This is a genomic window from Oceaniglobus indicus (assembly GCF_002751875.1).
Taxonomy (GTDB): Bacteria; Pseudomonadota; Alphaproteobacteria; order Rhodobacterales; family Rhodobacteraceae; genus Oceaniglobus; species Oceaniglobus indicus.
This window is the reverse complement of record NZ_NMZM01000006.1, coordinates 113,128-168,232: the sequence shown is the minus strand read 5'-3', so window position 1 is coordinate 168,232 and position 55,105 is coordinate 113,128. Positions and strand designations below refer to the sequence as shown.

Genomic DNA, 55,105 nt, shown 5'->3' with positions numbered 1-55,105 from the left:
ATGGACGCGGCGTCGCATCCGGCGCTGTTGCTGGTGGATGGTGTCAGTTCCATCGCGTCGATGGATTTCCGGTTCGACGATTGGGGCGTGGACGTGGCCGTGACCGGATCGCAGAAGGGGTTCATGCTGCCCCCTGGCCTGGCCATCGTCGGCTTTTCCGAAAAGGCGCGCGCCTGTGTTCCGGGGGCGGATCTGCCGCGCTGTTTCTTCGACATCCGCGACATGGAAAAGGGATATGCCGCCAACGGCTATCCCTATACGCCCGCGGTCGGCCTGATCAACGGGTTGAAGGCCAGCACCGATCTGCTGTTGGAAGAAGGGCTCGAGAACGTGTTCGCCCGTCACGCCCGGATCGCCGAAGGCGTGCGCGCCGCGGTTGCGGCCTGGGGTCTGAAGCTGTGTGCACACTCGCCCGATTTGTATTCCAACACCGTCAGCGGCATCATGACGCCCGCGGGCAACGCCGTGGTGCAACGCGCCTCGGACCGCTATGACATGGCGTTCGGCGCCGGTTTGGGCGAGGTCGCGGGCAAGCTGTTTCGCATCGGCCATCTGGGCAGCATGACGGACGCGATGATGCTGTCGGGGCTGGCGACGGCCGAGATGTGCATGGTTGACGTGGGTATCGACATCACGCTTGGATCGGGCGTGGCGGCGGCACAGGCCGTGTATCGCCGCGAAGGAACCGGCCACGCCAAGGCGGCCGCATGATGAAGGACGAGGCAAGCATGATCATTCCGACATTCGACGACGTGATCGCGGCCCATGACCGCATCCGCCCCCATATCCACCGCACGCCGGTGCTGACGTCGTCGTATCTGAACGAGCTGACGGGCGCCGAGCTGTTCTTCAAGTGCGAGAACTTCCAGAAGGCCGGGGCGTTCAAGGTGCGCGGGGCCTCGAACGCGGTGTTCGGCCTGTCCGACGACATGCTGGAGAAGGGCGTGGCGACCCATTCGTCGGGCAATCACGCGCTGTCGCTGTCCTATGCGGCGGGGCGACGGGGCATCCCGTGCCATGTGGTGATGCCGCGCACGGCGCCGCAGGCCAAGAAGGATGCGGTAATCGGATACGGCGGCATCATCACGGAATGCGAACCGTCGACATCCTCGCGCGAGGCGGTGTTCACCGAGGTGCAGGAGCGCACCGGCGCGAACTTTGTCCACCCCTACAACGATCCCCGGGTGATCGCGGGGCAGGCGACCTGTTCCCGCGAGCTGATCGAGCAGACCGAGGGGCTGGACGCCGTGATCGCGCCCATCGGCGGCGGCGGGATGATCTCGGGCACCTGCCTGACGCTGTCCAACGTCGCGCCCGAGGTCAGGATCTATGCCGCCGAGCCGAAGAACGCCGACGACGCCGCACGGTCGTTCCGCGCCGGCAAGATCATTGCTGACGATGCGCCGAACACAGTCGCGGACGGCCTGAAGGTGCCGCTGAAAGAGCTGACCTGGCATTTCGTCGAAAAGCACGTCACCGACATCCAGACCGCCACCGAGCAGGAGATCATCGACGCGATGCTGCTGACCTGGCAGCGCATGAAGATCGTGATCGAGGCAAGCTGTGCCGTGCCGCTGGCGTGCATCCTGAACAACCCCGACGTGTTCCGGGGCAAGCGCGTCGGCGTCGTCATCACCGGTGGCAACGTCGATATGAAAACGCTGCCCTGGATCTGAATTCCCCCGAAGGAGGACCGAGACATGAAAGACATGAACCCCGAGAATTACGAAGTCGGTTATGACATTCCGGCCGCCATCGGCATGGACGAGGCCGATATCCAGACGCCGTGCCTGATCCTGGATCTGGATGCGCTGGAGCGCAACATCGTCAAGATGGGCGATTACGCCAAGGCCCACGGCATGCGTCACCGCAGCCACGGCAAGATGCACAAGTCGGTGGATGTGCAGCGATTGCAGGAAAAGCTGGGCGGATCCGCCGGCGTTTGTTGCCAGAAGGTAAGCGAGGCCGAGGTGTTCGTGCGCGGCGGCATCCAGGATGTCCTGGTCTCCAACCAGGTGCGCGACGCGGCCAAGATCGACCGTCTGGCCCGCCTGCCCAAGAGCGGCGCGAAAATCACCGTCTGCATCGACGACGTGGACAACGTGGCCGACCTGTCGGCGGCGGCGGTCAAGCATGGCACGACCCTGCATTGCTTTGTCGAGATCGACTGTGGCGCTGGACGCTGCGGTGTGACGACGACGCCGGCTGTCGTCGAGATCGCCAAGGCGATCGACGCCGCCGAGGGTCTGAAATTCGACGGCATCCAGGCCTATCAGGGCGCGATGCAGCACATCGACGGCTACGAGGACCGCAAGGCCAAGACCGACGCCGCCATCGCGCAGGTCAAGGAGGCGGTGGATGCCCTTACGGAAATCGGGCTGAAGCCGAACTTCGTGTCGGGCGGCGGCACGGGGTCCTATTACTTCGAGAGCAATTCGGGCGTGTTCAACGAATTGCAGTGCGGATCCTATGCCTTCATGGACGCCGATTACGGCCGGATCCAGGACAAGGACGGCAACCGGATCGACGCCGGCGAATGGGAGAACGCGCTGTTCATCCTGACGTCGGTCATGTCCCACGCCAAGCCCGACAAGGCCATCGTGGATGCCGGTCTGAAGGCGCAGTCGGTGGATAGCGGTCTGCCGTTCATCTATGGCCGGGACGACGTGAAATACGTCAAATGCTCGGACGAACACGGTGTTGTCGCCGACGAAGGCGGCGTGCTGAAGATCAACGAGAAACTGCGCCTGGTGCCGGGCCATTGCGATCCGACCTGCAACGTCCATGACTGGTATGTCGGCGTGCGGGGCGGGAAGGTCGAAACCCTGTGGCCGGTATCGGCGCGCGGCAAGGCGTTCTGAGGTCGTTCCAAAGAGAAGATGAGTATTTGGAGCAAGAAAAAGCCGGGGGCGGGTGGTCTGCCCCCGGAATTGTCATCGACGGGAGAACGACATGTGGGTTGTGCCAGAAGCGGCGATTGCGGATCTGATCACGCCGGAGGCGAGTTTCGAGGCGGTCGAGGCGGTGTTCGCCGCCATGGCGGCGGAGCGCGCCTATAATTTTCCGGTGATCCGCGAGGCCATCGGGCACGGCGACGCCTTGTATGGGTTCAAGTCGGGGTTCGATCGCGAGTCGCTGGCGCTGGGCCTGAAATCCGGGGGCTATTGGCCGGGCAACGAAGCGCGCGGCCTGACCAACCACCAATCCACCGTGATCCTGTTCGACGCCGACACCGGCCGCGTCAAGGCGCTGGTGGGGGGCAACCTTTTGACCGCGCTGCGCACCGCCGCGGCCAGTGCGGTTTCGATCCGCCACCTGGCGCGCAAGGATGCGAAGGTTCTGGGCATGATAGGGGCCGGGCACCAGTCGGCGTTCCAGATGCGCGCCGCCGTGAAGCAGCGCGATTTCGAGCGCGTGATCGGCTGGAACCTGCATCCCGAGATGCTGTCGCGTCTGGCGCAGACGGCCGACGAACTGGGCCTGCCGTTCGAGGCGGTGGATCTGGACCGGCTGGGGGCGGATTCGGATGTGATCGTGTCGATCACCTCGTCCTTCGATCCGATCCTGCTGGACGCGCAGGTGCGGCCGGGCACCCATATCGCCTGCATGGGCACGGACACCAAGGGCAAGCAGGAGGTGGACGCCGCCATCCTGGCCCGCGCCACCGTCTTTACCGACGAGGTCGCGCAGTCGGTCAGCATTGGCGAGGCGCAGCATGCCGTGGCGGCGGGGCTTCTGAGGGCCGAGGACATCGTGCAGATCGGTGCCGTCATCAACGGCGATCATCCGGGTCGCAGCGGCGGTGACGAGATCACGCTGTTCGACGGAACCGGCGTCGGGCTTCAGGATCTGGCGGTCGCGGCGAAGGTTCTGGACCTGGCCATCGAACGAGGTGTGGCACAGGATGTTGCGTTCTGATCGCGGCGTGCACATTGCCGTGGGCACACACCGATAAGTCTTTGACCCCGCAATGCAACCTGTTAGACGCCGCAGATGGAAAAACGGGGAACGTGCGGCGTGCAGGACGCGGATGCTTCGGAGGTCTATCGCGAAGGTGAGTTGATCGCCTGTCCGCAGTGCGATGCACTGTATCGCGTCGTGCCGCTGGCGCACGGCGAGCGCGCGCAATGTGTGCGGTGCGGAACCGTTCTGATCTCGACCCGCAACCGGGCCTTTGTGCGGGTGATCGCGCTGGCCATCACCGTGGTCATCCTGATGATTGCGGCGACGATCTTTCCCTTCCTGTCGGTCAGTGTCGCGGGCCTGACCAACTCCAGCTCGGTTCTGGATGCGGCGCTGGCCTTTGCCGGGGGGCCGATGTTCGGGCTGTCGCTGGCCGTTGCAGCACTGATCGTGGCGATCCCGATCCTGCGCGCGGCCCTCGTGATCTATGTGCTGACACCCATGGCCTTCGGGCGCGCGCCCTGGCCGGGTGCGATCCCCGCCTTCCGGTTTTCCGAAGCGCTGCGCCCTTGGTCGATGGCCGAGATCTTCGTCATCGGGGTCGCCGTTGCGCTGGTCAAGGTGGCCGATCTGGCCCGGATCGGGTTCGGCCCCGCATTCTGGTTCTTTGCGGCGCTGGTTGTGGTGATCGTGCTGAAGGACGGTTACATGAACAGATGGACGGTATGGAAAGCGCTGGATCAACAAGACAGATCGTGACCGCGCGCGACAGCGGCCTTGTGGCCTGCACGCGCTGTTCGCTGGTCTGGCCGGCGGACAAGCAACGCTGTGCGCGCTGCGGCAGCGCGCTGTCGTCGCGCGACATGGCCTCGATGGCGCGGGTCTGGGCATGGCTGGCGATCGGCGTCATCTGCTATATTCCGGCAAACCTGTTCCCGATGCTGATCACCAGCACCCTGTTTTCCAAATCGCAAAGCACCATCGTCGGCGGCGCCATCGACCTGATCCACCACGGCGCGGTCGGCGTCGCGATCATCATCATCGTCGCGTCGGTTCTGATCCCGATCGGCAAGTTCGTGGCCGTGGCCTATCTTGCGCTCAGCCTGAACCATCACGTGAAGATGTCGGCGCACGGACGCCACAAACTGTATGAATATGTCGAATTCATCGGCCGTTGGTCGATGATCGACGTTTTTGTCGTGGCAATTCTGAGTTCGCTTGTGCAACTGAGCAGTGTGGCCGCCATCAATCCCGGTCCGGCCGCCATCACCTTCGCCCTGTCGGTCATCTTCACGATGCTGGCGGCACAAAGTTTCGATCCCCGGTTGATCTGGGACGCCGAAGAGGACAGCCATACATGAGCAACGCCCCCGACCTGTCGGTAACGCCGGCCCGAAAAAGCTGGCGCGAGCGGCTGTCGCTGGTGTGGCTGATGCCCATCGGGGCGCTGATCGTATCGCTGGCAATCTTCTGGCAGAGCTATAACGACCGCGGTCCGCTGATCGAGATCAGCTTCGAGAATGCCTCGGGCATAAAGGCGAACGAGACGGTCCTGCGCTATCGCGACGTCAACGTCGGTGTCGTCGAGAATGTCACCTTCGCCGACCAGCTGGCCAATGTCATCGCGCACGTGCGGCTGGACAAGAGCGTGGCGGGATATGTCGATGCGGACGCGCAGTTCTGGGTGGTGCGCCCCGAGGTCACGGCGCAGGGGGTTTCGGGTCTGGATACCGTGCTGTCGGGATCCTTCATCGAGGGCACGTGGAACAACACCATGGATGGGCCGCAGCGCAAGTTCGAGGGTCTGGCCAAGGCGCCGCTGGTGCGCTCGGGCCAGGAAGGCACCGCGATCACCCTGCGCGCCAGTTCGGTGTCCGGCCTGGGCGAGGGCACGCCGATCCTGTATCGCGGAATCGAGGTGGGCAAGGTCGCCAACCTGCGGCTGTCGGACGATGGCATCTCGGTGCTGGCCGACGGCTTCATCCGGGCGCCGGAAGACCGGTTGCTGACAACGGCCACGCGGTTCTGGGATACCTCGGGCTTCAGCTTTTCGTTCGGCGCGTCGGGCGCGCAGCTGGATGTCTCCAGCCTTGCGTCGCTGGTGGCTGGCGGCGTGGCGTTCGAAACCCTGGTGTCCGGGGGCGAGGCGGTCGAGGACGGCACCCGGTTCCAGCTGTTCCTGGATGAGCAGACGGCGCGCAGCAGCCTGTTCACCGATGGCGCCGAGGGCGTCACGCTGGATCTGTCTGTCGTGTTCGAAGGGGCGGTCAGCGGTTTGACGACGGGCGCCAGCGTGCAGTTCCAGGGCATCAACGTGGGCACGGTCAGCGCCATCACCGGTATCGTCGATCCCGACCGGTTCGGCGACAATGCCGTGCGCCTTCTGGCCACGCTGGAACTTTCGACCAGCAAGCTGGGCCTGCCGGCCGATGCGACCGAGGAAAGCGCGCTGAAGTTCATGCAGGACGCCGTGGCACGCGGATACCGCGCCCAGTTGCAAAGCGCGTCGCTGCTGACCGGCGGTCTGAAGGTTGCGATCCTGATCCCGGACAGCATCGGCCCCCAGCCTTCGGCGCAGATCGATCCGGACGCCGATCCCTACCCGCTGCTGCCGTCGATTCCGTCCGAGATCTCGGATTTCGCGGACACGGCCGAAGGCGTGTTCAACCGGATCAACGAACTGCCCATCGAAGAGCTTCTGGGGTCCGCCGTCAATGTCATGGACAGCGTGAACCGCCTGTTGAACGACGAAAGCCTGACGGCCACCCCGGATGAGGTTCTGGCCCTGCTGGCCGATGTCCGCCGGTTCGTGGGATCGGAGCAGGTGCAATCGCTGCCGGTGCAGGCGTCGGACATGATCGCCAGCCTCGGGCAAAGTGCCGCCGAGTTCGAGGAGATCCTGCGCACGGTGAACGAGGCGGAAACCGTGCAGGCGCTGACCGATGCGCTGAACGCGGCGTCCGAAGCGTCGGAGGCCGTCATCGCCTCGGTCGAGGACGTGCCCGAACTGCTGGCCAGCATCGATGCGGTCGCGCTCAGCGCCGATTCGCTGTTGAAGACGGCCAACGACCTGCCGCTGGACGAGTTGCTGACCCGCGCCAACACGTTGCTGGGCGATGTCGATGCCCTGATCACCGGGCCGGGTGTCCAGAACCTTCCCGACCAGTTGGGACAGGCGGTCAGCGAGGCGCAGGGTGCCATTGCCGACCTGCGCGAAAGTGCGGTGTTCGAACAGGCGTCTGCGACGCTTGCCACGGCCGATGAAGCCATCGACCGGGTGGTGACAGCGCTGGATCCGCTGGTCGCCTCGGCCCGCGATACGCTGGAGCGCGCCAATGGCGCGATCGACGGCCTGCCAGATCTGATCGCGCGGATCGACGCCGTTGCGGCCAGCGCCGACACCCTGCTGGTCAGGGCGAACACGCTGCCGCTGGATGAGGTGATGACCCAGGTGAACGCCCTGATCGTCAGTGCCAACGCGATCCTGAATGACGCCGACACCAAGGCCCTGCCGGGCCAGTTGGGCGCGGCCGTGCAGGAAGCGCAGGGCGCGCTGGCCGACGTGCGGATGTCCGGCGTGATCGCCAACGCCGACCAGGCCATCGTCAGCGTCGACGCCGCGGTCGGCCGGATCACCGATGCGCTGATGCCGGTTCTCGACTCGGCCCGCACCGCCGCCGACAGCCTGAATGCGGCCAGCGCCGATCTGCCCGCGCTGATCGACCGCGCCAACGCGATCGCCACCCAGATTGAGGATCTGGCCAACACCGCGGCCGATCTGCCGCTGGATGAACTTGCGCGCCGGGCCAGCGATCTGGTGGGCAACGCCAACACCCTGATCGCGTCGACCGACAGCCAGGCGGTTCCCGCGGCTCTGAACGGAGCCTTGGCCCAGATCGAGGCCGTGCTGCAGGAAATGCGCGAGGGCGGTCTGATCGAGAACGCCAACGCCACGCTGTCGGCCACCGAACGCGCGGCAAGCGAGATCGCGCGCACCACCGCCGATCTGCCCGCGTTGCTGAGCCGGATGAATCGCCTGCTGGCCGAGGCGGAAACCACCGTCAGCGGCTATCGCGCCGATGGCACCCTGGGCAGCGAGACGAAATCGACCCTGCGTGACATCCGGGACGCCGCGAAATCGGTCAGCTCGCTTGCGCGCGCGATAGAACGCAATCCCAATTCCCTGTTGTTTGGACGCTGATATGAAGCCTTTCGCCGCTGCCGTCGTTGCCCTGACCGCCCTTGCCGCCTGTTCCGCCACCCAGACCCTGCGCTATCCGGTGCCGGCGCTGACGGCGACCGACAAGATCCGCGTCAGTGTCGGATCGCTTGAGGTGCGCGACGTCGGTCTGCCGCTTTATGCAGGGCTCGAAGCGATATCGGTCGAAAGCCCGACCGGCGAACTGCTGTCGAACAGCGATCAGCTTTGGGCCGATGACCCGATCCGTGCGATCACCCAGGGGCTGGCGGTGGCGCTTTCGTCCCTGACCCGCGCCGATGTTGCGGCCGAACCCTGGCCGCTGAGCGAACGGCCCGACGCGCGGCTTGAGGTGCGGTTCACCAAGGCGCTGGCATCCAACGATGGCGTCTTCCGGATGGAGGGGCAGTATTTCGTGTCATCCACAACCGGTCAGCGGCGCGAAGTGGCGCGGACCTTCGCGGTCTCGTCGCCCTATGATGCCGAAGACATGCGGACCATCGGTGATGCGCTGGGCCGTGCCACGCTGGAACTGGCCGAGATCATCGCGCGCGACGGGCTCTAGGGTCGCGGGCGCGGCGTTTTCCCTGCGCATCCCCCCGGTTCGAGGGGGACGCGCGGGTCAATCGTGACGTGACACCATTTATTTCCCGGTGCCGAACGCGGATCGCCCGGAATTTCCGAGGTCCGACCAATTTCCCGGTCTCCGAGGTGATAGCACGTCATGGATGAACGCGCGGTTAACCAGAACGTGCGCCGGTCAGCTTTCCAGCCAGATCGTCACCGGGCCGTCGTTGTTCAACGCCACGTCCATGTCGGCGCCGAACTTTCCGATGGCAACGGTCGTGCCATGATCGCGCAATGCCGCGGCGAAATGCAGATACAGGTGTTCGGCATCTTCGGGCGGTGCGGCGGTGGAAAAGCCGGGGCAATTGCCGCGTGACGTATCGGCGGCCAGCGTGAATTGCGACACCACCAAGGCGGCGCCGCCGGTGTCCTTCAGCGCCAGGTTCATCTTGCCTGCCGCGTCCTTGAAGATCCGCAGTTTCAGCACCTTTTGCGCCAGCGCTTCGGCGTCCGTTTCGATATCGCCCGCCATGGCACAGACAAGGATCAGCAGGCCGGGGCCGATTTGTCCGATCACCTCACCCCCGACGGTCACCGAAGCCTGGCTGACCCTTTGCAGAACCGCGCGCATGGATCAAAGCTCGTCCCGGCGCGGCGGGTTGGCGCCCGCCCGGCTGACGGTGACGGCCGCGGCCCTGACGCCCAGTGACAGCGCATCGCGCACGACAGCGTCGGACAGATCGCGCACCGCATCCTTGGACAGAAGGCCCGCATCGGACAGCGCCGCAAGGATGCCGGCGTTGAAGGTATCGCCCGCGCCCACGGTGTCGGCAACGGTGACGGGTGTTGCCTCGACGAAGACCGCGCCGCTGCGGGTGTATCCGGTCGCGCCCCTCGCGCCTTCGGTGATGCACACCAGGTGGGGGCCGCGTTCCAGCAAGATGCGCGCAAGGTCGCCGATGTCACCATCGCCCATCAGCCAGCGCAGGTCGTCATCGGACAGCTTCACGATGTCCGACACCGCCAGGATCCGGTCGATCCGGGCGCGATAGGCGGCTTCGTCGCGGATGAAACCGGGGCGAATGTTCGGGTCGGACATGATGACCCGCGATGCCGCCTCGCGCAGGGCCAACGCCTCGTAAGTCGCGCCACAGGGATCGACGGCCAGCGAGATGCCACCGAAGAAGACGGCCGTGACACGATCGTCCAGCACCGGAAGATCGGCCTGCGACAACAACCGGCCGGCGGTGTTTTCGTCGTAGAAGGCATAGGTCGCTTGGCCATCGACGAGCTTGACGAAGGCCAGCGTGGTGGGATTGTCGGAGCGGTGCGCAGGCGTGGCATCGACGCCGGATGCGGCCAGCGCATCGACCAGGATTTCCCCGAACATGTCGCGCGACAGGCCCGAAAAGAAGCCGGTCTCGGCCCCCAGCCGGCCCAGCGCAATGGCCGTGTTGAAGACCGCACCGCCCGCGTGGGGCGCGAAAGCCGGTTCGCCGTCGCCCGTGGTCCGGGGCAGCATGTCGATCAGGGCTTCGCCGCAACACAGGATCATCAGAGCTTCCCTTCCATTGAACTCATCCGCGATTGTTAGCGGTAACGCGCGCATTTGCCCAGAGCATGATCACCCGTTGGCCGCATAGATCGCGCCGACAATGGCGGCCACGATCAGCCCGGCAATGACGGCCAGGGTGATCTTGATCGCCGACCAGGGGCGTTCGCCCTGCACCCGTCCGGTCTGGCCGTTGACGACGAAGCGATAGGTCTTGCCGTTGTATTTGTAGGCGGCCAGCCAGACCGGCAGCAGGATGTGCTTGAACGTCACATCGCTGATGGCGGTGTCGATGGCGTGGATCTGTTGGCGGTCGCCGCCGATGTCGAACCGGACGTCGCGTTCGATCATCCGGTCCATGATGCCGCGCGCCTCGTCATAACCATCGGGCAGTTCGACCTGATAGCCTTCGGCCCGGAACCCGGCCAGGAAAGCTGGCGAATAGGGTGTGAGCGCCGACAGATCCCAAGGTTCCAGCGCATCGGTAAACCGTTTGGGCAGGGATTTAGACGCCAGCACCAGCACGTCATCGAAGAACCGCGCCACCCGTCCCGATACCGGGGTCCAGCGCACCTTGGCCACCTGGACGGTTTCGGTCTTGCCGTTGCGGGTCACCCGCTGGGTTTCGTAATAGACCGTGCCGCGCTGGCCGGAATAGCGGCTTTGGGTCTGGGCATCGAAGGTCCAGTAGGGGACGTATATCCCCTGCATCCGCCGCCCCCGGCGCGCATAGGCCTTGAGCCCGTTCGGCGCGAACCACAGCGAGCCCAGCCAGTCGCCCATCGCATGGCGCGCCTTCGGTTCGTCCAGAACGAAGGCCACCAGCCCGCGGGGCTTGATATGGCGATGTGCGCCGGTGTCGGTGACCACGGGCGTGGCACAGAACGGACATTCGGTGGCGTGGACGTCGGGGCTGAATTCGACCTGCGCGCCGCAATTCGGGCATTGCGTGACACGGGTGGTTTCGATCTCGGTTTCGGGCAGCCGCGCTTCGATGGCGGTGCGGAAGTCCAACTCCTTGATCGGGTGCAGCGCGGACGCCGTCGGCTTCAGTGGTTCGCGGTTGCCGCAATGATCGCAGATCAGAATCCCTTCCACCGGATCGAACCGCATGTCCGACCCGCAGTTGTCACAGGGAAAGCGGTGTTCTTCGGGGGGCTCGGTCATCTGCATATCGTCTTGGCTCGTCCCACCTAAAGCGGCGTTATTCGTGACAGAAGGTCAAGGCTGAACCCGGTGTTCCAGGATTGCTTGCGTGCAAGATACTTGCTTTTGTTATGTTCGACGATCCGCGTGGTCATTGTATAGAGGCTGCCGTCTTTACTCCAATAGGCATAGACGCCGGACGCCCGGCTGCCGTCGTCATAGACCGTGGCATAGGGGGCATAGTGGACCGTGCCGAGGGTTGCGTGTTGCAGGGTCTTCGCCGGCTGCCATTCGACGCGCCCGTTGTCGCCGCCCTTGAATCCTTTCTGGAATTCCGCAAGCATCCGGTCGGGTTTTGCAATCGTGTCGCCACAGCCGTAACTCACATCGACCATGTGATTCTTGAACAGCTTGTCGACCTGGCGCTTGTACGATCCCAGCTTTTCCGACGCGCGATACGATACCGTGTGATCGGGAAAGCTGCCGGTTCCGGTCTTGACAGTCTTCGACCAACGATTCTTGTCGACCGGAACGCGGATGCCGCAGGCCGTGAAGTTCTCGTATGCCGGTGCAAAGCTGATGTCCTGGGGGGTATGACCGCCGTAATCGGTCTTGCCGACTTTGTCCTGACACCCCGCCAGGATGAACGACGCGGCGATCACGGCCAGAACGGGATGGTATCTGCGAAAGGTCAGGGTCGGCATCACGTCTCCGGTTCAAGAAGGTATGCGGGATGCCTCAGGCACCGGGTGGGGGCGGTGGCATGACGGTGAACAATTGCGCCAGCTCGCGCACGTCCTCGGCCCGCATCCAGCCGTCCTGACCCTGGGTCCAGACGTGGGTTTGGCGCGTCAGGCTGCCGTCGGTGACCATGCGCCCCATGGCCGCCTTCGAGAATGGCCCCTTGGTCACGCCGCCCTCGGCGATGTGCCAGACATGTTCGACGGGGGGCGGGGGCGGTGGGGGCGGGGCCGCCTGTGGTGCCGCGGCCGGGCGCGCGCCCCAGGGACCGACCTGTGCCATCTGTCCGCCCATCTGTCCGCCCATGGCCATGCCCATGCCGGCCCCCATGCCCGTGGCCATGGCCGAGCCTGCGCCGCTTTCGGCATTACCCAGCGCCTCGGCGGCCTGAAACCTTGTATAGCGGTCGAGATCGCCGACGACGCCCATCGATGTGCGCCGGTCCATCGCCGCCTCGACCGCCGGAGGAAGCGAGATGTTCTCGATATACAACTCGGGGATCGTCAGACCGTAGGCGGTGATCGTCTCGGAAATCCGCTCGGCCACCAGCTTGCCCAGGTCCGACGTGTTGGCCGCCATGTCCAGCACGGGAATGCCGGATTCGGCCAGCACGCGGGAAAACTCCTGCACGATGATGTTGCGGATCTGGAAGCTGATCTCGTCACGGGTGAATTCGCCGTCGGTGCCGACGATTTCCGACAGGAACCGCGCCGGATCGGCCACCTTGACCGTGTAGGTGCCGAAGGCGCGCACGCGGGTCGGGCCGAATTCGGGATCGCGCAGGATGATCGGGTTCTTGGTGCCCCATTTCAGATCTGAAAAACGCGTGGTGTTGACGAAGTAGATCTCGGACTTGAACGGGCTTTGAAACCCGTGATCCCAGTGTTGCAACGTCGTCATGATCGGCATGTTGTTGGTTTCGAGCATATACAGCCCGGGCGTGAACACGTCGGCCAACTGACCCTCGTGCACGAACACCGCCGCCTGCCCCTCGCGCACGGTCAGCTTGGCGCCATACTTGATCTCGTGGCCGTGACGTTCGAACCGCCACACCATCGTGTCACGGGTGTCGTCGGTCCAGTGGATGACGTCGATGAACTGACCTGACAGAAAATCGAATATGGCCATGGCTCGGGTTCCTTCGGTGTTAGCTTTCGCCGCCCAGCAGTTCGGCGGCGATGGTTTGCGCGACGGGGCGCGCTTCGTCGGCGGTCATGCCGACGCGCATGCGTTTGTCGTACAGCATCTTCAGCAGCATTTCATCGTGCGTCGTCAGCAGGGCGAATTCCTCGTCGTCGTTGAAGATCGACGGACGGGCCGAGGGGCTGTCGTTGGCAAGGCCCATGCCCTGGGCGATTTCCTCGTGGATGCAGGACAGGCGCAACAGGTCGGGGTGTTCGGCGCGGATCACAGCGACCGCGTGGGTGTATGCACTGTTGTTGCCGCCATCCAGCGCGAAGACCAGGCAGTATGAGTTCTTCGGCAGCTGCGTGACCGCGCGCACGGCAAGCTCGTCGAGGCCGGGCACCAGTTGGCGCAGGCGCGGGCCGAGGGCGCGGCGTTCGTCCTCGTTCACGATGAAGACGTTGAAATTGCCGCCCTGGCTGACCTGCCGGATCGGCAGGCCGGTCAGGCGCGACAGGCGGTTCGCGTACGAGATCAGCGCGTTGCGATCACGCGTCTTGATCCGCGGCGAAACGGTTTCGCCGAACTCCAGCTGCATGGTGATCGGCCGTTCCCAACGGTGCAACCGCGTTGCGGTCGGACGGGCCACCAGACTGCCGCCGACGGTGGAATATTCCTCGAACAAGGCGACGCGCACGAAATTCTCGACCAGTTGGCGGGGGCCGAAGGGGGTGTCGGGGCCGCCGCCATCGGTGCGCAGCAGCCCCTGCGCCACCAGCCCGTCCTGCACCCGGCGATAGTAGGCCTGAAGTGCTTGGCTGTCGGCCGACTCGACGCTGGGCGGCGGCGGCGTTTCGGTGCGGGGGGCGGGGCGCGTCGGGCGCTCGGGCGGGCGCGGCACCGGCTCGACAGCGGTGGGGCCCTCGCAGCCGGCAAGAACTGCGAAGGCGATCAATGCGGCAGCGGTGATCCGCCCCTTGAACATGTTTTACCCCGTAACGGATGTGGCAGCGGTGTCGCCGGTCTTGTCGCCGCGTGCCTTGGCGGACGCCAGAGTCGATTTCAACTCGGCTTCCATCTGTTGCAGGTCCGCTTCGGCGGCAGCGCGTTTCGCCTTGCCTTCGTCGGCGATCTGCAACGATTCCTGGATCGTTGCGATCAGGTCGGCATTGGCGGCCTTCACGGCTTCGATATCGAACACGCCCCGTTCCATTTCGGTGCGTACGATCCGGTTGCTGTCGCGCAGGTTCTTGGCGTTGGCGGTCAACAGGTCGTTGGTCAGGTCGTTGGCGCCGCGCACCGCTTCGGCGGCTTCGCGCGAGCGCTGGATCGTCACCGCCTGGGCCAGTTGCGTTTCCCACAGCGGTACGGTGTTCACGAGGGTCGAGTTGATCTTGGTGACCAGGCTCTTGTCGTTTTCCTGGACCAGCCGGATCGAGGGCAGGGATTGCATCGTCACCTGGCGGGTCAGTTTCAGATCATGCACCCGGCGTTCCAGATCGTCGCGCGCGGCGCGGACGTCGCGCAGTTCCTGCGCCTCCATCACGCCGTCCTGTTCCTTGGCGGCGGCGACTTCGGCCTCTTTCGCGGGGATCGTATCGGCATCCAGGCGGCGCAGCTTTTCTTCGCCCGCGGCGATATACAGCGCCAGTTCGTCATAGAACGCCAGCGTCTTGTCATACAGCATGTCGAGCGACTTGATGTCCTTCAACAGCGTGTGTTCATGGGTCAGAAGCTGGCCGGTGATGCGGTCGATCTGTTCCTGGACATCCTCGAACCGGGCGACGAATTTCGCCATCGGCGCGCTGCGGCCCAGCAGCTTTTCCCACCACGACCGGTCGCGGCGCACATCCAGTTCGCTGATCGAGAAGCCCTTGATCGTCGACACCATGTCGCGCAGCGAATCGCCCGCGGGGCCGACGTCCTTGTTGCGCACGTCGGCCAGCATGGCCTGGCTGATCGTCTGCAATTCGGCCTGGGCGGCCGATCCGAAGGCGACGATGGATCCGGTATCGGTGACGTCGATTTCGCCGATGCGGCGTTCGATCTCGGCGGCGATCGGGGCATCAGCCTGATCGAACGGCACGATTTCGGCGCGGGGTTCGGGCAGGATCACGGCTGCGGTTTCCTGCACGGCCGTTTCCGATGCGGCGGCCTTGTCGCGAATCGTCTCTGACATGGTGTTGGTCCTCGGGTTCTAAACGGTCTATTCGGTTTCGGTGGTGCGCACGCCTTCGCGTGCCAGCCTGTCGCGCAGCACTTCGATCTCGATCTCGAGGCCGGCGCGGTCCTCGATCAGCAGTTTCTGCGACCGCTCGGCAAAGCCCTGTTCGAGGTCCTGCAAGAGGGCAAAGTAATCCTGTCGCGCCTTGGCATCGCGCGATCGGGTATAGATGTCGGCGAACTTGATCGTCGCATCGCGCGCGCCCATCAGATAGACGCCCAGGAACTTGCGCGCCGAGGTCAGATCGCGGGGGTCTTCCTCGACGATGCGGCACATCTTGCGCGCCGCGGTCTGGAACCGCTCGACCCGGGCCACCGCCTCGCGGTCCTGGGCGCGCATCACGGCGTCGCGCATTTCGGTCAGATAGGCTTCGGCCTCGTCCACCACGCGGGCGACGCGGTCGGCCTGGAACGAATCGACGCCCTCGGCCCCCTTGTCGCGCATCGGATCGGCGCCGAAAGCCATGAAATGCAGACCGGCGCCCAGAACGGCAAAGATCACGGGCGCCACGAAATCGCCGCTGCCGGCACCGGCAACGGCCAGGCCAAGCCCGGTCAGCGCCGCGCCGAACAGCTTGCGGGGGATCGCCGGGCGTTTGGCGACCTTGCGTGCGTCATAGGCTTCCTGGGCCAGCACCCCTTCGCGGGTCAGCCAGGCGGCCAGCATGAGCATCCCGAAGGCGACCAGGTTCAGCGCCAGGCCGACGGGTTCCTTGACGAAGGCAAGCGGCAGCAGGGGCAGGGGCGCGATGAACAGCGCGTTGACCCGGCCGCCGGCCGCCGTGCGCCGCTTGCCGGCCCATGCCTCGTTCGGGGGCGGCGCGTGTTCGCCCGGGCTGAACTTGCCGCCAAACCGTTGTGCCATCTCAGGCGGTCCCCCAGATCGCGACATAGAAAATCAACGCGCAAAGCAGCACGAAAGAGAGTCTCTGCATCGTGCTGTTCCCCGTTTCCCCCGATACCATACGATTCCGCCCGTCGCGCAGCGCGCCCTGAATTGCATTGATGACAGCGAAAGCCGCAAGCGCCAACGCCGCAAGCACAACCGCCATGATTAAAAACCGTGCCACGCGTCAAATCACCCCAAAGCCATGGAAACAATCGTAGTCCAAGCATCCCTCGCTGCCCAGAGCGGACGGCGTTCATCGTCAGAGATAGAAACCCGAGGCGATCATTGAAACGACCGAAGGTGAAAAACCTTGGTTTCGGTGACGTTTCAGGCGCGTGGGCCGCGCCGGAGGGGCTGTCGGGTGCGTCGCGGTTTGGGCTTGAGCGGTTCTTCGCCTTCGCCCAGTTGATCGCGCAACACCCGCGCCTTTACCTCTTCGACCGCGCCCGGCTTCAGATCGTTCAGGCGGAACGGGCCATAGCTGATGCGGATCAGGCGGCTGACCTGAAGGCCGATCGATTCCATCGCGCGGCGCACTTCGCGGTTGCGCCCCTCGCGGATGCCGACGGTCAACCAGGCATTCGCCCCCTGCTGCCGGTCCAGCACGACCTCCATCGGCTGGAACTTTTCGCCCTCGATCAGGGCGCCCCGGCGCAGTGGCGCGAAATCGCCATCCTTCGGCGCGCCCTTGATCCGGACCCGGTATTTCCGCAGCCAGCCGGTCGACGGCAGTTCCAGGCGCCGCTTGAGCCCGCCGTCATTGGTCAGCAGAAGCAAACCTTCGGAATTGATGTCGAGCCGGCCGACCGACATGACGCGGGGCAGGTCTTCGGGCAGGTTGGCAAAGACGGTCGGGCGGTCCTTTTCGTCGCGTTCCGTGGTCACCAACCCCAGGGGCTTGTGATACAGCCACAGGCGCGCGGCTTCGGCCGCGGCCAACGGCGCGTTGTCGACGGTGATGCGGTCGGTTTCGGTCACGTTCAGCGCGGGACTCGAGATCGACTTGCCGTTGACGGTGACCCGCCCGGCTTCGATCATGCGTTCTGCTTCACGGCGGCTGGCGACACCTGCGCGGGCCAGGACCTTGGCGATGCGTTCGCCGGGAGGGGATGGATCAGTCATGCGTCTGGTTACGCCGGATACGCCTTGCGCGAAAGGGGCAAGGAACGTGTCGGCGGCGGGCGGTGCAAGACCGCTCGATTCCCGCGCCGCCCCGCTGTAGGAGGACACATCCAACGAAGGACCGCAGGATGACCGAAATCGTCGCCACCGTCACACCATCGCCCTTTCGCCGCATCTTCGGCGCCGGCATCGTCGGCCTTCTGGGCGCCATCCTGATCTGGATCGGGCTGGCCACCGCGCCCTCGACCGGGTGGCGCTTTGTCATGTTGGCGTCCGGCGCGGCAATCATCTGGTGCGCCATCCGCCTGTGGCAGGCGACGGCCCATCGAATCGAACTGACCTCTGACGAGCTGCGCGACACGTCGGGCCGGTTGCGGGTGCAGATCGGCGACATGGCATCGATCGACCGCGGTACCTTTGCGTTCAAGCCATCAAACGGTTTCGTGGTGGTGATGAAAGCGGCACAGCCCCGGGGCTGGGCGCCGGGGCTGTGGTGGCGGGTCGGACGGCGGATCGGCATCGGCGGCGTCACCTCCAGCACCGAGGCCAAGTTCATGGCCGAACAGCTGGCCCTGCGGATCGCCGCGCGCATCGGCTGATCCCTGCGGATCAGATGCTGCCGCCGCCGCCGTTGTTGTCGTCGTGATCCTCGTCATTGACGTAATCGCCGGGGTTTCCGTCGGACCACTGAAGCTGCGGCACGAACCGGGGCGAAGTTACGACGCGGTTTCGGAATTGCGTGGTCGGGATGCCAACGTTGAATGGCGGTTCATAGGTCATCCACGTATCCACGATGATCGCGCTGTCGGCGTTGGCCAGGGTCGGGATCGTGTCGGCCATCGCCCCGAGATCGGATTGCCGGATCGCGCTGGGCCCGTCGCCCCGCGCCTGCGACCAGACCAGCTTGTGTGACTTGCTGGGTTCGTCCCAATAGACGACAGTCACGCGCAGGGCGGTGTCGTGGCTGTCGTTGGTCAGGAATTCATAGAATTTCCCTGCGCCGGTGATGAACTTGCCATCGACCGGGTTCCACTGTCGCGTCAGCAGGTCGCTGATCGTATAGGTGGCACGCAGGTTGAGCGCCTGGATGCGATAGCTGTCCACGAAGGTATAGGTGGCCAGCATCCCCCAGAGCAGAAGCGGAACGATCATCGCCGTCTCGATGGAATAGCTGCCGTCCGTGTCCTTGCGGAAGCGGCGCAGCATGCGACGGATTTGGCTGAATGTCATCATTTCGGCTCATTCACGAAAAGGGTTGTCGCAATCATCCGGTATCCACCATCGCTGGCCTGCGGCAGGATCTTGCCAAGGCCGATGGCCGGAAACAGCGGATCGTGCACGATGCAGAAGCGCAGAAGCATCGTTTCGTTGTTGGCCCCCGCCTTGTAGCTGATGACCGGGTTGGCCGTGCGCTTGCGGGTCACGCATTCCGGGGTGCCCTGGGCGTAGTTGAACTTGCGTGCATCGACCGGCGCCATTTCCAGGTTCATGTTGTTCATGCAGTCGGGGATCAGCAGCGCCTCGTCGCAGACCGCCTGCATCAGGACTTCGGGGTTGCGAAAGTCGGGATTTCCGATCCGCAACTGGCGTACCGCGATGTCCATCGACCGCTCCAGCATGGCCTGGCGCAACTGGATCACGCCCATTTCGGCGGACATCAGGAAGATCGAGATCATGATCGGAAACATCAGGGCGAATTCGATCGATGCGACGCCGGAGGTATCGGACCGGAATTTCGCCAGGCCGAGTTTGAGCTTGTTCATCATCATCATTGCACCAGCCTCAGTTGGTTGATCGTGCTCGCGATGGCCGAGAAGGCATAGACGATGTCGCTGCCATCCACGTCGAAATAGTGGTTCGGGGACGAGGCACATTCCCTGAGCAGGATCGCATCGTCGTCGTCGATCTCGAACGCGACGCTGAACACCAGGATGCCCTGATCCTTGGCCGCGGCACAGATCTGGCGCATCCGGTTGTCCTTGGTCTGGGCCGAGACGGTCGAATAGGGCGCGTAATACCAGTCATAGTAGGTGTTGGCGTTGTTGTACTGACGATACCAGTTGTAATAGGCGTTATAGCCGATCGACATGTTGGCCCAGAGTTCCTGATAGCTCAGCCTGTTCGAGTCGCTGTCTCCGCCGTCGCGGCTGTTGCTCCAGGCGTCATAGCGGGGCAGATACCAATCCTCCCACCAGGTGCTGTCGCGATCCTGATTGCGGTATTCCTGGGCGTTCACGCTATAGCGCCAGGTGCCGTTGCTGTATTGGCGGCCCCAGACATCGCTGTCGCCCTGGTTGTAGGCATCGTTCAGCGTGTATTGGGTCGTGTTCTCGCCGTCGGTCATGACGACCAGCACCTTCATGCTGTTGGGGCGGTTGTAATCATAGGGACGGCCGTCGAAGACGTCGTCGATCCTGTCGTTCTCGATCATTTCGTCGGCGATGTCGCGGAACGACGGATCCAGAAGCGCCGCACCCCACTTCAGCCCGATATCGATTGACGTATTGCCGCCCGGTGACAGCGCATTGATCTGCGATTTCAGAAGCGACTTGTTCTCGGTGATCGTCGTGGCCTGGGCGCCGCTGTCGGTGCGGCAGACAAGGCTGGACGGCGGGCTGGTGCGCGAGAACGGGTCGAAGTGGCCTGTCTGACGGCGCCATGCGGTGGGAACGGCCGTGTTGTCGAAATCCTGTGATTCCAGATCGACACAGTTCGAATACGGGTTCCGCATCCAAAGGTTCATTTCATCCAGAACGTCCGGCCCCATGTTCACCTGGGTGGAATAGGGCACGATGGAAAGCGACACTTCGCCACCCGAAGATATGCTGCGCTCGTCCGACAGGACCGTGTCGATGAAATGGTTGGCCGCGTCCTGCATGTTGGCCATGCGTCCGTAGCTGCCCATGGAGCCGGAGATATCCAGCACAAGCGAGATCTCGATGTCGCTGATGTCTTCGCGGGCGGTGCCCGACGACATGGCCGACAACGACGATACGCCGAGGGCGTTGATGAACAAGGTGTTCACATCGATCGACGATGTTGCGGTGACCGTGCGCGAATTGATGTTCTCGCTGACCGAGACGGTGTTCAGCTGCTCGCCCAGGCCCGCCTTGGAGAAGTGATCGCGCACCACCGATTCGGGGTCCAGCCTCTGGTCCAGGTCGGCGGCGGCCAGAACCGCGGTATCCACCGTGTTCTGCAACTTCAGCCGCTCGAACTCGTTCCGCATGACATCGACCGAAATGCCGCCGATCAGCAGGATCGCCATGAACAGATACAGGCCGAAGATGATCATCGAGCCGCTTTCGTCGTCACTGAACGACAAGCAGCGCCTTCTCTGACCTGTCTTGTCGACGCTGATCGGGAAAGCGCCACTCCCGTTCGTTCTGGTCATTCGTCAAACCCCTTGTTTCACGGCGGTCCCCGTAGAACCTCGATAGTTTTCTAGGCTCTCGGTGTGCTCTCAATGGGGCGAAATCGGGACATTTCGGATGCAATTTAGGCATCTCAAACCAAAAACGGCCCCAATTCGGGGCCGTTTCACGTGTCGTCAGGTGGGTGATGGGTCAGCTGATGGTGCCGTGTCCGTCGTCCCATTTCAGTTGCGGCGCAAAGCGTGGGCTGGTCACGACGAAGTTGTACAACGTGGTTTCGGACAGCCCCATGACGAAGGGCGGAACGTAATCCATCCATGTCTCGACGACGATCACCGTGTCGCCGTTGGCCGTGACCGGAAGCCGCTGCGACACCGCCGCGGTTGCCGTGTCGTCCAGTGCGGTTTTCAGGCCGCGGGCCTTGGACCACACCAGATCGAACTGCCGGTCCTCGCCGTCATAGCGATACACCGAAATGCGCAGGCTGGTGTCATAGGGCCGGTTGACCAGGAATTTCAGCAGCCGATCGGTGCCGTCCACGTAGGAATCGCCGATCGGCGCCGTTTCGCGCGACAGCACATCGGATATCGTGTGCGCCGCCTTGATGTTCACATTGGCAAGGCGCAGCCCGTCGAAATAGCTGAAGAACGCAAGGATCGCCCAGGCCAGCATCGGCAACAACAGGATCGTCTCGATCGAATAGCTGCCCTCGGTGTCGCGTACGAAGCGGTTCAGGAAGGTTCGGTTTTTCATCGTTCTGGTCCTCTCAGGGCTCGTTCACGAAGGCCGAGGTGGAAATGGCGGCATAATCGCCGGAGGCATCCTTGGGCATCATCAGCCCCAGACCGGTGGTCGGGAAGATCGGCCTGGCCTTGAAGCAGGCCCGCACCAGCATCAACTCGCCCGGCTTGCCCGGAACATAGCGCGTCATCGGCTTGACCGGGTCGGCGCGGTCGACGCATTCGGCATCGGCGCTGATGGTCGCCCAGTCGCTGCGGGCCACGGTGCGCAGTTCGACCATCACGCTGTTCATGCAATCGGGCAGCAACAGCGCCTGGTCACAGACCATCTGCTTGATCTCGGCATGGGTCGGCGGGGTGCGCGGGTTGATGCGCACGGCGCGCACGGCCATGTCGGTGCCGCGTTCCAGCATGGCATGGCGCATGTTCAGCAGGCCCGCTTCGGCCCCCGACATGAACATCCACACGACCGGCGTCACCAGCAGGATGAACTCGACAGTGGCGGTGCCGTCTTCGTCGCGACGCATCAATCCAAGACGCCGCAGCAGGGGGGACAGGAAAGGTGTCATTGGGTCAACCTCAGCTTGGTGATGGATGCGGCGATCTGGTCGAATGCGGCCTCCAGATCGTCGCCGACCACGCGGATGAAATAGTTCGGCGTGCTGGCGCACTGGCTCATGATGTTGGCGGAATGGTCCGTCACCTCGAAGCCGATGGTGAAGATCGTGGCGCCCTTGTCGCGCAGCTGGTCACACAGTTGCAGCTGGCGCGCATCCTTGGTGGGGCCGTTCACCGGCGACCAGACATCGCGCAGGAACTGGTTGTAGACGCTGTTGGACCCGGATTCGGCCCGCACATAGTAATAGGCGAAATGGCGCACCGACATCTCGGCCCACAGGTCGGCATAATCCAGTTCGACGGGCGCGATCGCCTGGTCATAGGGTTGCGCGGCGGTGGTGCCGGGCGCGCCGAAGGGCTGGGCGGTGTATCCGGCCGAAAACGACCGTCTGGCGATGCCCGGCGCGGCAGGAATGGTGCGGGCCGGATGCCAATAGCGCACTTCGTTTGCGATGCCGTTGCGGTTTTCGTCGCCCACTTCGTCGGCGCGGAACGAATAGAACTGGAAATCGGCACCGGGGATCGGGCGCCAGCGATAGACCCCCGAGGCGCCGTTGGCATAGGCCGGTGCGATTTCCTGCTGTTCGGTGTTCACGCCGTCGGTCAGGACCACGACATATTTCTGCGTGTTGCCCCGGTCCCAATCATAGGGACGGTTGTCGTGCATCGCGTCGATCTCGTCTTCGTCGATCAGCGCCCGGGTCAGATTCCGCGCGCTGGGATCGAGGAACGCGGCACCCCACTTCAGCCCGATCTCGATCGAGGTATTGCCGTTGGCGGTCAGGTTGTCGATGTGCTGCTTGATGACCTCGGGATCGCTCAGCAGGGGGCGCACGCGCTGGTCTTCCTCGGGACGGCAGACGAACAGTGTCGGATCCTCGGAGGAATACCACTGGTCGAAATGGGCGGTGTGCGCATAGACGTCGCCGGCCCGGATTTCGGATGTGGCAAAATCGGCGTCGGTGAACGACAGGCACGACGAATAATCGTGCTGGCGGGTCACGCCCAGCTCTTCCAGGATGACCGGACCGGCCGACACATGGGTCGCATAGGGGATCAGGCTGACGGTGACGTGGTCGGCGTTTCCGCCGGCATAGATCGTGTCGATGAACCGCTTTCCGGCGGCCTTCAGGTCGTTCAGCTTGGACGTGCTGCCGGGGGCCGAGCTGGCCCAGTTCATCGAGTTCGACACGTCGAGCACCAGCGAGATCTCGATGTCCTGCTTCAGTTCGGTGGCGGCGGAAAACGAATGCGGGCGCAACTGGTCGACACCCGTCAGATCCATGAAGTTCATGAACAGCGTTTTCTGAAACTGCTCCGTCTCGACCGACACCGACCGATGGTTGACGCCCTCGGTGACCTGCACATCCTTGAGCGACGCCCCCAGACCTTCCTTTTCGAAATAACTCGTGACGATGTCGCGGGCCGGGATCGTCTGATCCAGGTCCGACGCGGCCAGGGCGGCGCGATCGCCGAGGTTCTGAAGACGGGTGCGGTTGTTCTCGAAGATCATGATGTCGACGGCGATGCCGCCCACCAGCACCATGCAGATGAACAGGAACAGGGCCAGGATCGTCATCGAGCCTTCTTCGGACCCGATCATGGTTTCCCGTATCTCTTTGATCGTCAATCTGTCCCGCATGGCGCCTCGCATCAATCGAAATTGCATTGAATTAACTGCATGTCTCTCGAGTGACGCCCGAATTGGGGCAGGAATGTGGCGGATGGGTTTTCGCGCCCACACGGCCCACGAAATGCGAAACAATCAGGAAGGCAGCCGGTAACTGTTCGGCCCGTGGCGACGGAAATGTGGCGCCCCCGCGTCCGCCGCCAACGACCCCGAAAGCCGCCGGGTTTTCGAATCACCGCTTCCACGGTGTTATTTACCGGATACTCATGGTTAAGTCCGACCATGACCGGATCGGGCCCAGGACAGGCCGATTCGGGGTCACGTGAGGGAGGACAGAATGATCAGCCACGCCAGGGAACCCAGTTTTCGTGAATCCGTCGACCTGATGTTCAACAGGGCCGTCGCCCTCATGGATATCAGCCCCGGCCTTCAGGAAAAGATCAGGATCTGCAACGCCACCTATACCGTGCGCTTCGGGGTGCGTCTGCGCGGCGATATCCATACGTTCACCGGCTATCGATCGGTCCATTCGGAACACATGGAGCCGGTCAAGGGTGGGATCCGCTATTCGCTGGGCGTGAACCAAGACGAGGTCGAGGCGCTGGCCGCCCTGATGACATACAAGTGTGCGCTGGTCGAAACGCCGTTTGGCGGCTCCAAGGGCGGGTTGTGCATCGACCCCCGCCAGTATGAAGAAGACGAGCTTGAGCGGATCACCCGCCGCTTTGCCTATGAGCTGGCCAAGCGCGATCTGATCCACCCGTCCCAGAACGTTCCGGCCCCCGACATGGGCACCGGTGAACGGGAAATGGCGTGGATCGCCGACCAGTACGCGCGCATGAACACGACCGACATCAACGCCAAGGCCTGCGTGACCGGCAAGCCGGCCCATGCCGGCGGCATCCAGGGCCGGATCGAGGCGACGGGCCGTGGGGTGGAATACGCGTTGCAGGAGTTCTTCCGCCACCCGCAGGACGTGGCCAGGGCGGGGCTTTCCGGCACGCTGGATGGCAAGCGCGTCATCATCCAGGGTCTGGGGAACGTCGGCTACCATGCTGCCAAGTTCCTGAGCGAGGATGACGGCTGTCGCATCACCGCCGTCATCGAACACGACGGCGCCCTGCTGTCCGACAAGGGGCTGGACATCGAGGCGGTGCGCCACTGGATAATGCAGAACGGCGGCGTCAAGGGCTACGCCGATGCCACCCATGTCGAGGATGGCGCCAGCGTTCTGGAACACGAATGCGACATCCTGATCCCGGCGGCGCTGGAAGGTGTCATCCACCTGGGCAACGCGGCCCGCATCAAGGCGCCGCTGATCATCGAGGCGGCGAACGGTCCGGTGACCGCCGGCGCCGATGCGATCTTGCGCGAAAAGGGCTGTGTCATCATCCCCGACATGTATGCCAACGCGGGGGGCGTCACCGTGTCGTATTTCGAATGGGTGAAGAACCTGTCGCACATCCGCTTCGGCCGGATGCAGCGTCGGCAGGAGGAATCGCGCCACGAACTGCTGATCAACGAACTTGAACGGCTGTCGCGGGACCGCGAACTGGGCTGGACCCTGTCGCCCGGCTTCAAGCAGAAGTACCTGCGCGGCGCGGGCGAGCTGGAGCTGGTCCGGTCGGGGTTGGATGACACGATGCGCGGCGCCTACCAGGCCATGCAGGAGGTCTGGCACGAACGCGGCGATGTGGACGATCTGCGCACCGCCGCCTACCTGGTGTCGATCGGGCGGGTAGCGGCGGCGTATCGCGCCAAGGGTTTGTAGGAACGCGGCGCGGGCGTCGAACGCGCCCGCGCCCTGCACCGGAGGCGCCCCATGGCCGCGGATATCGGGTTTTCATGCCGTTGCGGCGCGCTGCAAGGTATCCTGCACGGGGCCTCTGCGGCGTCGGGATGTCATCTGGTCTGCTATTGCAAGGACTGCCGCGCCTTTGCGCACCGCATGGGCGTTGCCGATGACTTGCTGCCGGGCGGTGGCAGCCCCCTGTTCCAGACGACGCCGGCAATGATCGAAATCACCCGGGGCGCGGAACGGATTGCCTGTCTGCGGCTGTCGTCCAAGGGGCTGCATCGCTGGTATGCCGCCTGCTGCGACACGCCGCTGGCGAACACCGCCGGGTCGTCGCGAATCCCGTTTGCCGGTCTGTGGCGCCCGATCCTTGCCGATCACACGGCATTGGGGCCGGTGCGCACCCTCGGGTTCACCCAAAGCGCGCTGGCCGGGATCGGTGCACCCCGCAAGGACAAGGGACTGGCGCGCATGGTCGGCGGATTGCTGCGCCGTGGCATCGCCGCCTATCTGTCGGGAGAGGCGCGGAAAAACCCGTTCTTCGACAGCGCGGGCCACCCCGTCGCCACCCCCACGATCGCCGGCCCGACCCCGCCGCCAGCGCCCCGCCAACAGTGAGGCACATTCGCGGGATCGCCCGTGAAGGGAGGTAGCCGTATTCCTCCCGTCACAGCGTAACGTGCGATGAGGGGCGACACCGGGATGGACGGTGGCGCCCTTGCGATCCGGCCCGGCTCAGCCGGGATGCGTCGCCCGCATCGACTCGCGCTCGGCGAACCGCTCATACCACGCCGCCAGCGCGTCGTTGCCCTTGCGCCATGCGCGCGCGTCATGGCGCAGATCGACATAGCCAAGCGCGCAGCCGATGGCGATGTGCCCCATGTCCAGCCGCCCGGACAGGTGGCTCATCCAGCGGGTGTTCAGGGCCGAGATGGCGCGTGCCGCCTTGGCCCATTGTGCCTCGATCCATTCGTCGGACTGCTGTTCGGCCGGGCGGACCCGGCGTTCATAGGTCATGGCGACGGTGGCATCCATGATCGCGTCGCCCGTCGCTTCCAGCGTCAGGACATCCCAGATCCGGCTTGCGGGATACAGTTTGGCGCCCTTGCGCGCGTCGAGATACCGGCAAATGACGCGGCTGTCATACAGGGCGGGCCCGTCGGGGCGTGTCAGGGCCGGGATCTTGCCGGTGGGGTTGTGGGCCAGGATTTCCGGCGCGGACTTGATCGGTGTCGTCTGCACGTTCAACAGTTCGACATCGCCCAACTGGCCGGTTTCGTGAAGCGTCACCACGACCTTGCGGACAAAGGGCGACGCGGCGGAATGGAACAATTGCATGGGGGTCTCCGGCATTGGGCGACGGCGTGTCGCGCTTCAGGTTACGTCGCTTGCACCGGGTCTGTCCATCAGCGCCGCCAACAGGGGCGTGTCCTGGCCGATGCCGTGTGCCTGCATCCGTGCGGCGGCGGCGCGGCGGGCTGATTCCGTCTTGTTCTGGCCCAGCTTCCAGGTGCTGTCGATGCTGGCGATGGCAAGGCGGCAGGGCACGATGGTACGCATCATCCGCGCCATCGTGCCGGGCGACATCTTGGCGGATGTCCACGGCGCCTTGGGCGACAGCATCGTTTCGAAATGCGCCGATTGCCGGTCCAGCATGTCGCGCAGATCGCCGTCGGGCAGGCGGTGCAGCGTGCCACGCAGGTGCACGGCGACATAGTTCCACGTCGGCACCTGGTCGGCCACACCATACCAGTCGGGCGAGACATAGCCATCCGGGCCCTGCACCGCGATCACCGCCGGTTGCGGAGCCTCCAGCGCACGCAGGATCGGGTTCGAGCGGACGAGGTGCAGATCGGCGGTGGTCCCGGTATCGTCGATCAGGAACGGAACATGCGCCAGAAGCGGCCCGTTCGCGTCGTTCAGGGCCAGCGTGCCGAACCCCCGCTCGCGCGCAAAGGCCAGGCTCTGCGTTTCGGGCGTGGTGCGAAAGATCGGGTTCGGGTGCATGGTTGCGGTCCTGCGGCGGTCTGGTGTCGGGCAAGCGGTCGGCGGTCCGCAAAGCGATCGCGCGATCAGTCGATTGGCGCGGCGATCAGGCGGGTTTCGTTGCGGCCGGTGATCCGCGCCTGCACCACCGCACCCTCGGGCTGGTCGGTGGTGAAATCCACCTCGGTGAATTGCGGCGTCCGTCCCATGCGGGTGTTTTCCATCAGCACGGGATGAGTCGTGCCGATCTGTGCGGCAAGATGCGCATCGACCCGCGCTGCGCCGGCGGCGCGCAGACGGGCGGCGCGATCCTTGATCGTCGCGCCGTCCACCGCCGGCATCCGTGCCGCCGGGGTGCCCTGGCGCGCGGAATAGGGGAAGACGTGCAGCCAGGTCAGTCCGCACGCCTCGACCAGGTCCAGCGAGCCCTGGAAGTGCTCGTCGGTTTCGGTCGGGAAGCCGGCGATGATGTCGGCGCCGAACACCATGTCGGGGCGCAGGCGGCGGGCTTCGTCGCAGAACCGGATGGCGTCGTCGCGCAGGTGGCGCCGCTTCATCCGCTTCAGGATCAGGTCGTGGCCGTGTTGCAGGGACAGGTGCAGATGCGGCATCAGGCGCGGTTGCGTCGCGATGGCCTCCATCAGGTCGTCGTCCACCTCGATGCTGTCGATCGACGAGATCCGCAGGCGCGGCAGGTCCGGCACCAGTTTCAGGATCCGCATCACCAGGTTGCCGAGACGCGGCGTGCCGGGCAGATCGGCGCCCCAACTGGTCAGATCGACCCCGGTCAGCACGATTTCGTTATAGCCGCGCTGCACCAGGCGCCTGATCTGATCGACCACGACACCGGCGGGCACGCTGCGCGAATTGCCCCGGCCATAGGGGATGATGCAGAAGGTGCAGCGGTGATCACAGCCGTTCTGCACCTGCACATAGGCGCGGCTGCGCGTGCCGAACCCATCGATCAGGTGGCCGGCGGTTTCGGTAACCGACATGATGTCGTCGACCTGCACGGCCTCGGTGCCGGGGTTGGCCCAGGTGCCGGCCTGCATCTTTTCGGTGTTGCCGATGACGCGGTCGACTTCGGGCATAGCGGCGAATGTCTCGGGTTCGGTCTGGGCGGCGCAGCCGGTCACGATCAACGTGGCACCGGGATGGGCACGGCGCAGCTTGCGGATGTCCTGACGGGCCTTGCGCACCGCCTCGGCGGTGACGGCGCAGGTGTTGACCACCACGGTGTTTTCCACGCCGGCCCGGTGCGCCAGGTCGCGCATGGCTTCGGTTTCATAGGTGTTCAGGCGGCACCCATGGGTGCTGAACACCGGCGGCTTTTTCGTGAATGGCGCGTTCATCCTGCGGTCTCCAGAAACGCTGGCGTGAAGTGACCGGTGAACACATGGGCCGTCGGGCCGGTCATCCAGACCCCGTCGTCACGCCAGTCGATATCGATCGGCCCGCCATCAAGGTCGATCCGCACGCGCCGCCCGGTCAGGCCGCGCCGCGCCGCCGCCACCGCCACCGCACAGGACGACGACCCCGATGCCAGGGTCAGGCCCGCGCCGCGCTCCCAAACCCGCATCCGAAGGTGATCCGGTGCGATGACATGGGCCACCTGGACGTTCGTGCGTTCGGGGAACAGGGGGTGATGTTCCATTGCCGGCCCGAAGGCGGGAAGGTCCACCGCTTCGGCGTCATCGACGAAGAACGTGCAATGAGGGTTGCCCATTCCGGTGGCAACGGGGGCACCGTCGATGGGCAAGGCCAGCGTATCCACGGCTTGGGCCAGCGGCACATCGCGCCAGTCGGTCAGCGGCGCGCCCATGTTCACCGCCGTCAAACCGCCCCCCGCATCGCGGGCCTGCAACAGGCCGCGTTCGGTGCGCAGGGTCAGCTCCGTGGCGCCCGTGCGCGTCATCTCGTGTCGCGCGATGCAGCGGGTGGCGTTGCCGCAGGCACCGGCAGTCGATCCGTCGGCGTTCCAGAACGTCAGCCGCAGGTCGGCGGTGTCGTCGCTGTCGATTTCGGCCAGTTGGTCGAAGCCGACGCCGCGATGCCGGTCGCCGATGGCGCGCGCCAGCGCGGCCGTCATGGCCGCTTGGCCATCGCGCCGGTCGATGACGACAAAGTCGTTGCCAAGCCCATGGAACTTCATGAACTCGAGGTTGGGGGTGACGCGGGTATCCTGCATGACGCGCCCTATATCGTGTCACCGGCACTGTGGAAAGAGAGTGTCATGATTTGCGCCGGTTTTCTGCTTGACGTCGAAAAACAGGGCGGATAGGTCAGCGCCCAGTGGGCCTGTAGCTCAGTTGGTAGAGCAACTGACTTTTAATCAGTAGGTCTCGGGTTCGACCCCCGACGGGCTCACCACTTTCAATCATGCGATGCCGTGCCAAGCGTCTGGCGAGCGCGCCCGAACGTGGGGCCGCGACCGATCGGCTCGCTGAGACCTCGACCATTGGTTCGCACGGATTGCGGTGGCTTGCGCCCGCGCCTAGGATGCGCGCGAAATCCAGGGCGAAGGGGCGCACGTGAAACGATCCGACATCAACCGAATCATGGCCGACGCCGATGCGCTGATCAAATCCCATGGTTTCACCCTGCCGCCGTTCGCCTATTGGTCGGTGGATGAATTCCGCGCGAACCGGGACGTCGCGCGCCATGTCATCGATTCGCGGTGCGGCTGGGACATCACCGATTACGGTCGCGGGGATTATGATGCGATGGGGCTGTTCCTGTTCACGCTGCGCAACGGCCTGCTGGGCGATCTGCAACGGGGCGGCGGCATGTGTTATGCCGAAAAGCTGCTGATTTCCGCCGAACGGCAGGTCAGCCCGATGCACACCCACGTCATCAAGGCCGAGGATATCATAAACCGTGGCGGGGCGACGTTGGTGGTCGAACTGTTCGGCTCGGACGGTGACGGCCGATTCAGCGCGACGTCAGGCGGCACGGTGATGTGCGACGGGGTCGCGCGCCCCTTCGCGCCGGGAGAGCAACTGCGCCTTGCGCCCGGGCAGAGCGTGACCCTGCGCCCCGGTGACTGGCACGCGTTCTGGGGCGAGGGCGGTACGGTGCTGATCGGTGAGGTTTCGACCGTGAACGACGACGAAACCGACAACGTCTTCCGCGACCCCATCGGCCGCTTCGCCGAGATTGACGAGGACGAAGCGCCGCGCCACCTTCTGGTGAGCGATTACGCCACCTGGCTGGGCTGAGAGCCGGGCCGGTGTGACAGGTGCAACCGCTCGAAAAGCTCGGGCGCGACGGCGCGTCCGGCCAGAAAGCCCTGGATGGTCCGACACCCTTCGCGGCGCAGCCACGTCATCTGTTCCCGCGTCTCCACGCCTTCCGCCACCACCCGCAGGCCCAGCGCCCGCCCCAGCGTCAGGATCGCACGCAGGATCGCCTCGGACCCTGCCACATCAGGTGTTGCCTGGTCGCTCAGCGCGCAGGGCAGGGGCAGGACAAGACTGCGGTCGATCTTGATCTCCGACACGGTGCTGTTGCGAAGATAGCCGAGCGATGAATACCCGGTGCCGAAGTCATCGACCGAGATTTCGACACCCGCGGCCTTCAGCCGCTCGAAGTTCGCAATCGTGTGCCGCGACATCGCCAGCAATGCGGTTTCGGTGATCTCGACCGTCACGGCGGTCGCCGCGACCCTTTCCCGTTCGAGCAGGCCCAGCAGCCGTGACGCCATCGCCTCGTCCTCGAAGCTGTGCGGCGACAGGTTGATGCTGGCCGGGACGGTGTGGCCGGCGGCGTGCCACCGGCCCAGCTGGCGGGCGAAGGCCCGCATCACGTAATCGTCGATATCGCCGATCATGCCGGTCTTTTCCGCGATCGGAATGAATTCTGCCGGCCCGACCCGCCCCAGTTCGGGCGAACACCAGCGCAGCAGCGCCTCGGTGCCGATCAATCGGAAGGCGTCTTCGGTGTCGGGGTCCGAGTCGTTCGGAAGCGCGAACTTGGGCTGGAAGGCCAGCGTGAATTCGCCGTTGCCAAGGCCCTGTCGCAACGCCTGGACGATGGTGCTCTGGCGGGTCAGGTGGGCGTCCATGGCGGGGGTGTGGCGGACCCGCCGGTTGCCGCCGGCCGTTCGCGCCGCGACCGCGGCGATGGCGGCCTGGCGGATCAGGGTTTCTGCCACCGGCCTGTCGTCGCCGCGGCCAGGGGCGGCACGCGCGATCCCGATGCTGGCCGTGGCATGGGCCGATCCCGCGCAGGTCGCGATGGGGTGGCGCAGGGCGGCACGGATGTCCTGTGCCAGCAGGTCGGCGGTGCCTTTCGCCGACTGGTCCAGCCGAATCAGGAACGACGCCCCGGATCCGCGTGCCAGCATGCCGCGTGTTCCGATCACCTGCGCCAGCCGCGCCGCCAGCCCGTGCAGAAACCCGTCGGCGCCATCCCGGCCCAGCAGGATTTCGATGCTCCGAAAGCCGTCGATCCGCACGTTCAGCACCGCGACCGTATCGGCGCCGGTCGCAAGCGCCAGCGACAGACGTTGCGCAAAGCCGTGGTGGTCGGGAAGATCGGCCAAGGGATCCGGCGTTGCCGCCGGATCCCGGTCCATCGCTGGCGAAAGCGGGCAGGGCGCCAATCGGGTCATGCGGCCAGCACCGCGGCCTCTTCGGCGGCATCGTCATGCACGGTGCGGGCCCGTCCGGCGGTCTTGGCGGCATAGAGGCGTTCATCGGCCTGCTTGAACACGGTGTCGAACGTCTGGTTCGCATCGGTGTGCAGGGCCAGACCGGCCGAGAACGAAATCGGGGCGCGATCGCTGATCCGGGTGAAGGTGTCGGCCTGCAGATCGATGCGGAACCGGTCCAGACGGGCGGCGATGGTTTCCAGATCGCTGGCGGGGAACAGGATGACGAATTCCTCGCCGCCGACACGATACACGGGGGTGTCGACATCGACACGCGAGCGCAGCATGCAGGCGAAATCCTTCAGGACACGGTCACCGACATCGTGACCCAGGGTGTCGTTGATCTTCTTGAAATGGTCGATGTCGATCAGCGCCAGAACGGTGCCCGTGCCATGGGCGTCAAAGGCGGCATGAAGGCCACGACGGTTCTGCACGCCGGTCAGCGGGTCGATGGTCAGCTGGAACTCCAGCTCGGTGCGCTGTTCCTGCAATTGCGCCATTTCGGCTTTCATCTGCGACACGACACGCTCCAGCTCGCTGTTGGCGCGCTTGAGGCGGGGGGCTTCGTTGACCGGGCCGGCAGGGACATCTTCGGACATCACGTGATGCGCGCCGATCAGCCAGCCGAACCCGACCAGGCCCGCCGTCAGGGCGAACCGCGCCGAGTCGATGCCCGCGATGCGGATGTCCATGACGCTGAGCGCGACCGCCGTCAGCATCGGCAGCGCCAGAAGGCTTGCCAAAGCCATTATCAGGCGAAAATGCCGCGACGTGGGGGCGGAGAACAGCGCGAGGCCACGCAAGCGTTCGACCATGCTGTTCAGCATGTTCGCGCCGTTCTGTGTGCTGGCTGTCCGGAACATCCTATTCCCCTTTGCGTCTTTTGTGACCATCCCCTTTCGGAAGTGCCTGCCAGGGGCGGTCTTTGTTGAAGCAACATTAACCATGGGAACGTGACCGGATTCGGATCGGCCCGTGACGAGAGCCGGGCATCTTTGGACGACATTGCGGCAGGATGTGGCGAAACCGGGGCAGGGGCCCGAAATTACAACCCAAGGGTGATCGAACCAGCCTGCGCGGGGGGGAAATGGGGCTGATGCGCCAACAGCGGCAAAAACATCACTTATCCACAGTCAGCGAAAAGAAGAGGCTGGAAAAGGCGGTCCAAGGTTGGCATGTTTGCGTCGCGCCTTTCGCAGAAACCGGAAAACCGGTCCCGGGCGCAACGAGCAGACCAGAGGCAAAATTTTCCGGCCGGACAATATTCCGTATCGCGATACGGGGGAGATTTTATGACGCGTGCCACGACCTTTTCCGTGGTCCGATCGGTGTGTCGCAAGGGTGTCGTCATCCTTGCCCTGACCGTGACGGCCTGCAACGTGGTCCCGGCGGGGTTGCCGTTCGGCGGCGCCACCAAGTCCGATGCCACGTATTCGCGCGGACGGATGAACCAGATGTGGGTGAACCCTCCGGGTGCCCTTGTGATGCTGCAACGTGACGCCTCGGGCGGCGGTGAACAGATCATCGGTCTGGCCAATGAGACCGCGATGAAAGGCGACAACTTCCTGTGGGTCAGCCCGCAGAAGGGGCGCCGCGGCGGGCTCAGCCTCGATGGGCTGGTGGAACGGGTGGGCGGCATTCCGGAACCGTTCCGGACCGTCGACAACAGCAACCTGCGCAGCGGGCAGGATTCGCAGGGCGATTTCTTCTGGCAGGAATACCGCAGCGGCGCACAGACCAACTGTGTTCTCGCGTTCCGCAACGTCGATCGCGGTGGCCGCAGCTATGACATGTTCCTGCGCAACTGTGTCGACGGCTCGATCGACGATGCGCTTGTTCCGATCCGCGACGGTCAGGTCGCCTATTCTTCGCGCTCGGCGGGCGGCACCGCCGCCGGCGGGAACCGCAACCTTTCGCCGCTGGCGGCGCCGCTTTGATGGCGCCATGCCGCGACGTTCAAATTTGACGGACACCGGATGAAAGCCTTTGCCAAAAAGAACAGGACGGGCAACTTTCCGATCCTGCTGCTCTGGACGCTGATCGCAATTCCGATCGGCGTGCTGATCACCGTTCCGACCTCTACCGCCGGTCAGGCGTTCCTTGGAATCGTCGCGGTTGCGATCATCGCGCTGCTCAAACCCTTTGCCCACCTGATCGTGCCCCGCTTTGCCCTGCTGGCGGTCGCCACCTTGCTGGTCATGCGCTATTGGGTGTGGCGGATCACCGAAACCATTCCCGATATCTCGCAGCCCCTGTCGTTTGCGGTGGCGATGCTGCTGCTGGCGGTCGAGACCTATTCGATCCTGGTCTTCCTGCTGAACGCCTTCATCGTCGCAGACCCCACCGAACGCCCGTTTCCCGCGCAGGTTTCGCCCGAAGACCTGCCGACGGTCGACATCCTGATCCCGTCCTACAACGAGCCGGTCGAGATGCTCAGCGTGACGCTGGCCGCGGCGCGCAACATGATCTATCCGCGATCCAAGCGCACCGTGGTGTTGTGCGATGACGGCGGCACCGATCAGCGGTGCAATTCGTCCGATCCCGAACTGGCGGCGAAATCCAGGCAGCGGCGGGCCGAGCTTCAGGCGCTGTGCGCCGAACTGGGCGTGAAATATTCGACCCGGGCGCGCAACGAACATGCCAAGGCCGGCAACATGTCGGCCGCGCTCGAGGATCTGAACGGCGATCTGGTCGTCGTCTTCGATGCCGACCACGTGCCCAGCCGCGATTTCCTGGCCCGCACCGTCGGATATTTCAACCAGGACCCCAAGCTGTTCCTGGTGCAGACGCCGCACTTCTTCATCAACCCCGACCCGATCCAGCGCAATCTGCAACTGTCGCCGAAATGCCCCCCCGAGAACGAGATGTTCTATTCCTTCGTGCACCGCGGACTTGACCGGTGGGGTGGGGCGTTCTTCTGCGGATCGGCCGCCGTCCTGCGGCGTCGCGCGCTGGACAGCGTGGGTGGCTTTGCCGGCGAAACCATCACCGAAGACGCGGAAACCGCGCTGGAGATCCACGCCGCCGGCTGGAAAAGCCTGTATCTGGACCGGGCGATGATCGCGGGGCTGCAACCCGAAACCTTTGCGTCGTTCATCGAACAGCGCGGCCGCTGGGCCACGGGCATGATGCAGATGCTGCTGATCAAGAACCCGCTGTTTCGCCGTGGCCTGCGCCTGCCGCAACGCCTGTGCTATCTCAATTCCATGAGCTTCTGGCTGTTTCCGCTGATCCGGCTGACCTATCTGCTGGTTCCGCTGGTCTATCTGTTCTTCGGGATCGAGATCTTCGTGGCCACCTTCCCCGAGGTGATGGCCTACATGATGTGCTATCTCGCCGCCGCCTTCATGGTGCAGAACGCGCTTTATACCCGCACCCGATGGCCGCTGATCTCGGAAATCTACGAGGTCGCCCAGGCGCCCTATCTGGCCAAGGCGGTGTTCAAGACGGTGATTTCGCCGCGCAGCGCCAAGTTCAACGTGACGGCCAAGGACGAAACCCTTGCCGAGGATTACATCTCGCCGATCCACTGGCCGCTGACGATCATGTGGCTGGCGATGCTGGCGGGGCTGATCGCCTTCGTGATCCGCTGGATCGCGTTCCCGGGCGACCATTCGGTTCTCAGCGTCGTGGGCGGCTGGGCGATCTTCAACTTCATCCTTGTCAGCCTTGCCTATCGGGCGGTGGCCGAAAAGCAGCAACGCCGTGCTTCGCCGCGGGTCGATGTCGAAACGCCCGCCACCCTTTGGCTGGCCGGCGACGACAGCGATACCTTGCCCGTGCAGCTGCTCGATGCCTCGACCAGCGGTGTGCGGATCCTGTTGGGGCGTGATGTCGGATCGATCCAGTCGTCGAAACTGGAGGGCCAGCTGATCTGCTTCCAACCCGATTTCCCGGAGGCGCCACAGCTTGAGGTGCCGGTTTCGGCCCGTATCGTATCGGTCCAGAGCACGGCGGAAGGTCAGATTCTGGGTCTGTTGCTGGAGGCCGACCAGAACATGAAGGCCCGCGAGGCGGTCGCCTATCTAATCTTCGGCGACAGCGAGGCCTGGCGCCGCACCCGTGCCGCCAGCCAGGGCCGCAAGGGCATGTTGGCGGGGTTCGGATATACCCTGTATCTTTTCGCCACCGGCTTGCCCGCGTTGCTGCGTGATCTCGCCCGCGAACCGGCACGCCGCGCCGCGCTCGATATCCTGCCGCCCGCCGACGAGAAGCCGGCGCACCTTCTGGCCTTCGGTGTCGACCTCGAGGCCGAGGCCCGCGCCCGCCGCGCCGCGCGCCAGGCGCTGGCCGAAGAACTGGCCGCCGCCGCCGAGGATCCCCCCGGATGGAGCGACGACGGCGCCGTGGTCGGAGGCAAGCCGTGAGCGTGTTTTTCCTCCGCTGCCCCCTGCTGATCGCCACGACGCTGATCGGTGCCGTGGTCTGGGCGCCCGTGGCGGCGCAGTCGCCCGCGGACGTTCCGACCATCGACCTTGCGCCGGTGCTGGACCTCGCGATCGAACAGGACGACGGCCCAAGCCCGGCGCCCGCCCCGGTTCCCGACGTGGCACCCACGACGCTGGACGTGGTGCCCGACGACGCGCTGACATTGCCGGCGTTCAACCGGTCGGGCGATGCCCCCGCTGTCACCACCGATCAGCCGGCGCTGTTGCCGCTTGCGCCGGCCCGCCCGTCGCTGGACAGCATCGTGCGGCTGACCGGCGAAGTTCAGCACGCCGATTTCACCATCGATCTGCCGGATTACGCGCTGCCGCGTGACCTGGCGATCTCGTATCGGGTTGCCATCAACGTTCTGCCCCAGGAATCGCACCTGACGGTTCGCGTCAACGGCACCGACCTGCCGCAGATTCAGCCGGATGCCTTCGAGGGTTTCGAAACCGTCCTGCTGCCCGCCAACCTGCTGGTGCCGGGGCGCAACGACATCCGGATCACGGTGCAGCACGGCCACCGCATCTTCTGTGGTCCCGAAGCGACCTTTGCCGTCTGGACCGAAATCGATACCGACGCCAGCGGCGTGCGTATGGCCGCGGCGGATCTGCCGCCCGATCCCCTCGGGTTGCGCCTGGCGCTGGGCGCGCAGATGGCGCAATCGGGCAATCTGCCCGTGCGGCTGGCCAATCCCGAGGATGCCGGCATCCTGGTCGCGCTGACCCCGCGCCTGTCGGGGCTGCGGCCCGGGGCGCCGGTCGAAATGGATCTGCAACCGTTCCATTCCGTTGCCGAAGGTCCGTCACAGGTGGCGCGCATCACGGTCCTGTCCGGCGCAACGCCCGCGGCCAGCGTGCGGCGCGGTGCCGACGGGGCCCTGGTCCTGTTGCTGACGGTCGGATACGATGGCACCTATCCCGACATCGCGCCCTTCCTGCCGACGCCCGAACCGGTGGCCAACCTTGCCACCTTGGTGCCGGGCACGCCCATGACCCTGGCCGACCTGGGGTTCGAGCGGACCGACGCATTCAACCGCTATACCGAACAGCCGGTCGAGTTCCTGCTGCCCCGCGATTGGTTGATCCTCACGGCCAAGAAGGCCCGGCTGAGCCTGAATTACGCGTTCGCGGACGATCTGCCCGAAGGCGCGCTGATGCTGGTCAAGGTCAACGGTGAAACGGTGCGGCTGCTGCCGCTGGATGTCAGCGGCGGGCGGACGCTGCCGACGCTGGACATCGATTTCCCGGCCCGCCTGATGCGGCCGGGCGCCAATGCACTGACCTTCGTGACGATCGTGCCGGGTGATCCGCCGGATCTGCCCTGTCTCGCCGGCACCGGCCCGCTGGTAAGCATCGGGCCGGGATCGGCGCTGCGGGTGCCGGAATCGCCGAAAATGCGCCAGATCGACCTGTCCGATCCCCTGGCGACCCTGCGGTTCGACCAGATTCAGCCGGTGTCGGGCGAGATGGAAGACCTGCCCGCCGGCCGGCTTCTCGAACGTCTGGCGTCTGCCTTTCGTCCGATCGACGGCACCACGCGGGCCGAGGCGGCCAGCCTGACGGTGACGAATGTCCGCACGCTGGAAGGTCTGGACCTGACCGATCTGGGGATCGGACGGCGCGACCTGATCCGCCTGCTGCCCGAAACCGTCGCGCCGCTGGAGCCGTCGGGCGAAACCGCCGACGCCGAAACCCCGCCGGTGGCGCAAACGCGCGGCACCATCCAGAAGGCGAAGGATGGCATTCAGGCGGCCGCCGCATGGTTCGCCCGGCTGGCGGTGCCCGGTGACGGCCCGCTGGAAACATGGCTGGCGGGGCGCAGCGCGCAGGCGGTGTTGTTCATTCCCGACGCCGAAGCCCCGGAATCGGTCTGGCTGATGGCCGATCCCGATGTCGACGCACGCCGGCTTGCCGCCGTTCTGGCGCAGGCGCGCCTTTCGCCCGAGGGGCCGCGCGGCCGCCTGGCGATCCTCGATCCCGAAGGGCGTTGGGAAAACTGGCAGCCGGCATCGCGCCCCCCAAACCTCGACGAGCCGCTGACCATCGCGAACTTCCATCGTGTCGCCGGCAATTATGCGTCGTGGTCGCCGCTTCTGTTCGGCACAACCCTGCTGGCGCTGACATTCCTTTCCGTTTGCCTGGCCCTGATCTTCATCGTCTCGACAAGAGGAGCGCGGAAAAGATGAACCGACGCGACATGCTACTGCGACTCGGCGCGTTTTCCGTGACCTTCGCCGCCTTCGGATCCACCGGATGGGCGCAAACCCCGCCCACCGGTGCCGAGGGCCCGATGAACGGGCCGGGCAACCCGCTGGCGGCGCCCTGGGCGGCGTGGAAGGCGGCGTATCTGGACGAAAGCGGCCGGGTGATCGACGCCCTGCAACAGGGCGCCAGTCATTCGGAAAGCCAGGGCTATGGCCTGTATCTGGCGGCGCTGTTCGGCGATGATGCGGCGTTCGACGCGATCTATGGCTGGACCGAAACCAACCTGGCGATCCGCTCGGACGCGCTTCTGGCGTGGCGCTGGCTGCCCGGGGTGACCGGCGCGGTGCCCGACCGCAACAACGCCAGCGACGGCGACCTGTTCTATGCCTGGGCGCTGGTGACGCGCGGACAGCGGGACGGCGATGCGGCGCTGATGGACCGCGCCCGCGCCATCGCCAACGACCTGGTGGCGGCCTGCGTGACGGAATCGCCCGATGGGTCGGGGCGCCTGGTGCTGAAGCCGGCGGCGCAGGGATTCGAGCGTGACGGCGGCATCGTGATCAACCCGTCCTATTACATGCCCCGTGCCATGCGTGACGTGGCCCGTGCCACCGGGGCGCGCGCGCTTGCGACCTGTGCGGCGGACGGTGCGGCGATCATGGCGGCCCTGGCGCGCGAGGGCCTGGTGCCCGACTGGGTCGAGATCACGCCCGATGGCATGAAAATCCCCGACGACCGCGAGGAACGCAACGGATACGAGGCACTGCGCGTCGCCCTGTTCCTGATCTGGTCGGGCGAATCGGATCACCCCGCCGTCACGATGCAGGCGCGCGCCTATCGCCGCGCGACGGCCACGCGCCCGTCGACGTCGGACAGCGCGCCCTATGCCACCGTGTTCGACCCGCGCAACGGCGATGTGATCGAGGCCAGTCACCATGTCGGATACAGCGCGGTGGCCGCCCTGGCCGAATGTGCCGCCTCGGACGTGCCGGGATCGGCCATTCCGTTTTACCGCACCCGCGACCAGGCCTATTACCCTGCAACCCTTCACCTCATGGCGTTGATCGCCCAGATCACCGCCACACCGGAATGTGTGCCGATATGAACTGTTCTTTCTCGTTTCTCCGCCCGCTTGCATGCGCGTCCCTGATCGTGGGGGCGCTGTCCGCATCGTCAATGGCCCATGCGCAATCGGCGCCGGGCAACGAAGACCTGCGGGCGCTGCGGTTCTATGTGCAGCAGAATGAAACCAGCGCCATCAACGCCGAGATCCGCCGCCTCCAGACCGAGTTTCCGGGCTGGACACCGCCGCAGGATCTGAGCGACCTGCGCACCATCGCCACCGAGCCGACCGACGAGATCGCCGAGATCTACATGCGTCTGGGGCGGGGCGACATCGAAGGCATGCGCCGGGTGCTGCAACGCACCAGGGCGCGCTATCCCGACTGGCAGATGCCCGCCGACATGGCGCGCCAGATCGAACTGGCGGAAGGGCAGGCCGCGTTCGATGCGGCCGTCGATACGCGCGACGTGTCGGCGGCGGCAAGGGCGGGCAAGCAGGTTCCCGAACTGTTCCGCTGTGACCGCGTCAACAACGCCTGGAGCCTGGCCGAACTGGAAGCGGCCGCGGGGCGATCGGCACGCGCGCTGGCCACCTATGAACAGATCGTCAAGACCTGCACCAACCAGTCCGAAATCGTCGCCACCATCGAAAAGGCCGAGGCGGTGACCTCCGACGCTGAACTGACCCGTCTGACGCAGACCGCCGCGCGGCGCTTCCCGGCCAGCGCATCGACCTTCGAGCAGTTGAACCAGCGGCTTCTGGCCGGTCGCGGCCGCGGTGCCGCGCGCACGGCTACCGCCGCCATGCCGGCCCCCGTGCGACAGGCGGCCCCCGCAAGACAGCCCGAGCCGCCCCGCGCCGCGGCGCAACCCGCCCCGGCGGCGCCGATGGCGGCACCCGTCCGCCACGCCGAACCCTCGCCGTTGCAACTGCCGAACAGCGGTGACGGCCGCGTGGCGCGCACCCGTGCGGCCAAGGAAGCCGGCAACTTTGTCCAATGCCTGGCGGCATCCGCCCGGCCCCGATCGCTGGACCTTGCCTATGAACGGGCGTGGTGCGCCTACAACATGGACCGTCCGCTTGAGGCGATGGGGTATTTCACCGCCGCTGCCGAAGGCGGGCTTGGCGCCGATGTGACCCGCGATGCACGGTTCGGCCTCGCGCTGACGTTGCTGAACCGCAACATGACGAACGATGCCGCACAGATTGCGGCGGCGACCAACCTGACCACCAAGCAACGCAAGGAGGTCGAGATCATCATCCTCGATCAGCGCGGCGTGGCGGCCTATGAGCGCAAGGAGTTTCCGGCGGCCATCCGTTATCTCGACGCGCTCGAGCAGTTGCAGGGCGGGTTGCGCCGGGACCTGGCCGTGATGCGCGCCTATGCCTATCTGAACAGCGGCAAGCGCGAAGAGGCCCGCGCGCAATTCCGCGCGTTGAACGACGCGCTCGAGACGCCCGAAACCCGCGCCGGGCTGCGGGCGGCCAGCTGACCGGCGCGGTGCGCCCTGCCTGACAGCAACGTGCCGTCGGGCAGGGGGGCGCCGCTTGGGCGGGGCCGATGGCGCCCCGGTTGCCGCTTGCTATGCCGGCTTGGTGGCGGCGGCGTCCGGCGTCAACAGATCGCCAAGCGCCCGACGGGCGCGTGTCGCATCCGCCAAGGTGTATTTGTCCAGCGTCGCGAAAAACGCCTCGCCCGCTTCCTGAAGGGGGGTGCGCAACCCGCAGGCGGGCAGGATCAGGCAGGACTTGTCGTCGCCAAAGCACTCGACCACAGGGCTTTCCTGTTTCAGGGCGCGCACCACCGCGCCGATGGTGATCTCGCTGGCCGGCCGGGCCAGGGTCAGCCCGCCTGCGCGCCCGCGTTCGGACCTGACAAAGCCTTCACGCCCCAGGCGGGTGGCGATCTTGGACAGGTGGTTTTCCGAGACGCCGAAAATCGCCGCGATCTCCGAGGTTGGCACGCGCGCGGGATCGCGCACCGCCAGTGTCGTCAGGATGCGCAGGGCATAATCTGTGAACTTGTCGAGTTGCATGGGCGGATAATTATCATTTACAATGCGTAATTAAAAGCGATAGATAATGCGCACCCGGAATACTTATTAAGGAGAGGCGCGATGACAGTTTCAGAAGCGATCCTGTGGCCCGGAACCAAGGTGTGCGAGCGTCTGGGCGTTGACCCCGAGGGCGAAGCCGGCATGCTTCGGTGGCTGGTCAACACGCTTGTCTATCTGGTGGTGAGCCTGGCCGTCGTGTGGATCGTCGCCGTATGACGATGCCGCCGCGAATCCCCGTCACCGAGGAACAGATCGATCGCGTGGTGGCGCGGTTCTATCAGGCCGCGCGGACCGATCCCGTTCTGGGCCCGGTGTTTGCCGCCCATGTGCATGACTGGCCCGCCCACGAGGAAAAGATCGGCCGGTTCTGGCGCAATGCCCTGTTGCTTCAGCGGACATATGACGGCAATCCGATGCAGGTCCACAAGGCGGCGGGCAACGTGGAGGTCGGGCATTTCCCCGTCTGGCTGGGCCTGTTCGACACGGTGCTGGAACGTGAACTTCCGGCACCGCTGGCCCAGGGCTGGTCGGCGCTGGCCCACCGGATCGCCCGCGGCCTGAGCTTCGGACTGGAGCCGCAAGGCGCCCTGGGCGGCGTCCCGCGATTGGGCGGCTGAGCGGACCGCCGGTTGGACGACAGGCGCGACATGTGCGACCCATCCCCAGAACAACATTTTCGATCCGGCGCGCCCGGCATGAAGGAGACATGAAATGGCGACAAGCACGGCAGAACAGATGCGCGCCTGGCGTGGTCCGGCGATTCTGACCTATGGTTTCCGGCCGTTCTTTCTGGGCGGCGCAACCTGGGCGGCGCTGGCGATGGCGGGCTGGGTTTCGGTTCTGGCGGGGGCGCTGGAACTGCCGACGGCGTTCGATCCGGTGTCGTGGCATGCCCACGAATTCCTGTTCGGCACGCTGGGCGCGATCATCGCTGGCTTTCTTCTGACGGCGGTGCCCAACTGGACCGGGCGGTTGCCGGTGACGGGGTGGGCGCTCGGCGGCCTGGCGGTGCTGTGGCTGGCCGGGCGGCTGGCCATTGCCGTGTCGGCCGATCTTCCCGCTGGTCTGGCCGCGGGTATCGACCTGCTGTTCCCGGTTGTCCTGGGCGCCGTGATCCTGCGTGAAATCGTCGTCGGCAAGAACTGGCGCAACCTGCCGGTGCTGGGGCTTCTGGCGGTGTTCACCCTGGCCAACGCCCTGTTTCACATCGACGCCGCCGGTGGTCACGTCGCGGCGGAAGGGATCGGCGTGCGCCTGGGCCTGGGCGCGGTGATCATGATGATCAGCCTGATCGGCGGGCGGATCGTGCCCTCGTTCACGCGCAACTGGCTGGTCACGCAGAAACACGCCGCGCGCCCCGCCCCGCCGATGCAGCGGTTCGACAAGGCGGTGATGCTGTTCAGCATTGCGGCGCTGGTTCTCTGGGTCGGGGTGCCGTCGCATCCTTTGACCGGTGTCGCCCTGGTCGTCATGGGGCTGTTGCAGGCGGCGCGGCTGGCGCGGTGGTGCGGCTGGCACGTCCGCAGCGAACCCCTGGTCTGGGTGCTGCATGTTGCCTATGCCTTCATTGCCCTGGGCGCGCTGGCCCTCGGCATCGCGATCCTGGCGCCCGACACCTTCGGCGCCGCCGCGGCGCAACATCTTTGGATGGCGGGTGCGGTCGGCATGATGACCCTGGCGGTGATGACGCGCGCGACGCTGGGCCACACCGGACGCGCCCTGACGGCGGGGCCGGGAACGGTGGCGCTCTATGTGATGATGATCCTGTCGGTCCTGGCGCGGATCTGCACGAATGCGCTGCCGCAACTGCCGATGCTCGAACTGGCGGCACTGCTGTGGATCGGGGCGTTCGGCGGCTATGCGGTGCTGTATGGCCCGCTTCTGCTGCGCGCCAAGCCGAACAAGTCGTGACCGGCTGGGGCGGTTTCGCGCTGGCGGTGGCGGTGTTCTTCGTCACCCACAGCGTCCCGGTGCGCCCGCCCGTCAAGGCGCGCCTGGTCGCGGTTCTGGGGCGACGGGGGTTCACCCTGGCCTATTCCGCGCTGTCGCTGGCGGCACTGACATGGGTGATCGTGGCGGCGGGCCGTGCCCCCTATGTGGCGCTGTGGGACCGGGCGCCCTGGCAGACCTGGGTGCCGCTGATCGCGATGGCCCTGGCGTGCGGCCTGATCTGTTTCGCTATCGCGCGGCCCAATCCGCTGTCCTTTGGCGGGGTCCGCAACGACAGGTTCGATCCCTCGCATCCGGGGATCGTGCGGTGGGTGCGCCATCCGCTACTGGTGGCGATGGCCCTGTGGGCGCTTGCGCACCTGGTGGTCAACGGCGATCTGGCGCATGTGATCCTGTTCGGCATCTTCGCGGCGTTCGCCCTTCTGGGACGGCTCATCGTCGACCGTCGCAACATCCGCGAGATGGGCGCGGCCCGGCACGCCGCCCTGTGCGCGGCGATCAAGGCGGGCCCGGTCATTCCGCAGCCGACCTCCTGGACCGGTGCGGCGGTGCGGGGAGCGGTCGCCGTGGCGCTCTATGTCGGGCTTTTGTGGGCGCATCCCGTGGTGATCGGGGTTTCGCCGCTGGCCTTCTAGCGGGGGGCGGCGTATCCCGGAGCCGCTGGCGGGACCGGGTTCGACCAGCGCCGCGCCGGGCGACAGCGCAGAAAGGCGCAACGCCCGGGCCCGAGCATCGGATCGGACCCGCGCGGTGGCGTGATCAAGGCCGGTCGTCGGAAAAACGGCCAAGGCCCTACCTTCAGGTCTGAAAAGAAACGACAATTGGGGTCGGAATGCCGTTTTCCAGCCGTTATCAGAAGACGAACATCGAATGGGTCGGATCATGCATAAACTCGATGAAAGCCTGCTGAGCCATCTTCCACCCTTCGAAGGGCTGGATCGCGGCCAGCTTCGTGAAATTCTTGATCGCGCGGGATCGCACAGGTTCGACCAGGGCGAGACGGTCTTTCACGAGGGCGAACACGCCGAACGTTTCTTTCTGCTGCTCGACGGCTATGTCCGCGTGGTGCGGATCACGTCGGAAGGCGAACACGTCATCGTGCTGCATATCCCGCCCGGTCAGTTGTTCGGCATCGCCTCGGCGTTCGGCCACAAGAAATATCCCGCCAGCACGGTGACCGCCGTGGAAAGCATCGCGCTGTCATGGCCCATGCGGCTGTGGTCCGAGTTCGCGGCGCAATACGACGGTTTCTCGGTCGAAACCTATCGCACCATCGGCAAGCGGATGACCGAAATGCACGACCGCATGGTGGAACTGGCGACACAGCAGGTGGAACAGCGCGTCGCCAACGCGCTGTTGCGTCTGATCACCCAGACCGGGCGCAAGACGGCGGAGGGGATCGAGGTCGACTTTCCGATCACCCGTCAGGATCTTTCCGAGATGACCGGCTCGACGTTGCACACCGTGTCGCGCCTGCTGAGTGCCTGGGAAAAGCAGGGCATCGTCGAAAGTCGCCGCCGCCACATCGTGGTCGCCCGGCCACACCAACTGGTCATCCTGGCCGAGGCGGCCACCCAGCGCCGATAGCGGTTTCCAGCTCGCAACAAAATGCGGTGCGATCGAGGAAATATTCGCTGCACGCGTCGTCGATCAGGTGAAACGGCCCGAACCTGCAACCGACGCACATCATGCGGTGACGCAGGAAAACGGCGATGGTCTGTGGCCATCTGTTCATGATCTCGGACAAGGTGAGCGTGGTGATTTCCAATCCGTCGTGGGTCATCATGCGGTCCTCCCGGCCGACAGCGCGAGCGTTTCACATCCAATCGGTCGAAACATTGTTCTTACGCAAACTTGCGACGATTGGTCCTGTCTAGGGTGCCGGGAACTGCAACCGGAAAAGGGGGGCCCGTGCATGGCCGAATTCCTGACCAAGTCGCGGGCACGCAATATCTTTTACGGCGGATCGATCTTCTTCGTCGTCATATTCATTGCTCTGACCGTGCACAGCCATCGCTATATCGTGACGACCTCGACGGCGGGCATGCCCCTGAGCGAGGCCGTCGCCCACGGCAAGGAAGTGTGGGAGCGCAATTCCTGCATCAACTGTCATACGCTGCATGGCGAAGGGGCGTATTTCGCCCCCGAACTGGGCAACGTGATGACCCGCTGGGGTGTCATGGACGACCCCGAGGGCGCCTATGAGATCCTCGACGCCTGGATCGAGGCACAGCCCAGCGGCATCGAAGGCCGCCGCCAGATGCCATATTTCGAACTGAGCGAAGAGGACAAGCGCGGCCTGGCCGAGTTCCTCCGCTGGGCCGATCAGACCGACACCCAGGGCTGGCCGCCCAATGATGCAGGCTAAGGAGTCAAGCATATGAAATATCAATCACAACAGGTGGCCTACGCCTATTTTGTCGCCGCCATGGCGTTGTTCGCCGTGCAGGTGCTGGGCGGGCTGACCATCGGCTGGGTCTATGTCCAGCCGAACTTCCTGGCCGAGATCTTTCCGTTCCACATCATCCGCATGGTCCATACCAACGCGTTGATCGTCTGGCTGCTGCTGGGGTTCTTCGGCGCGGCCTATTACATGGTCCCCGAAGAGGCCGAGCGCGAGATCTGGTCGACCAAGCTGGCCTATCTGCAACTGGCGATCATGATCATCGGCACCCTGGGCGCCGTCATCGGCTATGGCTTCAAGGTTCACGGCGGACGGGAATTCCTGGAACAGCCCCTGTGGGTCAGGTTCGGCATCCTTGTCGCGGCCGTGATCTTCCTGATCAACATCTCGATGACCGTGCTGGCCGGCCGCAAGACCGCGATCACCGGCGTGCTGCTGATGGGGCTGTGGCTGCTGTCGCTGCTCTGGATCTTCTCGTTCATCAACCCCGACAACCTGTCGCTGGACAAGATGTACTGGTGGTTCATCGTGCACCTCTGGGTCGAGGGCACATGGGAACTGGTGATGGCGTCGATCCTGGCCTTCCTGCTGCTCAAGCTGACGGGGGTCGACCGCGAGGTGATCGAGAAGTGGCTCTATGTCATCGTCGCCACGGCGCTGTTCACCGGCATCCTCGGCACCGGGCACCACTTCTTCTGGATCGGGTTGCCGGGTTATTGGCAATGGATCGGGTCGATCTTCGGGGCGCTGGAAATCGTGCCGTTCTTCCTCATGATGTCGTTCGCCTTCGTCATGGTCTGGAAGGGCCGGCGCAACCACCCCAACAAGGCGGCGCTGCTGTGGTCGCTGGGTTCGGCCACCATCGCCTTTTTCGGCGCCGGGGTCTGGGGCGTGCTGCACAACATGCACGGCGTGAACTTCTATTCCCACGGCACCCAGATCACCGCGGCCCACGGCCACCTTGCGTTCTATGGCGCCTATGTCGCGATCAACCTGGCGATCATCACCTATGCGATGCCGCTGCTGCGCCGCCGCGAGCCCTATAACCAGGTTCTGAACATGGCGTCGTTCTGGCTGATGACCGGCGGCATGGCGTTCATGACGTTCACGCTGACCTTTGCCGGTGTGATCCAGACGCACATGCAGCGGGTGCTGGGGTATTACTACATGGAGGTTCAGGACGAACTTGTCCTGTTCTACGTGATGCGCTTCATCGCCGGATCGTCGGTGGTTCTGGGTGCGCTGCTGTTCATCTATTCGATCATGGTGGTGCGCAAGCGCGAGATCATCGATGCCGGCCCCGCCAACCCGGCCCCGACGACATCCGAAACCGTAGCGGGAGAATGACGATGAATGCCCATGCAGGAACGCCGGCCTTGCCCTTCTACGCGGCAACAGGCAACGAGTGCGCCCTGTTCGATGCGGCACATGCCAACGGTCTGCCCCTTCTTCTGAAGGGGCCGACCGGCTGCGGCAAGACCCGGTTCGTCGAACACATGGCGGCCCAGACGGGCCGGCCGCTTTATACCGTCGCCTGCCATGACGACCTGTCGGCGGCCGACCTGATCGGACGCTACCTTCTGCGTGGTGGCGAAACCGAATGGGTCGATGGCCCGCTGACCCGCGCCGTGCGCGAAGGCGCGATCTGTTACCTCGACGAGGTGGTCGAGGCCAGAAAGGACGTCACCGTCGTGTTGCACCCGTTGACCGACAACCGCCGCACGCTGATGATCGACCGCACCGGCGAGGAACTGTACGCGCCGCCCGGATTCATGCTGATCGCCAGTTATAATCCCGGCTATCAGAACGTCATGAAGCGGATGAAGCCCTCGACCCGGCAACGGTTCCTGGCGATCACCTTCGACTTTCCCGATCCGGAAACCGAAATCCGCGTGGTGGCGCAGGAAAGCGGGCTGGAAGCCGGGCGCGTCGCACCCCTGGTCCGTCTGGGCGGGCACATCCGGAACCTCTCGGGGATGGACCTTGAAGAAGGTGTCTCGACCCGTCTGCTGATCTATGCCGCGACCTTGATGGCCGGTGGCATGGGCGTGGAAAAGGCGCTGGAAGCGGCGGTGATCGAACCGCTGAGCGACGATCCCGACATCCAGACCGCCCTGCGCGATCTGGTCACCACGATCTACGGTTGATGATATGGCACTGCGTCCCCTCGATCTGCTTGACCCGGAAGAGGCCGTCGGCAACGTCTGGCACGATTACGTGGTCCGGATCGGGGCGGCGACGTCGTATCCCGACGAAGCGGCGGAACTGTCCGCGATCCGCCCCAGCCTGACCATGATGTTCCGCGCCCTCGGCGGTGCCGCCGGCGTGGAAATGACCGAAGCCGCGGCCACCGTCGCCCGCCACCGCCGCCCCCATATCCGCAAGCTGGCGACGGAACGCGACAAGGTGTTCCTGCCGTCGTTCGATGGCGAACGCCTGCGCCTGCCGCCCCACATCGATTTCTTTCCCACCCATGCGCTGAATCGCCAGGCCTATTTCTGGCTGACGGCGCTGGCGGCCCTGTGCGACGACGCCACATGCGCCGCCGGCCAGTTGACCGGCCCGGCGCGGGATCTGGCGATGATCCGCGCCAATGCCGCGATCGGTGCGCAGGTCCGCGCGCAGTGTGTCGGCCTGCGCGACCCCCATGACACCATGGCCGCGCATATCATCGCCACCCGCCCCGGTGTTCAGCGCCCCGCGTGCGAGGCGACGATCGAGGCGGCGGTGTGCGACACGCTGAACGGTGGCACCGCACCCGAGCTTTCCGACACGGCGGCGCCCCGCGGCTTCATGCCCTTCGCGCCGGTGCCGATCTGGCTGGACTTCGCCGAGGCCGGGCGCGGCGACGCCCCCGACGACCAGGCCGATGACCAGTCCGAGATTCCCGCCGGCGCAACCATGACCAAGCGCAAGCTGGGCCTGCGCGAGGACCGCGATCAGGCGAACCGCAAGGACAGTTTCATCCTGCACCGGTTCGAGGCGATCCTGTCCTGGGTCGAATCGATGAACCTGAACCGGTCGATTCACGATGACGACGAGGAAAACGCCCAGAAGGCGGCCGAGGATCAGGACAACATCACCCTGTCCAAGAACGACAAGAAGGCCGCAACCCGGCTGCGCCTGCACCTTGACCTGTCGCCGGCGGACGCGGACCACGAGCGCCTGTCCGACACCTATACCTATCCCGAATGGAACCACCGCGCGCGCAGCTACATGCCCGACCATTGCCGCGTGCTCGAGGCCGAGGCCGAGCCGGATCCGGCAAACGCCTTCGTGCCCGACGCCCGCCGCATGGAGGAAGTGCGCCGCCAGTTCGAGGTGCTGCGCCCCCGCCGCATCCTGCAACCGCGCCAGATCGATGGCAACGAGCTGGACCTCGACGCCGCCATCGCCGCGCGCATCGACCTGCTGGCGACCGGGCGTTGCGACGACCGGGTGTTCCAGTCGTCACGCCAGACCCAGCGCGATCTGACGGTGGCCTTCCTGATCGACACGTCGCGGTCGACGGAATCCGCCGTGGGCGATACCTGCGTCATCGACGTGGCGCGCGATGCGCTGGCCGCGCTGGCCGGCGGCATCGACGCGGCGGGTGACAGGTTGGGTATCTGGGGGTTCTCGTCGTTGCGCAACGACCGGGTGTTCCTGACCCGCTGCAAGCGGTTCGACCAGAAGATGGGCCGTGATGTGATCGACAATATCTGCGCGCTGAAGCCCGGCCATTATACGCGCCTCGGTGCCGCGATCCGTCACGTCAGCGCGCAACTGGCCGAAGAATCCGCGGCGAAGAAGCTGTTGATCGTCCTGACCGACGGCAAGCCCAACGATCTGGATCACTACGAAGGCATCCACGGCATCGAGGACAGCCACATGGCCGTGGCCGAGGCGCGGCGCGCGGGCCAGGCCGTCCACGGCATCGTCGTCGACGAAGACGGCCAGGACTGGTTCGCGCGGATCTTCGGGCGCGGCGGTTTCCACCTTCTGACCCGTCCCGACCGTCTGACCCGCGTGCTGCCCGACATATATCGCACCCTCACACAGGAGAGCTGACATGAACCGCATCGTATTGGCCATCGCCACCCTCTGCCCCACACTGGCCTTTGCCGCGCCGTTCCAGCGCCCGATCCCGCAGCCACAGTCGGCCACGGCGGAATGGTGGTTCTTTGCCGCCTCGGTCGGGCTTCTGGTTGCGCTGCTGGCCGTGCATCTGCTGGTGCGCCGCCGATGACAGCGCCCCGTCCCCGATCCGGCTGGGGCGTGGGGAAACTGACCCTGGTCCTGTATCCGTTCGGCGCTGGCGCCGTCTGGATCAACCTGTTCATGGCCGGGCTGTTCGCGCCGCTGGTCGGGCTGCCCACCCTGTCACCGATGTGGGCGCTGGTGGGCGGCATCATCCTGGGCGTGCCGGCGACATGGCTTTTCGCGCGCCATATCCGCAACCTGATGGACCGCGCCGATTCCGATCTGTCAGGCACCTGACCGCCGACCGGTCAGCCACGAATGAAAACGGCCGGCGACTGACACCGGCCGTCTTGCGTCACATTCCCGCGATCGGCGCTGTCAGAGCGCGGCCAGCATCGCCTCGCCGCCCGAAACCTCGCAGGTGCCGGGCGAGTCCTCGAGGTGCAGCACCTTCACGACACCGTCCTCGACCAGCATGGCATAACGCGCCGACCGTTCGACGAAGCCGGCCGGCGGGCGGCTGAAGTTCATGCCGAGCGCGGTGGTGAATGCGCTTTCGGCGTCGGCAAGCATGGTAATGCCCGCCTCGGTCGCGCCGGTCGATTCGCCCCAAGCCTTCATCACGAACGGATCGTTGACCGAGATGCAGATCACCTCGTCCACGCCCTTGTCCTTCAGCCCGTCCATCACGCGCATGAAGCTGGGCACATGGGCGGTGGTGCAGACGCCGGTGAACGCGCCCGGCACGGCGAAGATCACCACCTTGCGGCCCGTCATCTTGTCCGACAGGTTCACGCTTTCCGGCCCATCGGCCCCCATCTGCAACAGGTGCGCGCCGGGCAGTTTGTCGCCTTCCTTGATCGCCATGAAATGTCCTTTCGCTGGATTGTATGTCGTGCATGCCTGCATATAGGGTTCGGGCGCGACAGCAAGGCAGCGCAGCGGGCGGGAAACACCATGGATCACATCATCGTCATCGGTGGCGGGCAGGCGGGATCTTCCCTGGTCGCCAGGCTGCGGGCGCTGGGCTTTTCCGGGCGCATTTCCCTGATCTGCGACGAAGCGGTGCCGCCCTATCAACGCCCGCCGTTGTCCAAGGCCTATCTGCTGGGCGAGATGGAGCAGGCGCGCCTGTATCTGCGGCCCGAAACCTTCTATGCCGACCACGATATCGATCTGCGGCTGGGCCAGACGGTGGCGGCCATCGATCCCGCGACCAGGACCGTGACCCTGGGCGATGAAACGCTGACCTATGACCAGCTTGCACTGACCACGGGATCGACGCCGCGCCGCCTGCCGGCGGCCATCGGTGGCGATCTGGCCGGAGTTTACGGCGTGCGGACCCTGACGGATGTCGACGGCATGGTTCCGGCCTTTGCACCGGGTGCGCGGGCCGTCATCGTCGGCGGCGGCTATATTGGCCTCGAGGCGGCGGCGGTGGCGCGCAAGCTGGGCCTCGACGTCACATTGATCGAGGCCGCGCCCCGGATACTGCAACGGGTCGCCGCCCCCGAGACTTCGGATTATTTCCGCGCGCTGCACCGCGCCCAGGGTGTCGATATCCGCGAAGCCTCGGCGCTCGACCGGTTGCTGGGCGAAGACCACGTCACCGGTGCGCGGCTGGGCGACGGCACGGTGATCCCGGCGGATTTCGCCATCGTCGGCGTCGGCATCGTGCCCAATGACGGGCTGGCGCGGGCGGCAGGGCTGGACGTGGACAACGGCATCGTGGTCGACAGCCACGGGCGCACGTCGGATCCGGCGATCTGGTCGGCGGGCGATTGCACCGTCTTTCCCCACCGCGGCGCGCAGATCCGGCTGGAATCGGTGCAGAACGCCATCGACCAGGCCGAGGCTGTCGCCGCCAACATGCTGGGCGCGGATACGCCCTATGCCCCGCATCCCTGGTTCTGGTCCGACCAATACGATGTGAAGTTGCAGATCGCCGGGCTGAACAGCGGATACGACCGCGTCGTGGTGCGCCCCGGCGACGGCGCGACGGTCAGCCATTGGTATTATGCCGGCGATACCCTGCTGGCGGTGGATGCGATGAACGATCCGCGCGGCTTCATGGTGGCCAAGCGGCTGATCGAGGCCGGCAAATCCCCCGCGCCCAGCGTTGTCGAGGATCCGGCAACCGACCTGAAGGCCCTGTTGCGCGCATGAGGATCATCGGCGGGCGGATGCGCGGCACCCACCTGACCCCGGTGGGCGAAGGCGACGCCGCGGCCCATCTGCGCCCGACCACCGACCGGGTGCGCGAAAGCCTGTTCAACCTGCTGGTCAACGGCGGCTATGGCGCCCCCCTGCACGAGGCCCGCGTGCTGGACCTGTTCGCGGGCACCGGCGCGCTGGGGCTCGAGGCGCTGTCGCGCGGTGCGACCCATGTGACGTTCGTGGAAAACGGGCGCGCGGGACAGCGGTTGATCGCGGCGAACATTGCGAAATGCCGCGCGCAGGACGCGACGGCGATCCTGAAACGCGACGCCACCCGGCTTGGTCCCAACCCCGGCGCGCCGTTCGACGTGGTGCTGATGGATCCACCCTATGGCACGGCGCTGGGCGCTGCGGCGCTGGCCTCGGCGCTGGACGGTGGCTGGATCGCCGCCGGCGGGCTGGTGGTGTGGGAGGATGCGACGGCCCCCGTTCCGCCCCCGGGGCTGGTATCGCGCGATCGGCGCAGGTATGGCTCATCGGTCATCACCATCCTGGAAAGGGGCGCCAATGTCTGACGTTCAATTCGATCTCGTGATCTTCGACTGTGACGGGGTGCTGGTCGACAGTGAACCGGTCACCACCCGCATCCTGATGGAAAACCTCGCCCGCCACGGATTGTACCTGAGCGAAGACCAGGTGGACCAGATGTTCACCGGCGGCACCATCGCGGGTGCAGGCGAAACCGTGCGCGCCAGGGGAATCGACCTGCCCGGCGACTGGCTGGAAAGCATCTATGCCGATATCTACGACGCCCTGCGCGCCGGGGTGCCCGTGCTGGACGGGGTGACCGAATTTCTCGATGCGCTGGACGCGGCCGGCGTGGGGTATGCCGTCGGATCGAACGGCAGCGAGGAAAAGATGCAGATCACGCTGGGCCAGTCGGGTCTGATCGAACGGTTCGCCGGCCGGATCTATTCCGCCCACACCTATGGCGTGGCCAAGCCTGATCCGGCGCTGTATCAGCGCGCGGCGTCCGACGCCGGGGTGCCGCCGGGGCGCTGCGCGGTGATCGACGACAGCCCGGCGGGCTGCACCGCGGGGGTGCGGGCCGGGATGCTGACGCTGGGGTTGGCGGAACGCACCGACCCCGCGCGCCTGGCGGCTGTCGGGGCGGAACCGGTCGACGGCATCCGCGCCGCGGCGGCCCGCCTGGGGTTCGCCATTTGATACCGCTGCCGGCGCGCGCGAAGGATCAGAACGTCTGGAAGAACTTGCCGGCGGGCGACAGGGTGAAGATCTCGCAGCCGTCCGCCGTGACCCCGATCGAATGTTCGTATTGCGCCGACAGCGATTTGTCGCGGGTGATCGCGGTCCAGTCGTCGGACAGAACCTTGATGTCATATCGGCCCAGGTTGATCATCGGCTCGATCGTGAAGAACATGCCTTCCTCCAGAACCGCCTCAGTTCCCGGCCGGCCATAGTGCAGAACGTTGGGCGGCGCGTGGAAGACCCGGCCCAGACCGTGACCGCAGAACGCCTCGACCACCGACATCTTGTGACCTTCGGCATAGGTCTGGATCGCATGGCCGATGTCGCCGAAGGTGTTGCCGGGTTTCACCGCCTCGATTCCCTTCATAAGGGCGTCGTGGGTGACCTGCATCAGGCGCAGCGCAAAGGGCTTCGGGGTGCCCGCCACATACATCCGGCTGGAATCGCCGTACCAGCCATCTACGATCACGGTGACGTCGATGTTCAGGATGTCGCCGTCCATCAACGTGTCGTCGACGCGCCGCGCCTTGTCGTTGGCCCATTTGCGGATCTTGTCGCCGGGAATCCCGTGGCAGACGACATGGTTCACGCTGATGCAGCTGGCGTGCTTGTATCCCTTGTATCCGATGGTGGCCGATGTCGCGCCGGCCTCTTCGATCCAGCGGGTGATCAGGCGGTCCAGCTCGCCGGTGGTCTGGCCGACGGTCACATGGGCGGCAATGTCATCCAGGATACGGGCCGCCAGCGCTCCGGCGGCATGCATTCCCGCGAAATCGCCGCGTTCATAGATGCGGATGCCGTCTTTCGTCAGGCGGCCACGGTTTGTTTCGTCCACGTCAGACCCTCGCGATTTGATGGCAGGTTGCATAGGGCAATCCGCCCGGATGTTCCAGCCCCGCAACATGGGGTGCCGCGGCTTAGCGCACCACGGGCAGCGCCGCGCCCAAGCTGACCCCGCAGGTGTCGATCACGGTGTCATGGCATATCATCTCGACCCCGGCATCGGCGGCCTGTTCGAAGGCCCGGGCGTATCCGGGATCCAGATCCGCCGCCATCCGCAGACGCGCGCAATCGGTCCGCTGCACCAGATACAGCATCACGGCGCGGTGGCCCTGTTCCACCATCCCG

At 65.3% G+C, this 55,105-nt stretch carries 58 protein-coding genes and 1 tRNA gene (2 of these 59 running past the window's edge); 32 read left to right on the top strand and 27 right to left on the bottom strand.

Going from position 1 to position 55,105, the window contains the following annotated elements; translation table 11 throughout:
- The 8 genes from bhcA to CFP68_RS11270 all read left to right on the top strand — a co-directional run.
- A protein-coding gene (gene bhcA, locus CFP68_RS11305; protein ID WP_099827028.1) for an L-aspartate--glyoxylate aminotransferase BhcA crosses the window boundary here: on the top strand, window positions 1–711 show its 3' portion. Its footprint begins 471 nt before the window's first position; the window shows 711 of its 1,182 coding nt (coding positions 472–1,182); its start codon lies beyond the left edge, outside the window; the stop codon is at window positions 709–711.
- Entirely contained in the window at window positions 711–1,676 is a 966-nt protein-coding gene (bhcB, locus tag CFP68_RS11300; RefSeq protein ID WP_099827127.1) for a beta-hydroxyaspartate dehydratase BhcB, read from the top strand. Before bhcA ends, bhcB begins: the two co-directional genes overlap by 1 nt.
- Before the next feature lie 24 nt (window positions 1,677–1,700).
- Entirely contained in the window at window positions 1,701–2,861 is a 1,161-nt protein-coding gene (gene bhcC, locus CFP68_RS11295) for a 3-hydroxy-D-aspartate aldolase BhcC (protein ID WP_099827027.1), read from the top strand.
- Between the two features lie 91 nt (window positions 2,862–2,952).
- Window positions 2,953–3,918 (top strand): iminosuccinate reductase BhcD, encoded by a 966-nt coding sequence (gene bhcD / locus CFP68_RS11290; RefSeq protein WP_099827026.1) that lies wholly within the window; start codon window positions 2,953–2,955, stop codon window positions 3,916–3,918.
- A gap of 99 nt (window positions 3,919–4,017) precedes the next feature.
- The gene (locus CFP68_RS11285) at window positions 4,018–4,662 is read left to right on the top strand and encodes a paraquat-inducible protein A (RefSeq protein WP_241524051.1); all 645 of its coding nucleotides are present in this window, start codon (window positions 4,018–4,020) and stop codon (window positions 4,660–4,662) included.
- A complete protein-coding gene (locus CFP68_RS11280; RefSeq protein WP_099827024.1) occupies window positions 4,629–5,264 on the top strand; it encodes a paraquat-inducible protein A in 636 nt (211 codons plus the stop codon). Before CFP68_RS11285 ends, CFP68_RS11280 begins: the two co-directional genes overlap by 34 nt.
- Window positions 5,261–8,104: an MlaD family protein gene (locus tag CFP68_RS11275; RefSeq protein ID WP_099827023.1), complete on the top strand. Its 2,844-nt coding sequence runs from the start codon at window positions 5,261–5,263 to the stop codon at window positions 8,102–8,104. Before CFP68_RS11280 ends, CFP68_RS11275 begins: the two co-directional genes overlap by 4 nt.
- Window position 8,105: 1 nt before the next feature.
- A complete protein-coding gene (locus tag CFP68_RS11270) occupies window positions 8,106–8,666 on the top strand; it encodes a PqiC family protein (RefSeq protein WP_099827022.1) in 561 nt (186 codons plus the stop codon).
- A gap of 195 nt (window positions 8,667–8,861) precedes the next feature.
- Here CFP68_RS11270 and dtd read toward each other — a convergent pair whose 3' ends face one another.
- The 10 genes from dtd to CFP68_RS11220 form a co-directional block, all read right to left on the bottom strand.
- Window positions 8,862–9,299, bottom strand: coding sequence for a D-aminoacyl-tRNA deacylase (dtd, locus tag CFP68_RS11265; protein WP_099827021.1), 438 nt, complete (start codon window positions 9,297–9,299; stop codon window positions 8,862–8,864).
- Window positions 9,300–9,302: 3 nt separating this feature from the next.
- Window positions 9,303–10,223 carry a carbohydrate kinase family protein gene (locus tag CFP68_RS11260; RefSeq protein WP_099827020.1) on the bottom strand — a complete coding sequence of 307 codons (921 nt, stop codon included), beginning with the start codon at window positions 10,221–10,223 and terminating at the stop codon, window positions 9,303–9,305.
- Window positions 10,224–10,292: 69 nt separating this feature from the next.
- The gene (locus tag CFP68_RS11255) at window positions 10,293–11,387 is read right to left on the bottom strand and encodes a TFIIB-type zinc finger domain-containing protein (protein WP_099827126.1); all 1,095 of its coding nucleotides are present in this window, start codon (window positions 11,385–11,387) and stop codon (window positions 10,293–10,295) included.
- A 26-nt stretch (window positions 11,388–11,413) separates the two neighbouring features.
- A complete protein-coding gene (locus CFP68_RS11250) occupies window positions 11,414–12,070 on the bottom strand; it encodes a hypothetical protein (RefSeq protein ID WP_099827019.1) in 657 nt (218 codons plus the stop codon).
- A 34-nt stretch (window positions 12,071–12,104) separates the two neighbouring features.
- Window positions 12,105–13,235, bottom strand: a complete 1,131-nt coding sequence (locus CFP68_RS11245; protein ID WP_099827018.1) for an SPFH domain-containing protein — start codon at window positions 13,233–13,235, stop codon at window positions 12,105–12,107.
- 19 nt (window positions 13,236–13,254) lie between these two features.
- A complete protein-coding gene (locus tag CFP68_RS11240) occupies window positions 13,255–14,217 on the bottom strand; it encodes a DUF2927 domain-containing protein (RefSeq protein WP_099827017.1) in 963 nt (320 codons plus the stop codon).
- Window positions 14,218–14,220: 3 nt separating this feature from the next.
- Entirely contained in the window at window positions 14,221–15,411 is a 1,191-nt protein-coding gene (locus CFP68_RS11235; RefSeq protein WP_099827016.1) for a toxic anion resistance protein, read from the bottom strand.
- Window positions 15,412–15,438: 27 nt separating this feature from the next.
- The gene (locus tag CFP68_RS11230) at window positions 15,439–16,320 is read right to left on the bottom strand and encodes a 5-bromo-4-chloroindolyl phosphate hydrolysis family protein (protein WP_099827015.1); all 882 of its coding nucleotides are present in this window, start codon (window positions 16,318–16,320) and stop codon (window positions 15,439–15,441) included.
- A 1-nt stretch (window position 16,321) separates the two neighbouring features.
- A complete protein-coding gene (locus tag CFP68_RS11225) occupies window positions 16,322–16,507 on the bottom strand; it encodes a hypothetical protein (RefSeq protein WP_099827014.1) in 186 nt (61 codons plus the stop codon).
- Between the two features lie 164 nt (window positions 16,508–16,671).
- A complete protein-coding gene (locus CFP68_RS11220; protein WP_099827013.1) occupies window positions 16,672–17,466 on the bottom strand; it encodes a pseudouridine synthase in 795 nt (264 codons plus the stop codon).
- Window positions 17,467–17,594: 128 nt separating this feature from the next.
- On the opposite strand from CFP68_RS11220, the gene CFP68_RS11215 reads away from it, so the two are divergent.
- A complete protein-coding gene (locus CFP68_RS11215) occupies window positions 17,595–18,065 on the top strand; it encodes a hypothetical protein (RefSeq protein ID WP_099827012.1) in 471 nt (156 codons plus the stop codon).
- Window positions 18,066–18,075: 10 nt separating this feature from the next.
- On the opposite strand, the gene CFP68_RS11210 is transcribed toward CFP68_RS11215, so the two are convergent.
- From CFP68_RS11210 to CFP68_RS11185, 6 genes are all read right to left on the bottom strand, one after another.
- Window positions 18,076–18,696, bottom strand: coding sequence for a TadE/TadG family type IV pilus assembly protein (locus CFP68_RS11210; RefSeq protein WP_145953434.1), 621 nt, complete (start codon window positions 18,694–18,696; stop codon window positions 18,076–18,078).
- Complete coding sequence (locus CFP68_RS11205; RefSeq protein WP_145953433.1) at window positions 18,696–19,229, bottom strand: TadE/TadG family type IV pilus assembly protein; 534 nt, start codon at window positions 19,227–19,229, stop codon at window positions 18,696–18,698. Before CFP68_RS11205 ends, CFP68_RS11210 begins: the two co-directional genes overlap by 1 nt.
- Before the next feature lie 5 nt (window positions 19,230–19,234).
- Entirely contained in the window at window positions 19,235–20,791 is a 1,557-nt protein-coding gene (locus tag CFP68_RS11200) for a TadE/TadG family type IV pilus assembly protein (RefSeq protein ID WP_158234160.1), read from the bottom strand.
- A gap of 241 nt (window positions 20,792–21,032) precedes the next feature.
- Window positions 21,033–21,593, bottom strand: a complete 561-nt coding sequence (locus CFP68_RS11195) for a TadE/TadG family type IV pilus assembly protein (protein ID WP_099827008.1) — start codon at window positions 21,591–21,593, stop codon at window positions 21,033–21,035.
- A 13-nt stretch (window positions 21,594–21,606) separates the two neighbouring features.
- Entirely contained in the window at window positions 21,607–22,149 is a 543-nt protein-coding gene (locus tag CFP68_RS11190) for a TadE/TadG family type IV pilus assembly protein (RefSeq protein WP_099827007.1), read from the bottom strand.
- Window positions 22,146–23,801 carry a pilus assembly protein TadG-related protein gene (locus tag CFP68_RS11185; RefSeq protein WP_158234159.1) on the bottom strand — a complete coding sequence of 552 codons (1,656 nt, stop codon included), beginning with the start codon at window positions 23,799–23,801 and terminating at the stop codon, window positions 22,146–22,148. Before CFP68_RS11185 ends, CFP68_RS11190 begins: the two co-directional genes overlap by 4 nt.
- Before the next feature lie 364 nt (window positions 23,802–24,165).
- On the opposite strand from CFP68_RS11185, the gene CFP68_RS11180 reads away from it, so the two are divergent.
- Both CFP68_RS11180 and CFP68_RS11175 read left to right on the top strand, forming a co-directional pair.
- Entirely contained in the window at window positions 24,166–25,599 is a 1,434-nt protein-coding gene (locus CFP68_RS11180; protein ID WP_241524050.1) for a Glu/Leu/Phe/Val family dehydrogenase, read from the top strand.
- A gap of 51 nt (window positions 25,600–25,650) precedes the next feature.
- Complete coding sequence (locus CFP68_RS11175; protein ID WP_099827005.1) at window positions 25,651–26,241, top strand: DUF6151 family protein; 591 nt, start codon at window positions 25,651–25,653, stop codon at window positions 26,239–26,241.
- 117 nt (window positions 26,242–26,358) lie between these two features.
- Here the strand turns inward: CFP68_RS11175 and CFP68_RS11170 are convergent, their stop codons facing one another.
- The 4 genes from CFP68_RS11170 to dapF all read right to left on the bottom strand — a co-directional run bounded on the left by CFP68_RS11170 (window position 26,359) and on the right by dapF (window position 29,797).
- Complete coding sequence (locus CFP68_RS11170; protein ID WP_099827004.1) at window positions 26,359–26,961, bottom strand: glutathione S-transferase; 603 nt, start codon at window positions 26,959–26,961, stop codon at window positions 26,359–26,361.
- A 36-nt stretch (window positions 26,962–26,997) separates the two neighbouring features.
- Window positions 26,998–27,630, bottom strand: coding sequence for an FMN-binding negative transcriptional regulator (locus CFP68_RS11165; RefSeq protein WP_099827003.1), 633 nt, complete (start codon window positions 27,628–27,630; stop codon window positions 26,998–27,000).
- 65 nt (window positions 27,631–27,695) lie between these two features.
- A complete protein-coding gene (gene mtaB / locus CFP68_RS11160) occupies window positions 27,696–28,961 on the bottom strand; it encodes a tRNA (N(6)-L-threonylcarbamoyladenosine(37)-C(2))-methylthiotransferase MtaB (protein WP_099827002.1) in 1,266 nt (421 codons plus the stop codon).
- Complete coding sequence (dapF, locus tag CFP68_RS11155; RefSeq protein ID WP_099827001.1) at window positions 28,958–29,797, bottom strand: diaminopimelate epimerase; 840 nt, start codon at window positions 29,795–29,797, stop codon at window positions 28,958–28,960. The genes mtaB and dapF overlap by 4 nt, the downstream gene beginning before the upstream one ends.
- Window positions 29,798–29,903: 106 nt before the next feature.
- Here dapF and CFP68_RS11150 point away from each other — a divergent pair.
- Window positions 29,904–29,979: transfer RNA gene (locus CFP68_RS11150), tRNA-Lys, on the top strand.
- Between the two features lie 161 nt (window positions 29,980–30,140).
- Window positions 30,141–30,827 (top strand): D-lyxose/D-mannose family sugar isomerase, encoded by a 687-nt coding sequence (locus tag CFP68_RS11145; RefSeq protein WP_099827000.1) that lies wholly within the window; start codon window positions 30,141–30,143, stop codon window positions 30,825–30,827.
- Here CFP68_RS11145 and CFP68_RS11140 read toward each other — a convergent pair.
- Together CFP68_RS11140 and CFP68_RS11135 are read right to left on the bottom strand one after the other, a co-directional pair.
- Window positions 30,806–32,221 (bottom strand): putative bifunctional diguanylate cyclase/phosphodiesterase, encoded by a 1,416-nt coding sequence (locus CFP68_RS11140; RefSeq protein ID WP_099826999.1) that lies wholly within the window; start codon window positions 32,219–32,221, stop codon window positions 30,806–30,808. The genes CFP68_RS11145 and CFP68_RS11140 overlap by 22 nt on opposite strands.
- The gene (locus tag CFP68_RS11135; RefSeq protein ID WP_158234158.1) at window positions 32,218–33,123 is read right to left on the bottom strand and encodes a GGDEF domain-containing protein; all 906 of its coding nucleotides are present in this window, start codon (window positions 33,121–33,123) and stop codon (window positions 32,218–32,220) included. The genes CFP68_RS11140 and CFP68_RS11135 overlap by 4 nt, the downstream gene beginning before the upstream one ends.
- Window positions 33,124–33,552: 429 nt before the next feature.
- On the opposite strand from CFP68_RS11135, the gene CFP68_RS11130 reads away from it, so the two are divergent.
- The 5 genes from CFP68_RS11130 (at window position 33,553) to CFP68_RS11110 (ending at window position 41,451) form a co-directional block, all read left to right on the top strand.
- Complete coding sequence (locus CFP68_RS11130; RefSeq protein ID WP_099826997.1) at window positions 33,553–34,197, top strand: hypothetical protein; 645 nt, start codon at window positions 33,553–33,555, stop codon at window positions 34,195–34,197.
- 39 nt (window positions 34,198–34,236) lie between these two features.
- The gene (bcsA, locus tag CFP68_RS11125; RefSeq protein WP_099826996.1) at window positions 34,237–36,627 is read left to right on the top strand and encodes a UDP-forming cellulose synthase catalytic subunit; all 2,391 of its coding nucleotides are present in this window, start codon (window positions 34,237–34,239) and stop codon (window positions 36,625–36,627) included.
- Window positions 36,624–38,876 (top strand): cellulose biosynthesis cyclic di-GMP-binding regulatory protein BcsB, encoded by a 2,253-nt coding sequence (locus CFP68_RS11120; RefSeq protein WP_158234157.1) that lies wholly within the window; start codon window positions 36,624–36,626, stop codon window positions 38,874–38,876. Before bcsA ends, CFP68_RS11120 begins: the two co-directional genes overlap by 4 nt.
- A gap of 11 nt (window positions 38,877–38,887) precedes the next feature.
- Window positions 38,888–40,000, top strand: coding sequence for a family 8 glycosyl hydrolase (locus tag CFP68_RS11115; protein WP_241524049.1), 1,113 nt, complete (start codon window positions 38,888–38,890; stop codon window positions 39,998–40,000).
- Between the two features lie 71 nt (window positions 40,001–40,071).
- Complete coding sequence (locus CFP68_RS11110) at window positions 40,072–41,451, top strand: outer membrane protein assembly factor BamD (RefSeq protein ID WP_145953432.1); 1,380 nt, start codon at window positions 40,072–40,074, stop codon at window positions 41,449–41,451.
- 90 nt (window positions 41,452–41,541) lie between these two features.
- Here the strand turns inward: CFP68_RS11110 and CFP68_RS11105 are convergent, their stop codons facing one another.
- Complete coding sequence (locus CFP68_RS11105; RefSeq protein WP_099826993.1) at window positions 41,542–41,994, bottom strand: RrF2 family transcriptional regulator; 453 nt, start codon at window positions 41,992–41,994, stop codon at window positions 41,542–41,544.
- Between the two features lie 81 nt (window positions 41,995–42,075).
- On the opposite strand from CFP68_RS11105, the gene CFP68_RS18215 reads away from it, so the two are divergent.
- The 5 genes from CFP68_RS18215 to CFP68_RS11085 all read left to right on the top strand — a co-directional run bounded on the left by CFP68_RS18215 (window position 42,076) and on the right by CFP68_RS11085 (window position 45,552).
- Window positions 42,076–42,231: a hypothetical protein gene (locus CFP68_RS18215; RefSeq protein WP_169961471.1), complete on the top strand. Its 156-nt coding sequence runs from the start codon at window positions 42,076–42,078 to the stop codon at window positions 42,229–42,231.
- On the top strand, window positions 42,228–42,632 hold the full coding sequence (locus CFP68_RS11100; protein ID WP_099826992.1) for a group III truncated hemoglobin: 405 nt from the start codon (window positions 42,228–42,230) through the stop codon (window positions 42,630–42,632). Before CFP68_RS18215 ends, CFP68_RS11100 begins: the two co-directional genes overlap by 4 nt.
- A 94-nt stretch (window positions 42,633–42,726) precedes the next feature.
- Complete coding sequence (locus CFP68_RS11095; RefSeq protein ID WP_099826991.1) at window positions 42,727–43,926, top strand: NnrS family protein; 1,200 nt, start codon at window positions 42,727–42,729, stop codon at window positions 43,924–43,926.
- On the top strand, window positions 43,923–44,600 hold the full coding sequence (locus tag CFP68_RS11090; protein WP_099826990.1) for an NnrU family protein: 678 nt from the start codon (window positions 43,923–43,925) through the stop codon (window positions 44,598–44,600). Before CFP68_RS11095 ends, CFP68_RS11090 begins: the two co-directional genes overlap by 4 nt.
- Window positions 44,601–44,847: 247 nt before the next feature.
- Window positions 44,848–45,552, top strand: a complete 705-nt coding sequence (locus CFP68_RS11085; RefSeq protein WP_099827122.1) for a Crp/Fnr family transcriptional regulator — start codon at window positions 44,848–44,850, stop codon at window positions 45,550–45,552.
- Here the strand turns inward: CFP68_RS11085 and CFP68_RS11080 are convergent.
- Entirely contained in the window at window positions 45,518–45,751 is a 234-nt protein-coding gene (locus tag CFP68_RS11080; RefSeq protein WP_241524048.1) for a hypothetical protein, read from the bottom strand. The two genes, CFP68_RS11085 and CFP68_RS11080, sit on opposite strands and share 35 nt — an antisense overlap.
- 129 nt (window positions 45,752–45,880) lie before the next feature.
- Here CFP68_RS11080 and CFP68_RS11075 point away from each other — a divergent pair, with 129 nt between their 5' ends.
- Genes CFP68_RS11075 through CFP68_RS11055 form a run of 6 tightly spaced genes read left to right on the top strand, consistent with a single transcriptional unit; the run spans window position 45,881 to window position 50,848 of the window.
- A complete protein-coding gene (locus tag CFP68_RS11075; protein ID WP_099826989.1) occupies window positions 45,881–46,333 on the top strand; it encodes a c-type cytochrome in 453 nt (150 codons plus the stop codon).
- Window positions 46,334–46,345: 12 nt separating this feature from the next.
- Entirely contained in the window at window positions 46,346–47,716 is a 1,371-nt protein-coding gene (locus CFP68_RS11070) for a cbb3-type cytochrome c oxidase subunit I (RefSeq protein ID WP_099826988.1), read from the top strand.
- Window positions 47,717–47,718: 2 nt separating this feature from the next.
- Window positions 47,719–48,516 carry a CbbQ/NirQ/NorQ/GpvN family protein gene (locus tag CFP68_RS11065; protein ID WP_099827121.1) on the top strand — a complete coding sequence of 266 codons (798 nt, stop codon included), beginning with the start codon at window positions 47,719–47,721 and terminating at the stop codon, window positions 48,514–48,516.
- A gap of 4 nt (window positions 48,517–48,520) precedes the next feature.
- Window positions 48,521–50,419 carry a nitric oxide reductase activation protein NorD gene (locus CFP68_RS11060; RefSeq protein WP_099826987.1) on the top strand — a complete coding sequence of 633 codons (1,899 nt, stop codon included), beginning with the start codon at window positions 48,521–48,523 and terminating at the stop codon, window positions 50,417–50,419.
- A 1-nt stretch (window position 50,420) separates the two neighbouring features.
- Window positions 50,421–50,597, top strand: a complete 177-nt coding sequence (locus tag CFP68_RS18210) for a hypothetical protein (RefSeq protein WP_169961470.1) — start codon at window positions 50,421–50,423, stop codon at window positions 50,595–50,597.
- The gene (locus CFP68_RS11055) at window positions 50,594–50,848 is read left to right on the top strand and encodes a DUF1129 domain-containing protein (RefSeq protein WP_099826986.1); all 255 of its coding nucleotides are present in this window, start codon (window positions 50,594–50,596) and stop codon (window positions 50,846–50,848) included. The genes CFP68_RS18210 and CFP68_RS11055 overlap by 4 nt, the downstream gene beginning before the upstream one ends.
- 81 nt (window positions 50,849–50,929) lie before the next feature.
- On the opposite strand, the gene CFP68_RS11050 is transcribed toward CFP68_RS11055, so the two are convergent.
- Window positions 50,930–51,418 carry a peroxiredoxin gene (locus CFP68_RS11050; RefSeq protein WP_099826985.1) on the bottom strand — a complete coding sequence of 163 codons (489 nt, stop codon included), beginning with the start codon at window positions 51,416–51,418 and terminating at the stop codon, window positions 50,930–50,932.
- A gap of 90 nt (window positions 51,419–51,508) precedes the next feature.
- On the opposite strand from CFP68_RS11050, the gene CFP68_RS11045 reads away from it, so the two are divergent.
- Genes CFP68_RS11045 through CFP68_RS11035 form a run of 3 tightly spaced genes read left to right on the top strand, consistent with a single transcriptional unit; the run spans window position 51,509 to window position 53,935 of the window.
- Complete coding sequence (locus tag CFP68_RS11045; RefSeq protein WP_099827120.1) at window positions 51,509–52,717, top strand: NAD(P)/FAD-dependent oxidoreductase; 1,209 nt, start codon at window positions 51,509–51,511, stop codon at window positions 52,715–52,717.
- Window positions 52,714–53,283, top strand: coding sequence for a 16S rRNA (guanine(966)-N(2))-methyltransferase RsmD (rsmD, locus tag CFP68_RS11040; RefSeq protein ID WP_099826984.1), 570 nt, complete (start codon window positions 52,714–52,716; stop codon window positions 53,281–53,283). The genes CFP68_RS11045 and rsmD overlap by 4 nt, the downstream gene beginning before the upstream one ends.
- Window positions 53,276–53,935 carry an HAD family hydrolase gene (locus tag CFP68_RS11035; RefSeq protein WP_099826983.1) on the top strand — a complete coding sequence of 220 codons (660 nt, stop codon included), beginning with the start codon at window positions 53,276–53,278 and terminating at the stop codon, window positions 53,933–53,935. The genes rsmD and CFP68_RS11035 overlap by 8 nt, the downstream gene beginning before the upstream one ends.
- Before the next feature lie 25 nt (window positions 53,936–53,960).
- Here the strand turns inward: CFP68_RS11035 and map are convergent, their stop codons facing one another.
- Window positions 53,961–54,845 (bottom strand): type I methionyl aminopeptidase, encoded by an 885-nt coding sequence (map, locus tag CFP68_RS11030; RefSeq protein WP_099826982.1) that lies wholly within the window; start codon window positions 54,843–54,845, stop codon window positions 53,961–53,963.
- 49 nt (window positions 54,846–54,894) lie between these two features.
- On the bottom strand, window positions 54,895–55,105 hold the final stretch of the coding sequence (gene sfsA, locus CFP68_RS11025; protein ID WP_099826981.1) for a DNA/RNA nuclease SfsA. It continues 494 nt past the right edge of the window; the window shows 211 of its 705 coding nt (coding positions 495–705); the start codon falls outside the window, past its right edge — the gene reads right to left on this strand; the stop codon is at window positions 54,895–54,897.

Bases quoted from the DNA above. Each gene is read 5' to 3' on its own strand.
- bhcB (WP_099827127.1), top strand. From the start codon at position 711: ATGAAGGACGAGGCAAGCATGATCATTCCGACATTCGACGACGTGATC.
- bhcC (WP_099827027.1), top strand. From the start codon at position 1,701: ATGAAAGACATGAACCCCGAGAATTACGAAGTCGGTTATGACATTCCG.
- bhcD (WP_099827026.1), top strand. From the start codon at position 2,953: ATGTGGGTTGTGCCAGAAGCGGCGATTGCGGATCTGATCACGCCGGAG.
- CFP68_RS11280 (WP_099827024.1), top strand. From the start codon at position 4,629: ATGGAAAGCGCTGGATCAACAAGACAGATCGTGACCGCGCGCGACAGC.
- CFP68_RS11275 (WP_099827023.1), top strand. From the start codon at position 5,261: ATGAGCAACGCCCCCGACCTGTCGGTAACGCCGGCCCGAAAAAGCTGG.
- CFP68_RS11270 (WP_099827022.1), top strand. From the start codon at position 8,106: ATGAAGCCTTTCGCCGCTGCCGTCGTTGCCCTGACCGCCCTTGCCGCC.
- dtd (WP_099827021.1), bottom strand. From the start codon at position 9,299: ATGCGCGCGGTTCTGCAAAGGGTCAGCCAGGCTTCGGTGACCGTCGGG.
- CFP68_RS11260 (WP_099827020.1), bottom strand. From the start codon at position 10,223: ATGATCCTGTGTTGCGGCGAAGCCCTGATCGACATGCTGCCCCGGACC.
- CFP68_RS11255 (WP_099827126.1), bottom strand. From the start codon at position 11,387: ATGACCGAGCCCCCCGAAGAACACCGCTTTCCCTGTGACAACTGCGGG.
- CFP68_RS11250 (WP_099827019.1), bottom strand. From the start codon at position 12,070: ATGCCGACCCTGACCTTTCGCAGATACCATCCCGTTCTGGCCGTGATC.
- CFP68_RS11245 (WP_099827018.1), bottom strand. From the start codon at position 13,235: ATGGCCATATTCGATTTTCTGTCAGGTCAGTTCATCGACGTCATCCAC.
- CFP68_RS11240 (WP_099827017.1), bottom strand. From the start codon at position 14,217: ATGTTCAAGGGGCGGATCACCGCTGCCGCATTGATCGCCTTCGCAGTT.
- CFP68_RS11235 (WP_099827016.1), bottom strand. From the start codon at position 15,411: ATGTCAGAGACGATTCGCGACAAGGCCGCCGCATCGGAAACGGCCGTG.
- CFP68_RS11230 (WP_099827015.1), bottom strand. From the start codon at position 16,320: ATGGCACAACGGTTTGGCGGCAAGTTCAGCCCGGGCGAACACGCGCCG.
- CFP68_RS11225 (WP_099827014.1), bottom strand. From the start codon at position 16,507: ATGGCGGTTGTGCTTGCGGCGTTGGCGCTTGCGGCTTTCGCTGTCATC.
- CFP68_RS11220 (WP_099827013.1), bottom strand. From the start codon at position 17,466: ATGACTGATCCATCCCCTCCCGGCGAACGCATCGCCAAGGTCCTGGCC.
- CFP68_RS11215 (WP_099827012.1), top strand. From the start codon at position 17,595: ATGACCGAAATCGTCGCCACCGTCACACCATCGCCCTTTCGCCGCATC.
- CFP68_RS11210 (WP_145953434.1), bottom strand. From the start codon at position 18,696: ATGACATTCAGCCAAATCCGTCGCATGCTGCGCCGCTTCCGCAAGGAC.
- CFP68_RS11205 (WP_145953433.1), bottom strand. From the start codon at position 19,229: ATGAACAAGCTCAAACTCGGCCTGGCGAAATTCCGGTCCGATACCTCC.
- CFP68_RS11195 (WP_099827008.1), bottom strand. From the start codon at position 21,593: ATGAAAAACCGAACCTTCCTGAACCGCTTCGTACGCGACACCGAGGGC.
- CFP68_RS11190 (WP_099827007.1), bottom strand. From the start codon at position 22,149: ATGACACCTTTCCTGTCCCCCCTGCTGCGGCGTCTTGGATTGATGCGT.
- CFP68_RS11185 (WP_158234159.1), bottom strand. From the start codon at position 23,801: ATGATCGGGTCCGAAGAAGGCTCGATGACGATCCTGGCCCTGTTCCTG.
- CFP68_RS11180 (WP_241524050.1), top strand. From the start codon at position 24,166: ATGATCAGCCACGCCAGGGAACCCAGTTTTCGTGAATCCGTCGACCTG.
- CFP68_RS11175 (WP_099827005.1), top strand. From the start codon at position 25,651: ATGGCCGCGGATATCGGGTTTTCATGCCGTTGCGGCGCGCTGCAAGGT.
- CFP68_RS11170 (WP_099827004.1), bottom strand. From the start codon at position 26,961: ATGCAATTGTTCCATTCCGCCGCGTCGCCCTTTGTCCGCAAGGTCGTG.
- CFP68_RS11165 (WP_099827003.1), bottom strand. From the start codon at position 27,630: ATGCACCCGAACCCGATCTTTCGCACCACGCCCGAAACGCAGAGCCTG.
- mtaB (WP_099827002.1), bottom strand. From the start codon at position 28,961: ATGAACGCGCCATTCACGAAAAAGCCGCCGGTGTTCAGCACCCATGGG.
- dapF (WP_099827001.1), bottom strand. From the start codon at position 29,797: ATGCAGGATACCCGCGTCACCCCCAACCTCGAGTTCATGAAGTTCCAT.
- CFP68_RS11140 (WP_099826999.1), bottom strand. From the start codon at position 32,221: ATGACCCGATTGGCGCCCTGCCCGCTTTCGCCAGCGATGGACCGGGAT.
- CFP68_RS11135 (WP_158234158.1), bottom strand. From the start codon at position 33,123: ATGTTCCGGACAGCCAGCACACAGAACGGCGCGAACATGCTGAACAGC.
- CFP68_RS11130 (WP_099826997.1), top strand. From the start codon at position 33,553: ATGACGCGTGCCACGACCTTTTCCGTGGTCCGATCGGTGTGTCGCAAG.
- bcsA (WP_099826996.1), top strand. From the start codon at position 34,237: ATGAAAGCCTTTGCCAAAAAGAACAGGACGGGCAACTTTCCGATCCTG.
- CFP68_RS11115 (WP_241524049.1), top strand. From the start codon at position 38,888: ATGCTACTGCGACTCGGCGCGTTTTCCGTGACCTTCGCCGCCTTCGGA.
- CFP68_RS11110 (WP_145953432.1), top strand. From the start codon at position 40,072: ATGGCCCATGCGCAATCGGCGCCGGGCAACGAAGACCTGCGGGCGCTG.
- CFP68_RS11105 (WP_099826993.1), bottom strand. From the start codon at position 41,994: ATGCAACTCGACAAGTTCACAGATTATGCCCTGCGCATCCTGACGACA.
- CFP68_RS18215 (WP_169961471.1), top strand. From the start codon at position 42,076: ATGACAGTTTCAGAAGCGATCCTGTGGCCCGGAACCAAGGTGTGCGAG.
- CFP68_RS11100 (WP_099826992.1), top strand. From the start codon at position 42,228: ATGACGATGCCGCCGCGAATCCCCGTCACCGAGGAACAGATCGATCGC.
- CFP68_RS11095 (WP_099826991.1), top strand. From the start codon at position 42,727: ATGGCGACAAGCACGGCAGAACAGATGCGCGCCTGGCGTGGTCCGGCG.
- CFP68_RS11085 (WP_099827122.1), top strand. From the start codon at position 44,848: ATGCATAAACTCGATGAAAGCCTGCTGAGCCATCTTCCACCCTTCGAA.
- CFP68_RS11080 (WP_241524048.1), bottom strand. From the start codon at position 45,751: ATGATGACCCACGACGGATTGGAAATCACCACGCTCACCTTGTCCGAG.
- CFP68_RS11075 (WP_099826989.1), top strand. From the start codon at position 45,881: ATGGCCGAATTCCTGACCAAGTCGCGGGCACGCAATATCTTTTACGGC.
- CFP68_RS11070 (WP_099826988.1), top strand. From the start codon at position 46,346: ATGAAATATCAATCACAACAGGTGGCCTACGCCTATTTTGTCGCCGCC.
- CFP68_RS11065 (WP_099827121.1), top strand. From the start codon at position 47,719: ATGAATGCCCATGCAGGAACGCCGGCCTTGCCCTTCTACGCGGCAACA.
- CFP68_RS11060 (WP_099826987.1), top strand. From the start codon at position 48,521: ATGGCACTGCGTCCCCTCGATCTGCTTGACCCGGAAGAGGCCGTCGGC.
- CFP68_RS18210 (WP_169961470.1), top strand. From the start codon at position 50,421: ATGAACCGCATCGTATTGGCCATCGCCACCCTCTGCCCCACACTGGCC.
- CFP68_RS11055 (WP_099826986.1), top strand. From the start codon at position 50,594: ATGACAGCGCCCCGTCCCCGATCCGGCTGGGGCGTGGGGAAACTGACC.
- CFP68_RS11050 (WP_099826985.1), bottom strand. From the start codon at position 51,418: ATGGCGATCAAGGAAGGCGACAAACTGCCCGGCGCGCACCTGTTGCAG.
- CFP68_RS11045 (WP_099827120.1), top strand. From the start codon at position 51,509: ATGGATCACATCATCGTCATCGGTGGCGGGCAGGCGGGATCTTCCCTG.
- rsmD (WP_099826984.1), top strand. From the start codon at position 52,714: ATGAGGATCATCGGCGGGCGGATGCGCGGCACCCACCTGACCCCGGTG.
- CFP68_RS11035 (WP_099826983.1), top strand. From the start codon at position 53,276: ATGTCTGACGTTCAATTCGATCTCGTGATCTTCGACTGTGACGGGGTG.
- map (WP_099826982.1), bottom strand. From the start codon at position 54,845: ATGCAACCTGCCATCAAATCGCGAGGGTCTGACGTGGACGAAACAAAC.